Source organism: Agrobacterium sp. LR_9 (assembly GCF_041954855.1).
In the GTDB taxonomy this organism is placed as follows: domain Bacteria; phylum Pseudomonadota; class Alphaproteobacteria; order Rhizobiales; family Rhizobiaceae; genus Agrobacterium; species Agrobacterium leguminum.
The window spans coordinates 1-44,666 of sequence record NZ_JAVAYA010000029.1 but is presented as its reverse complement, the minus strand read 5'-3'; the positions used below and the strand labels follow the sequence as shown (position 1 = coordinate 44,666).

Genomic DNA, 44,666 nt, shown 5'->3' with positions numbered 1-44,666 from the left:
CGGCTGGTACGCGCAAACCTCATGCACCGGCGACGCACCGATCGGCTTCTCGATCCGCCACCAGACAAACCCAGAAACCAAATCCAGATGGCCTTCCAATGGCCGCAAATTTAAACCGGACAGTAGTGGGCTTGTCCCGAGCATCTGCAACCTATCGATTGTACGATACGTGATTGGATCCTCGGCCCGAGGATGACGTGAGTAGGAGGCGAGGCTTGTGAAATGGATCCGCCGCCTGTTCACGGCCTTTAACCGATCACACCACAACCTTCTCCGGCCTGTGCGCCCGCATGCACAAGATCACACTCAGCACCACCGAACATATTGCCACGACCTCAATCAGTGTCGGGCCACGCCCTTCCCAGACAAAACCGTAAAGCAGCGCAAACAGCGTTTCGAACAGGATCATCTGCCCGACCATGGTGAGCGGCAGAAGGCGGCTCATGCGGTTCCATAGGGCATTGCCGAGAATGGAGGCGGTGAAACCCAGCCCGGCTGCAACAGCCATAAAATGCAGCCAGTCGCCCGAACTATGGCTTTCGCCGCCAAAGCCAAAGGCCGGGATGGCGAGCGCGAGCGCAAGCCCACCGGTCACCACACCGGTCATCATGTTCCAGTCGTCGGCGCTGACATCGTGAAGACGGGAGAGCCAGCGGGCGTTACCCACGGCAAAGGCCGTCCATGACGCCAGCGCACCGAGCGCACAGGCAAGCCCGATGACGCGAGAGACATCGAGCCCCGCATCGTTTTCCGTTAGTGACTGCCATGAAATGCCGATAATCCCCATCGCGCCGAAGGCGAGCGACGGCCACAGCCGCTTCAGCGACACCGCCCCGTGATCGCGGCTGCCGATGATGGTGACGGCGACCGGCAGGAAACCGATGATGATGGAGGTGAAGGCGACCCCGCTCAATTTCACTGCCGTCGATATGAAGACATAATAGGAAATATTGCCGATCATGCTCAGCCAGCCGAGCGCTATCCACTCTCGCGCGCCAAAATGGGCCGAGATGCGTTTCAGACGCGGCCCGATGATGAAGAGGGAAATCAGCCCATAGGTGAGATAACGCGCCGTCGAGAGTTGCAGGGCGGAAAAATCCGGCACGAGTTTGGGAGCGAGAAAAATCCCACCCCAGAGCGCACCCGCCAGCATGCCGTAAAAAACACCGAGACCTATTCTGTTCATGTCATGTCACATCCGCATTCACATTTGCCTGCGATGTGCCACAGCCCTTTGCGGCTGTCTTGACAAAAACTCCTGACCGGATGTGCCGGTGGTTTTAATGAATCCCGCAGGTCCGACGGTAGGCTGCGGGCGTTTCACCCACTGCATTGCGCATGGCGCGCGTCAGTGCAGTCTGGTCGGAAAAACCGGCCCGCAAGGCGATCTCGGCAATCGGCAGGGTGGAATTGCTGAGCAATGCGCAGACCTTGTCCATGCGCAGCCCGGCCAGCCAGCGGTGAGGCGGAAGGCCGAATTCCTCGAGAAACAGCGCATGCAGGCGGCTGTCGCTGATCGTCACGCAGGAGGCGAGCATCTCGATGGTCCAGGGGAAGAACGGTTCCGCCCTGATAAGTGCAACAAGCCTGTGCAGGCGTTGGCGGATGTCGGCTTTCTCATTGGCAAGGCTGTCGATCAGGAGCGGTGCCCACAGACCGGCAATATCGTCGCGTCGCCCCTCTGTTCCGATGACGCCGCGCATATAGGCGATCAATTGCCGCGTATCCTGCGCGATATCGAGAAACGGCGAATGGGCGAATTTCTCGAGCGTTTGCTCGGGAAGGGCGCCTTCATCGATATCGACCACCAGCGAGTGGTTGCTTGCCGTCGCTTCCTGGGTGTGCGGCGCATCGCGATGGATGAACACGCCGCGTCCGGCCGACAATTCGTCCTGCCGTCCCGCCACATCGATCAGCAGACGCCCGGAGACCGGAAGAACGATCTGAACGAAGCCATGCCGTTCCTTCGGTCTTTCTTCCCTGTAGGTTCTGATATCGGCGGATGCGGCTTTCATGACGCTGTCGTTTCCATTGTGCAAAGAAATGGCCGCCTCGAAAAAGCGGCCAGTTTCATTGTTTGATTATGACATCGTCTTGAAGATTGGGCCAGCCGACTTTATTGATCGGCTCTGCGCGCCGGCAATTAACAGTCTTCCTTGGCGGTCGATTCGCCGCGTTTGCGCTTGCGCAGAACCGGCTTGTTCTCTCTCGCCTCGCATTTCGCGACGTCGATGAGATAGGCAAGCACCGGCATGCCGTTCATCGATGCGAGTTGCTTGGCGGATTCGAGAAGGTTGATGATGTTGGAAAAATCGTCCATCGGCTCACTCAGTGGCTCAAAGCGGTTATATGTCGGGTCTGAACCCAAGGATGAATACGCTGGGTGAAATCGGGAGCTTCCAGCGCCGTTGCATCCAATGGGTGTAATATTAGTCGCAAATAAATAGCAATCCCTGCGACGGGGTTACAATAGTCAATTTTCCGTAACTGTCATGCACGACGAAGATATCGCTGCGGGGTGATGGCAGAAAAATCCAGCAGTCAGATGAGGTTTCTGAAATGCCAAACTATCTTCACAGGGTGGAAGATGCGGCTGCGATCATCGCCGGGGCGCAGCGAATCATGGTCGTGGGCTGCTCCGGCGGCGGCAAGACGACGCTTTCGCAGAAGCTCGCGCGCAATTTCGGACTTCGCTACATCTCCATGGATCGCGATGTTTTCTGGCTGCCCGGCTGGCAGGCGCGCCCGCGCGAGGAGCAGCGACAGAGGATAGCCACCATCATTACCGAGGAACGCTGGCTGATGGACGGCAGCAATCCGTCGTCGTTCGATATACGGCTGCCGCGATCCCACATCGTTTTGTGGGTGCGCATGCCGCGCTGGCTCTGCCTGTGGGGCGCGCTCAGCCGGGCGATCAAGGGTTATGGCAAGGCCCGCCCGGAAATGGCGGAGGGGTGTCCCGAAAGGATAGACATCGATTTCCTGCGCTATATCTGGAATTTCGAACGCCGCCATGCCCCGATTTTCGAGCAGAATTTCGCGCTTTATGGTCCTGATGTGCCGGTATTCCAGCTGAAAAGCCGAAAACAGTTTCGCCGCCTTCTTGATCTTCTGCGTATCGAGGATTAACTGCCGCTCATGCCACAGTTCGAAACGCATCGCCACGTCAAACACTCGCCCGACCGCATGTACGACCTCGTCGCCGATGTGGAGAAATATCCGCAGTTTCTGCCCCTTTGCGAGGCGCTCACCGTCCGTTCGCGCAAGGAGCGCGATGGCAAGGTGCTGCTGGTGGCGGATATGACGGTGGGCTACAAGGCCATTCGCGAAACCTTCACCACGCAGGTGCTGCTGAACCCGGCCGAGCGCGCCATCGACGTGAAATATATCGACGGACCGTTTAAATATCTCGACAATCGCTGGCGTTTCGAGCCTGCCGACGAGGGCGGCTCAGCCATTCATTTTTTCATCGATTATGAATTCAAGAACCGTCTGCTCGGCGCGGTCATGGGGTCGATGTTCGACCGGGCCTTTCGCATGTTCGCGGAAGCCTTCGAGACGCGTGCCGATAAAATTTATACGGACCCGGCCTGATTGAGGGCTATCAGCATCTGGAGCGCCGTCCTCACCGTAGCAAGCCGGATTTTTGTGCGGCCGATCTCGCCGTAACGCATTTCCCGATGCAGGATTTTACCGCCGCGCGCATGGGCGGCCAGATGCACCAGCCCAACCGGCTTGTCGGCGGAACCGCCACCCGGACCGGCGATGCCAGTTACCGCCACGGCGAAATCCGCGCGGGAACGGAAGAGGGCACCATGCGCCATCTGCAGCGCTGTCTGTCGGGATACCGCGCCGAAATTCGCCAGCGTCTCGGAGCCAACGCCCAGCATGTCCATCTTGGCTTCATTGGTATAGGTGACAAAACCACGGTCAACGACAGCGGAGGAGCCGGCAATCTCCGTCAGGGCACCGGCGATCAGGCCGCCCGTGCAGCTTTCCGCGGTCGAGACCATGAAACCATGCGCGGTGAAATCGGCAATGATCTCCCGCGCCAACTCTTCTATGTCAGCGGGAAAAAGGCTCATAAAGGTCTGCCGCTGTAGATGACGGTGGCGGTGGCGATTGCAGCGATGCCTTCCCGGCGGCCGACGAAACCGATGGTCTCATTGGTCGTCGCCTTCACCGAGCAGCGCTCCAGCGCGATGCCCAGCATGTCCGACAGTGCTTCGCGCATGGCTTGCCGATGCGGGCCAATGCGCGGCGCTTCCGCAATCAGCGAGACATCGGCATTCATGATCGTGCCGCCATTGTCGCGAACCACTTTGGCCGCATGTTCGAGGAAGATGCGCGAGGCGGCACCCTTCCATTGCGGATCGGAAGGCGGGAAGTGATCGCCGATATCGCCGGCGCCACAGGTGGCGAGCAGCGCATCCGTCAGCGCATGCAAAGCCACATCGGCATCCGAATGACCTTTGAGTTTCTGGTCGTGTTCGATGAAGACGCCGCACAACGTCACGCCGTCGCCTGCTTCCAGCTGATGCACGTCGTAACCATTGCCGGTGCGCACGTCCGGCAATCCGTGGGAGAGCTTTTCATCGGCCATCGCGATATCCCGCTTGAGAGTGAGTTTTACATTATCGACCGAACCTTCGGTCAGCGTCACCGTCAGCCCCGCCCATTCGGCAATCGAAGCGTCATCGGTAAAATCGGACTTTCCGGAGGCGGCAGCGGCGCGGTGCGCGGTGAGAATATCGCCGTAGCTGAAACTCTGCGGTGTTTGAGCGGCATAAAGCCCCTGCCGGGAAACCGTTTCCACGACGCGACCATCCGAGCCGCGCTTCAGCGTGTCGGTGACGGAGAGGGCAGGCAAAACGCCGCTGGCGCCGGCCCGGTGCAGGGCGACGATCTGTTCCAGCATGTCCACGGGAACGAAAGGCCGCACGGCATCATGGATCATCACATGCGTCAGCTCTTCCGAAGAGAGCGCTTCCAGCCCGGCAAGCACCGATTGCTGGCGTGTTGCGCCGCCCGTGACGGTAACGATCCGCTCGCCGGCATCAAGCCGCTGGATGATCGGCGACAGTAGTTCCGCATCGTCTGCATGGCTGACGATCACGATGGGGGAGGCATGATTCCAGTCGAGGAAGGTCGACAATGTATGCTCGATCACGGCCCTGCCTCCGATAGGGCGATATTGTTTCGGCCCTTCCTCGGGAGAGCCCGCTCTTTCTCCGCGTCCGGCGGCGACGATGACGATGCCGAGTTTCATGGTACTTTCCTGCATTGGTCTTATGCTTTGCGCGCAACCCTTAGCGGTTGACAGTCCTGCTCTAGCGTTTCAAAACCCGGATGGCCAGCCCGATAAGACGCGCATTCGCCCCTGCATGCTGCAGGATCAGCCACCATTGCGTGTTCGAACCTGCACAAATTGCTGCCGACAGCAAAACAGGCAGGCAGTCGCCCAGCAAATAAAAGGTGCAACCCTCTAAAAGTGCTTGGCAACTGCACAAACACTGTCTAAAAATAATGCAAATAACCCTTCTGCATGAAAGATCATCAATTGCATCGTCCGGAGTTGTCAGAACCGTTCAGCATCGGCTCAGTCACGATCCGTAATCGCGCCGTGCTGGCGCCCATGTCGGGCGTGACGGATCTGCCGTTCCGGCAGCTTGCCTGGCGTTATGGCGCGGGCCTTGTCGTTACGGAAATGGTGGCAAGCCGTGAGCTCGTCGCCAACCGCGGCGAATCCTGGGCGCGGCTGAAAAATGCCGGCATGGTTCCGCATATGGTGCAGCTCGCAGGACGCGAGGCGCATTTCATGGCCGAGGCAGCGAAGATCGCAGCCGACAATGGCGCCGGCATCATCGACATCAATATGGGCTGTCCAGCCAAGAAGGTGACGGGCGGTTATTCCGGCTCGGCTTTGATGCGCGATCCGGATCATGCACTCTCGCTCATTGAGGCAACGGTCAATGCAGTCAACGTGCCTGTGACGCTGAAGATGCGGCTCGGCTGGGACGAGAACACCATCAATGCGCCGGAGATCGCCCGCCGTGCCGAAGCCGCAGGTGTTAAGCTGATCACCATTCACGGCCGCACCCGCATGCAGTTTTACGAGGGACGGGCGGACTGGGATGCCATCCGCGCCGTGCGTGAGGTGATTTCCGTGCCGCTGATCGCCAATGGCGACGTTGAAACGGCCGGAGATGCGCGCGAAATCCTGCGCCGTTCGGGTGCGGATGCCGTCATGGTCGGGCGCGGCGCGCAGGGGCAACCCTGGCTGCCGGCGGTGCTTGCCGGACATTCAGCGCCGCACCGCGACGATATTCCCGCCATCGCCATCGAACATTACGAGATGATGCTGGAATTTTATGGAAGGGAAGCCGGTCTCCGGCATGCCCGCAAACACCTCGGCTGGTATCTCGACCGTTTCGCGCCGGAGATCGCCACGACTGACAAGGCTGAAATCATGACATCGCGTGACACGGCGGAAGTGGCGGATCTGCTGCGCTCTGCCCTTAGCGAAAATGCGGGCAAAGACGCCGCAAGGAAGGCCGCATGAGCGCTGACAAACACAGCCCGGCAGATGCAAACCCGCTTGCCATGGCGGTTCTGAACGCGGTGCAGAACCCGGTTATTCTGGTGGATGCCGAAGGTTTCATCGCCTTCGCCAACTGGGAAGCCGAAGCCTTTTTCGGGGCGAGCGCCTCCCATCTCGCGCGCTACCGCGTTTCCACCTTCATTCCCTTCGGCAGCCCGTTGCTAGCACTGATCGATCAGGTGCGGGAGCGCCGCGCGCCGGTCAACGAATATCGCGTCGATCTGAGTTCGCCGCGTCTAGGCCAGGACAAGCTGGTCGATCTTTATGTCGCGCCCGTTGTCAGCGAACCGGGATCGGTGGTCGTCGTCTTCCAGGAAAGGTCGATGGCCGACAAGATCGACCGGCAATTGACCCACCGGGCGGCGGCGCGCTCCGTTACCGGCCTTGCTTCCATGCTCGCGCATGAAATCAAGAATCCGCTGTCCGGCATTCGCGGCGCTGCCCAGTTGCTGGAGACGTCGGTTGCCGATGAAGACCGGGCGCTGACGCGGCTGATCTGCGACGAGACCGACCGCATCGTCTCGCTGGTCGACCGTATGGAGGTGTTTTCCGACGAGCGGCCGGTGGATCGCGTGCCGGTCAACATCCATTCCGTGCTCGATCATGTGAAGGCCATCGCCAAGGCCGGTTTTGCCCGCAATATCAAGATTTCGGAAAACTACGACCCCTCGTTGCCGCCTGTTTATGCCAATCGCGACCAGCTGGTGCAGGTCTTTCTCAATCTGGTGAAGAATGCGGCGGAAGCCGTGGGCAACCAGCCGGACGGCGAGATCATCCTTACCACCGCCTATCGCCCCGGCATGCGGCTTTCGGTCGCCGGCAGCCGCGAGCGCATCTCGCTGCCGCTCGAATTCTGCGTTCATGACAATGGCCCAGGCGTTCCGGCCGATCTTTTGCCGCATCTTTTCGATCCCTTCATCACCACCAAGACGAATGGTTCGGGCCTCGGGCTGGCGCTTGTCGCCAAGCTGATCGGCGCCCATGGCGGCATTGTGGAATGCGACAGCCAGAACCACCGCACGACTTTCCGCGTATTGATGCCCGTCTCGCCGGAAGTGGCGCTCGACGACCGCTCTTTGCCGAACACGACAGGAAATGACCAATGACAGCTACGATCCTCGTCGCCGATGATGATGCCGCAATCCGCACGGTGCTGAACCAGGCGCTGAGCCGCGCCGGTTACGACGTGCGCATCACCTCCAATGCCGCCACGCTCTGGCGCTGGGTTTCGGCGGGTGAGGGCGATCTTGTCGTAACCGATGTCGTGATGCCGGATGAAAACGCCTTTGACCTGCTGCCGCGCATCAAAAAGGCCCGCCCGGACCTGCCGGTTCTGGTCATGAGTGCGCAGAACACCTTCATGACGGCCATCAAGGCCTCGGAAAAAGGCGCTTACGACTATCTGCCGAAGCCCTTCGACCTGACGGAACTGATCGCCATCATCGGCCGCGCTTTGTCTGAGCCGAAGCGCAAGCCGGCCAAACTCGATGACGACATGCAGGACGGCATGCCGCTCGTCGGCCGCTCGGCGGCGATGCAGGAAATCTACCGCGTTCTCGCCCGCCTGATGCAGACCGACCTGACGCTGATGATCACCGGTGAATCCGGCACCGGCAAGGAGCTGGTGGCGCGCGCTCTGCATGATTACGGCAAGCGCCGCAACGGTCCCTTCGTCGCCATCAACATGGCCGCAATCCCGCGCGACCTGATCGAATCCGAACTCTTCGGCCATGAGAAGGGCGCCTTCACCGGCGCGCAGAACCGCTCCACCGGCCGTTTCGAACAGGCCGAGGGCGGCACGCTGTTCCTCGACGAAATCGGTGACATGCCGATGGACGCCCAGACACGCCTGCTGCGCGTGTTGCAGCAGGGCGAATATACGACGGTGGGCGGCCGTACGCCGATCCGCACGGATGTCCGCATCGTTGCTGCGACCAACAAGGACCTGAAGCAGTCGATCAATCAGGGCCTTTTCCGCGAAGACCTCTATTATCGCCTGAACGTCGTGCCGCTGCGGCTGCCGCCGCTGCGTGACCGCGCCGAGGATATTCCCGATCTGGTGCGCCACTTCATCCAGCAGGGCGAAAAGGAAGGTCTGGAAGGCAAGCGTTTCGAGAGCGAGGCGCTGGAGGTCATGAAGGCCTATGCCTGGCCGGGCAACGTGCGCGAGCTGGAAAACCTGATCCGCCGCCTGATGGCGCTTTACCCGCAGGAAGTCATCACCCGCGAGATCATCGAGCAGGAACTGCAATCGGATGTTCCCGACAGCCCGCTCGACAAGATGGCGGTCCGTACGGGGGCGCTCACCATTTCGCAGGCGGTGGAAGAAAATATGCGGGATTATTTCGCCAGTTTCGGCGATGGCCTGCCGCCGCCCGGCCTTTACGACCGCGTTCTGCGCGAACTCGAATATCCACTGATTCTCGCGGCTTTGACTGCGACACGCGGCAACCAGATCAAGGCCGCCGATCTTCTCGGCCTGAACCGCAATACGCTGCGCAAGAAAATCCGCGAGCTTGGCGTTTCCGTTTATCGCAGCTCCCGCCCAAGCTGAGAATGTTGACAAGGTCGCATTTGTCGTTGCACTTTCGCCACATTGTGTTGCTTGAAAAACACTAGGAAGGAAAGAGATTCGCCGATCTGAGGCGCGTCTTACCTGACTTCAGAAATGTGGTGCTGGCTGGCCAGCGATTGGGAGTAGTGCATGCGGAAACCCGCCGCCGAAAACGCCGTTGCCGATGAAGCAGCGGGCATGGTGGTTGCCGATCGCAGGATGTCTTTCGCTTTGCCGGGGCTGGTGCTCGCCGGCGTCGCTCTCGTTTGCGCCATCCTCACCCTGTTCGTGCTTCTGGGTGTCACGCCAATCGCGCCGACATCGAACGTCGTCATCGCCTCCGTCGTCATCAATTCGATCTTCGTGATCGGCCTGATCTTCCTCATCGGGCGCGAAATCAACCGCCTGCTGAAAGCGCGTAAAAAGGGCAGGGCGGCGGCGCGTCTGCACGTGCGCATCGTCGTGCTTTTCTCCATCGTGGCGATTACGCCCGCGGTGCTCGTCGCCATCTTCGCCAGTCTGACGCTGAATGTAGGCCTCGACCGCTGGTTTGCGCTGCGTACGCAGTCGATTGTCGATTCATCGAGCAATATCGCCCAAGCCTATATGATGGAGAATGCCGGTTATCTTCAGGGTCAGACCCTGTCGATGGCGACCGACCTCGACCGCAACCGTGCGCTTTTTTATCTGGATCGCACCGGCTTCGTTGATCTGATGACCCGTCAGGCCAAGGGACGCGGCCTTCTCGGCGCGTTTCTGGTGCAGGAGGACGGCGACGCCGTTGCTCAGGCCGACATCAAGACCGAAAAGCCGCTTCCCGCTATCCCGCATGATGCGCTTGAAAAGGCGGCCGCCGGCCAGCCGACGCTGATACCGCCCGGTATCACCAACCTCGTCGGCGCCATTATCAAGCTCGAAGGCATCAGCGGCACCTTCCTTTACACGGTGCGCGCCGTCGATCCCAAGGTGATGGGCGCGATGCGGCTGATGGAAGAGAACCGCGCCGAATACAAGGCGATGGAGGCAGGCCGCGCGCCGCTGCAGATCGCCTTTGCAATTCTTTATCTCGGTTTCGCGCTGATCGTGCTTCTCGCCGCCATCTGGACGGCGATTGCGGTGGCCGACCGTATAGTGCGGCCTATCCGTCTCCTCATCAGTGCGGCAGACAGTGTCGCCACCGGCAACATGCATGTGCTGGTTCCCGTCCGCGCCGTCGATGGCGACGTCGGGCGACTGTCGCGCACCTTCAACAAGATGGTCTCCGAACTGCGCAGCCAGCAGGAACAGATCATCGAGGCCAAGGACGATATCGACGACCGCCGCCGCTTCATCGAGGCCGTGCTGTCTGGCGTTACCGCCGCCGTCATCGGTGTCGATGAGAACCGCAGGATCACCATCGTCAATCCGTCGGGCGAAGAATTCCTGGCGCAGACATCCGAGCAGCTTATCGGCGCGCAACTGTCGGAAATTGCGCCCGAAATCGAACAGGTGGTCAACGAGGCCAATACCTGGTCACGCGGCAATTTCCGCAAACAGATCAACATCATGCGGCGGGGCAAGGAACGGACGCTGAATGTGCAGGTGACCCGTGAGGACGCTCGCGACAGCCGCGACAGCTACGTCATCACCCTCGACGACATCACCGATCTCGTCATCGCCCAGCGTTCGACCGCATGGTCGGATGTGGCGCGCCGCATTGCGCATGAGATTAAGAACCCGCTGACGCCGATCCAGCTTTCCGCCGAGCGTATCAAACGCCGTTTCGGCAAGCAGATCGACGAGAGCGACCGCGCCGTCTTCGATCAGTGTACGGACACCATCGTCCGGCAGGTCGGCGATATCGGCCGGATGGTGGACGAATTCTCCGCCTTTGCGCGCATGCCGAAGCCGACGAAGGAAAAGTCGGACCTGCGGGCGATCCTGAAGGATGCGGCGTTCCTGCGCGAGATCAGCGCCGCCGATACGAAATTCTCAACCGAACTGGGCGATATCCCGCTGGAGGGCATGTTCGATGCCCGCATGCTGGGTCAGGCCTTCGGCAATCTCATCAAGAATGCGACGGAAGCCATCGAGGCGGTGGAAGGCGAAAAACGGCCGGGTAAAATTCTGGTGCGCGCCGCTTTCGACGAAGCCAATTCGCGTTTCGTGGCTGACATCATCGACAATGGCCGCGGCCTTCCCGTCGAGAACCGTCACCGCATTCTCGAACCTTATATGACGATGCGGGACAAGGGCACGGGCCTCGGCCTCGCCATCGTCAAGAAAATCATCGAAGAGCATGGCGGGTATCTGGAACTCCACGATGCCCCGCCGGAATTCGATCACGGCCACGGCGCCATGATCAGAGTGCTGCTGCCCTATATCGAGGCGGTCGGCGGCGAAAATAACAAGGAAGCAGCATATGGCGTCTGATATTCTGGTCGTGGATGACGAGGCAGACATTCGCGAAATCGTAGCGGGCATTCTTTCCGACGAGGGCCACGAGACCCGCATGGCGTTCGACAGCGACAGCGCGCTGGCCGCCATTTCGGAGCGCGTGCCGCGTCTGATCTTTCTCGATATCTGGATGCAGGGCTCGAAGCTCGATGGTCTGGCGTTGCTGGATGAGATCAAGAGCCGCCATCCCGAAATCCCGGTGGTGATGATTTCCGGTCACGGCAATATCGAAACCGCCGTCAACGCCATCAAGCGCGGTGCCTTCGATTTCATCGAGAAGCCGTTCAAGGCCGACCGCCTCATTCTGATCGCCGAGCGGGCGCTGGAAAACTCCAAGCTGAAGCGCGAGGTTCAGGAACTCAAGAAGCGCACCGGTGACGCGGTTGAACTCGTCGGCGCATCGCTTGCGGTGTCGCAGCTTCGCCAGACCATCGACCGTGTTGCGCCCACCAACAGCCGCATCATGATCCTCGGCCCCTCCGGTTCCGGCAAGGAACTTGTGGCGCGCATGGTGCACAAGAAGTCCTCGCGTGCCAGCGGACCCTTCGTGGCGCTCAACGCCGCGACGATCACACCTGACCGCATGGAAATCGCGCTTTTCGGCACGGAGGGCCTTCCCGGGCAACCGCGTAAGGTCGGGGCTCTGGAAGAAGCCCATCGCGGCGTGCTTTATCTCGATGAAGTCGGCGAAATGCCGCGCGAGACGCAGAACAAGATCCTGCGCGTGCTGGTCGATCAGCAGTTCGAGCGCGTCGGCGGCGGCAAGCGGGTGAAGGTGGATGTGCGCATCATTTCCTCGACCGCCCATCACCTCGAAAGCCTGATTGCCGAAGGCCAGTTCCGGGAAGATCTCTATCATCGCCTCGCCGTCGTGCCGGTGAAGGTGCCGGCGCTCTCCGAACGGCGCGAGGATATTCCTTTCCTCGTCGATATGTTCATGCGCCAGATTTCCGAGCAGGCCGGCATCCGTCCGCGCAAGATCGGCGATGACGCTATGGCGGTCCTGCAGACGCATGACTGGCCGGGCAATATCCGTCAGCTGCGCAACAATATCGAGCGGCTGATGATTCTCGCCCGTCCCGAGGGCGGTGAAGCGCCGATCTCGGCCGACATGCTGCCGTCGGATATTGGCGACATGCTGCCGAAGATTTCGGCGCAGGGCGATCAGCACATCATGACCCTGCCGTTGCGCGAAGCGCGTGAAATGTTCGAGCGGGACTACCTGATGGCGCAGATCAACCGCTTCGGCGGCAATATTTCGCGAACGGCGGAATTTGTCGGCATGGAACGGTCTGCACTGCATCGCAAACTGAAATCTCTCGGCGTATAAGGAAAGAAGGCGCTTCGCCGTAACCGATTATTCCGTCAGAGAGACAGCATGAAAGTCATCATTTGCGGCGCAGGGCAGGTGGGTTACGGCATCGCCGAACAATTGTCGCGGGAAGATAATGAAGTATCGGTGATCGATACGGCCGCGCCGCTCATCACCGCCATTACCGAGACGCTGGATGTGCGCGGTTATGTCGGCCATGGCGCGCATCCCGACATGCTTGCCAAGGCCGGCGCCGACCAGGCCGACATGATCATCGCCGTGACCTTGCATGACGAGATCAACATCGTCGCCTGTGAGGTGGCGCATGCCCTGTTCAGCGTGCCGACCAAGATCGCCCGCATCCGCGACCAGAGCTATCTGAAGCCGGAATATGCCGATCTCTTCAGCCGCGAGAACATGTCCATCGACGTGACGATTTCGCCTGAAGTCGAAGTCGGCAAGATGGTGCTCCGGCGCATCGCCTTTCCGGGCGCAACGGATGTGGTGCGTTTCGCCGACGACACGATCTACATGCTGGCCATCGAATGCATGGAGGATTGCCCGGTCATCAACACGCCGCTGCAGCAGCTTTCCAGCCTCTTTCCAGACCTCATCGCCACGGTGGTGGGGGTGTATCGGGATGGTATCCTCAAGGTGGCGCATTCCTCGGAACAGTTGCGGGTGGGCGACCTTGCCTATGTCATCTGCCAGCGCCAGCACGCCCGCCGCACCTTAAGCCTTTTCGGCCATGAGGAGCAGGAAGCGCAGCGCATCGTGATTGCCGGCGCCGGCAATATCGGCCACTTCGTCGCCCGCAAGATCGAGGAAATGCAGCCGAAAACGCGGGTGAAGATCATCGAGGCGGACCGAGACAGGGCGGTTGCCGCATCCGAACAGTTAAGCCACACCATCGTCATGCACGGCTCGGCGCTCGACCAGAAAATCCTGATGCAGGCCGATATTCAGGATGCCGATCTTATCGTGACGCTCACCAATAACGATCAGACCAATATTCTGGCCGCGGTGATTGCCAAGCAGCTCGGCTGCAAATCGAATCTGGCGCTTTTGAACAGTACGTCGTTCCACGACGTCGCCCGCTCTCTGGGACTCGATGCCTATATCAACCCGCGGGCCGTGACGATCTCCCGCGTGCTTCAGCATGTGCGCAAGGGCCGCATCCGCTCAGTCTATGCCGTTCAGCGCGGCTCGGCGGAGGTGATCGAGGCGGAAGCGCTGGAGACGTCGCCGCTGGTCGGCCAGTCCTTCCGCGACATCGATATGCCCGACGGTGTGCGCATCGGGGCGATCTATCGCGACGGCGTGGTGATCCGCCCGGATGGCAGCACGAAAATCAAGGCGAAGGACCGGGTCGTGCTGTTTGCATCCGCCGATGCCGTGCGCGACGTGGAACAACTTTTCCGTGTTTCGATACAATATTTTTGACTGTCCCGAATTGAAAATGTGGGTCAATACTCGTACTCATTCGGCTGTTTTGACCGTTGCGGAACGGAACACGATTTGATACCAGAGTTTGAGGTCGGCCAAGCGGGGGACAAGACTCGGCCGGCTTATTATTGATTGATTATTTTCCGGTATCCCTGCCGGCAAAAAAGAAAGAAGCGGCGCCATGGCGGAACGTTCTCAAAACCTTCAGGATCTCTTCCTCAATACCGTTCGTAAGCAAAAGATTTCGCTCACGATTTTTCTGATCAACGGCGTCAAGCTGACGGGCGTTGTCACCTCCTTCGACAATTTCTGCGTGCTTCTGCGCCGTGACGGTCATTCGCAGCTTGTTTACAAGCATGCGATCTCCACCATCATGCCCGGCCAGCCGATGCAGATGTTCGAAAGCGAAGAAGGCGCTGCCTGATCGGGCTCCCTCGACGGATATTCGACATAGACTGACCCGGACCGGGAACATTTCCCGTGCCGTCAGGTTAATTCCCATGGCCGCCCGCGCGGATGCGGTCGGCCGCAATCCTCTTTCTGGACAAGGCTGAACCCATTTCAACGCGCGACACCTCGAACGAATCGATTATTCCGGAGCAGGAAAAGCGCCGCGACGACATGCGTGCGGTCGTCCTCGTGCCGGTCCTCAAGCAGCGCGAAACGCGCGATGCGGCTGCTGGCCCGGCTGCCCCCGGCCGTTCGGTCGAAGCCAAGCTTGAGGAAGCGAAGGGACTGGCGCTCGCCATCGATCTGGAAGTGACGCAGGGTCTCATCGTTCCGGTGAACCAGCCGCGCCCGGCCACGCTGTTTGGAACGGGCAAGATCGAAGAAATCGGTCATCTTCTCGAAGAGACCGATTCCGGCCTGGTGATCGTCGATCATCCGCTGACCCCGGTGCAGCAGCGCAATCTCGAAAAGCAATGGAATTGCAAGGTCATCGACCGCACGGGCCTGATCCTTGAAATCTTCGGCCGCCGCGCCTCCACAAAGGAAGGCACGCTGCAGGTCGATCTTGCGCATCTGAACTACCAGAAGGGCCGCCTCGTCCGAAGCTGGACCCACCTTGAACGCCAGCGCGGCGGTGCGGGCTTCATGGGCGGTCCGGGTGAAACCCAGATCGAAGCAGACCGTCGGCTTTTGCAGGAACGCATCGTCAAGCTGGAGCGCGAACTGGAGCAGGTGGTGCGCACGCGCCAGCTTCACCGCGCCAAGCGCCGTAAGGTGCCGCATCCGATCGTCGCGCTGGTCGGTTACACCAATGCCGGCAAATCCACGCTGTTCAACCGCATCACCGGCGCCGGCGTTCTGGCGGAGGATATGCTGTTCGCCACGCTCGACCCGACCTTGCGCCGCATGAAGTTGCCGCATGGCCGCACCGTCATCCTGTCCGATACGGTCGGTTTCATTTCCGACCTTCCGACGCATCTGGTCGCCGCTTTCCGCGCCACTCTGGAAGAGGTGCTGGAAGCCGATCTCGTTCTGCATGTGCGCGATATGTCCGATCCGGACAATGCCGCCCAGTCTGCGGATGTGCTGCGTATTCTTGGTGACCTCGGCATTGACGAGAAGGAGGCGGAAAAGCGCATCATCGAGGTCTGGAACAAGGTCGACCGTCTCGAGCCGGAAGCGCATGACGCCATCATGCAGCGTGCCGAGGGCCGTTCGGATATCCGCGCCGTTTCGGCCATCACGGGTGAGGGCGTCGATGCCCTGATGGACGAGATTTCAAAGCGTCTTTCCGGTGTTCTGACGGAAACGACCGTTGTGCTCTCTATCGAACAATTGCCGCTGATCTCGTGGGTCTATAGCAATTCCATTGTCGACGGTCGTGAAGACCATGAGGATGGATCGGTTGCGCTTGATGTGCGCCTTTCGGAAGCGCAAGCGGCCGAACTGGAACGGAAGCTTGGTAAAGCGACTGTCCGCGAACGCGAGGACTGGGAGCGCTAAGCGTTCCTGGGACGATTATAAGGCGCGAAAACCTCTCCCCGTCATTCCGGCCTTGAGCCGGAATCCAGCCACGACGCGTCTGCGTCGTGAAAAACGAGTCTTTTGCGATCAAGGACTTGATCGCACTGGACCCCGGACTAAATCCGGGGTGACGGTGGGCTAGGACGAAACCGTATCAAGCGAACGTTCGATGCGTTTCGCCGCCTGCCAGAGATCTTCCATTCTCTCGAGACTCGCTTCTTCCAGCGTTTCGCCATTTTGAGTGAGCGACGTTTCGATGTGATTGAAACGCCTGCGGAATTTCGTGTTCGTACCGCGCAGCGCATCTTCCGGATCGGCTTTGACATGCCGGCCGATGTTGACGAGGGCAAAAATGAGATCGCCGAGCTCGTCCGAGACCTTCTCCGGTTTTCCTTCCGCCAGCGCCTCACGCAGTTCGGCGATTTCCTCCTCGATCTTGTCGAGAATCGGAGCGGGGTTCGACCAATCGAAACCGGCACGCGCTGCCTGTTCCTGCAGCTTCAGGGCTTCGGTCAGCGCCGGCTGGCTGCGCTGTACGCCGCCCAGAAAGCCGGCCTTAAAATCCTCGGTGATACCACGTCGCGCGCGTCGCTCTGCACGCTCGCGTTTTTCTTCCGCCTTGATGCGATCCCATTGCAGTTTGACGCCGTCCGGCGTGTCGGCGTCGGATACGGCGAAGACATGGGGATGACGGCGGATCATCTTCGAGGTCACGGCATGCACCACGTCGCCAAAGGCGAATTCGCCCATCTCTTCGGCAATGCGGGCATGGAAAACCACTTGCAGCAGAAGGTCGCCCAGCTCCTCGCAAAGATCGTCCATATCCTTGCGCTCAATGGCGTCGGCGACTTCATAAGCCTCTTCAATGGTATAGGGCTTGATCGTCTCGAAGGTCTGAACGACATCCCATGGACAACCGGTTTCCGGCTGCCGCAGGGCTTCCATGATCTCGATCAGGCGGGAAATATCCTTCGAGGCTTCCATAGTGTCTCAAACCTTCGTTCTTTGTTTCTGCGCATCGCCGGGACGCGGAAATGCTCTAGTTCAATGGAATGTCGTTGCCGCTCTTCGACGACTGGTAGCTGGTGGAAAGATCGTCATAGGCTGCCTTGATGCGGGCCGTCTGCGCCTTCAACGTGGTCTTCCGCGGATCGTCTTCACCCTCCACCAGATCGGCAATGAAATACGAATTCCAGAAGGCATTGTTGCGGCGATACCCGCCCGGTTCCAGTCCGAAAACTTCCTTGAGGATTTTCAGGTCGTGAGGGATCGCGAAAGCGTCGCGGGAATCCTCGTGGCTGAAGAAGGAGTAGAAATTATCGAAGCCCGCCCAGGTGATGGCGGACATGCACATGGTGCATGGTTCGTGGGTGGAGAGAAAAATCAGCTCCTTCGTGTTCGGCTTTTCGCCCAACTCGTAAAACCGTTTCAGCGTGTGCACTTCGCCATGCCAGAGCGGATTTTCCAGCTCGTTATTGGTCTCGGCGATCACCAGCGACAGGTCCGATTTGCGCAGGATCGCCGCACCGAAAACCTTGTTGCCAAGGCTGACGCCACGCGCCGTCAAGGGCAGGATATCGTGTTCGATGACATCGAGAAGGCGGGCGGCGAGGGTGGAGCTGGTCAAGGGTCTTGTCCTTCATGCCGCTTTAAGGAAAAGCGGTCTTCGCATGGGGAAATCGACAGTCGATGGTCGCTCCTTGTTCGGCGCGAGAACCCGCTTTGTCAAGGGATTGCAAGGGGATTCTCAGAGCTTGCGCAGGTGCGGAAAAGCATCGCCGGTTTGTTTTCCTCCAAAACCGGGGTCTTCGAGAAATAAAAATCCAGGTGCCGGAAAGGCTTGAATTTCTGTTTCTTCAATCTTGCACCGCAATGCGGGATATATGTCCAATGCACAACGAACATGATTTTTCCGCTGCTGGCGACCGCCTTTCAACCTTCCCCGCTTTCTTCCGGGTCGAGGGACGGCAGGTCGCTGTTTTCGGAAATGGCGATGAAGCCTTCGCGAAGGTAAGGCTTCTCGCCAACACCAACGCGCATATCATTGCCTATGCCGACAAGCCGGAAGCCGATTTTGCCCGTTATATCAGCGAAAATGGCATTGATCATCGAGCTTTGGCTTTCGCCGGCGAATTGATCGAAGGCGCCACGCTGGTCTTCGCCGCTACCGGCGATGAGGCGCTGGACCGTGAGATCGTCACCCTCGCGCGCGCCGCGAAAATTCCCGCCAATGCGGTGGATCAGCCGGAATTCTGCGATTTCTTTACCCCCGCGCTCGTCGCCCGCGCGCCCGTCGCCGTGGCTATCGGCACGGAAGGGGCAGGGCCGGTTCTCGCCCAGATGATCCGCGCCCGCATCGACCAGATGCTGTCGCCGTCGCTTGGCAAGCTTGCGCGCCTTGCCGTGCAGTATCGTGATGCGGCCGAGGAGAACGTGCCGAAGGGCGCCTTGCGGCGCAATTTCTGGCGACGGTTCTTTTCAGGTGCAGTGGCGGATGCCGTCGCCGTTGGCGACACGCTCTCCGCCCGTCAGGCCGTCGACCGCCTGCTGCAATCGCCCGAACGCAGCGAAGGCCGTATCTGGCTCGTCGGCGCAGGACCGGGCGCTGAAGATCTGCTGACGCTGCGCGCGCAGCGCGTGCTGATGGAAGCCGATGTGATCGTTTACGATGCGCTTGTGCCACAGGCGATTGTCGATATGGGCCGCCGCGATGCCGAGCGCCTCTCCGTCGGCAAGCGCAAGGGCTGCCACAGCAAGTCGCAGGACGAGATTAACCGCCTGCTGGTGCGCCTCGGCAAAGATGGCAAGCGCGTCGTGCGCCTCAAATCCGGCGATCCGCTGGTCTATGGCCGGGCGGGTGAAGAAATGGCGGCGCTGCGTGAGGCCGGTATTGCCTATGAGATCGTGCCCGGCATCACGTCGGCCTTCGCCGCCGCTGCGGATTTCGAATTGCCGCTGACGCTGCGCGGTGTCGCTTCATCGCTGATTTTCACCACCGGCCACGATCTGGCTGGCGATGTCCTGCCCGATTGGGCAAGGCTTGCGGTTTCCGGCGCCACCATCGCCGTCTATATGGGCCGCAGTGTTGCTGCTTCGGTCGCGAAGCGGCTGATCGACGCGGGATTGGGTGTGGAAACCACGGTTGCCGTCATCGAAAACGCCAGCCGCGCGGATCGCCGCCTGCTGCATGGCACACTGAACGATCTGCCCGAACTCGAACATCGCGATGAACTGACCGGCCCGGTCATGGTCATCATCGGCGATGCGGTGGCGGGCGCCAATTTTGACAGGTCCGAGGCGCTTGCATTGTCAGTGCGGCCGGCGGATTTCAAACGGGAGTATGTAAATGGCTGACAAGGTTTTGACCGCCAACCGCCTGAGCGATGGCATCGCCGTCTGGCTCGATGCCAACGGGGAGTGGACGGAGAACCTGCAGGGCGCAATCGTTGCCCGCCATGCGGAGGCCGTCGCCTCGTTTGAGGAAATCGGCAAGCGGGATTTCTCCGCCAACAAGGTCGTCGATGTGGCCGTCATCGATGTCATCGAAGAGAACGGCAAGCTTTGGCCGACGCGTCTTCGCGAACGCATTCGCGCCGCCGGCCCCACCGTGCACTATGCCACCGGCTTCAAGCCGGCCGATGCAGCATTCATCGCAGTCTGAGGAATAATATGTACCGTTACGACGAGTTCGATCACGCATTTGTTGAAGGCCGCGTGGCGCAGTTTCGCGATCAGGTCGAGCGCCGCCTTTCCGGCGAACTGGCCGAGGATGCGTTCAAGCCGCTGCGCCTGATGAACGGCGTCTATCTTCAGCTGCATGCCTATATGCTGCGCGTCGCCATTCCTTACGGCACGCTGAATTCGAAGCAGATGCGGATGCTGGCTCATATTGCCCGCAAATATGACCGGGGTTATGGCCACTTCACCACCCGTCAGAACATCCAGTACAACTGGCCGCGCCTTTCCGATACGCCGGATATCCTGTCCGAACTGGCGAGCGTGGAAATGCACGCGCTTCAGACGTCCGGCAACTGCATTCGCAACGTCACCGCCGATCATTTCGCCGGCGCGGCCGCCGATGAGGTCGCCGATCCGCGTCCCTATGCGGAAATCCTGCGCCAGTGGTCTTCCGTTCACCCGGAATTCTCCTTCCTGCCGCGCAAGTTCAAGATCGCCGTCACCGGCGCCGAGCGCGACCGTGCCGCCATTCAGGTGCACGATATCGGCCTGCATCTGAAAAAGAACGATAAGGGTGAGATCGGTTTCGCCGTCTATGTCGGCGGCGGGCAGGGCCGCACGCCGATGATCGCCAAGAAAATCCGCGACTTCCTGCCGGAAGAGGACTTGCTTTCCTACACGACGGCAATCATGCGCGTTTATAACCTGCACGGCCGCCGCGACAATAAATACAAGGCGCGCATCAAGATCCTCGTGCACGAGACCGGTGCGGAAGAACTGGCCCGCCAGGTCGAGGTCGAATTCGCTGAACTCAAGAACACCGAGTTGAAGCTTCCGGATGCCGATATTGCGGCAATCACCGCTTATTTCGCGCCGCCGGCGCTGAAGGATCGGTCGGAAGGCTGGGAAAGCCTGGCGCGCTGGAAGCGGGCCGATGAAGGTTTTGCCCGTTTTGTCGAGCAGAACGTCGCGCCGCACAAGCATCCCGATTACGGCATGGTGACGATCTCGCTGAAGCCGATCGGCGGCATTCCGGGCGATGCGACCGATGAGCAGATGGAACTCGTCGCCGATATCGCCGCGGAATATGCTTTCGATGAAATCCGTATCAGCCATGAGCAGAACATCATCCTGCCGCATGTGGCGCTGGCCGATCTCGAGCCGGTTTATCGCGCACTGGTGGGTGCGGGCCTCGCGACCGCCAATGCCGGGCTGATCACCGATATCATTGCCTGTCCCGGGCTGGACTATTGCGCGCTCGCCAATGCGCGCTCCATTCCGGTGGCGCAGGAAATTTCCACCCGCTTCGGTTCGCCGGAGCGTCAGGCGGAAATCGGTGAGCTGAAGATCAAGATTTCCGGCTGCATCAATGCCTGCGGCCACCACCATGTCGGCCATATCGGCCTGCTGGGTGTGGAAAAGAAGGGCGCGGAACTTTACCAGATCACGCTTGGCGGATCGGGCGATGAGAACACCTCGATCGGTGAAATCATCGGCCGTGGCTTCGAGCCGGAAAAAGTCACCGACGCCATCGAAACCATCGTCGACACCTATCTCGGGCTTCGCCTTTCGAAGGAAGAAATTTTCCTCGAAGCCTATCGCCGCGTTGGACCGCAACCGTTCAAGGATGCGCTCTACGGTTCCGCTGCAGAAGCCGCCTGAGGAGAATGCCATGACGAAAATCTGGAACCGCGACGGCTTCGTGGAAAACGATCCCTGGCTGATCGAAACGGAAGAAGTGAAAGCGACGGCGGAGCAGAAGCCCGTGCTGCCGCTCGCCGATTTTCTGGTTCGTGCCGCCGAAAGCAACGATATCGGCCTCGGCGTTCTGATCACGCCCGCCGACGATGTGACGCGGCTCGGACCCTATCTCGACCGTATCGACCTTGTCGCCATAAGCTTCCCGGCCTTCAATGACGGACGCGGGTTCAGCCACGCTTCGCTGCTGCGCAGTCGTCTCGGTTTTGCGGGCGAGGTGAGGGCGGTTGGCGACGTCCTGATCGATCAGGTGCCGCTGATGCTTCGCACCGGCTTCACCAGCTTTGCGGTGACGAACGGCACGGCCATCCGCCGCCTGTCCGAAAATCGCCTGCCGGAAATTCCGGTTTATTACCAGCCGACAGCCAAGCCGGCGAGCGGCGGTGAGGCCTATAGCTGGCGTCGTCGTGCGTCTCTATGACACGTTGCGTGGAAATATGAGTTTTTGATACATATTTCCTACGCACATGGCAGTATTGACATTCTCATGCCTTCAAACCGGAGCAAAAATGGTATAATTGCCCGGTCGGAGAATGTCGCATCGAATAAGAATGGACGGAACCTGAAATGAACGCGCCAGCCAAGACGGAAGATTTCGCGATCAAGATACCTGACGGTGTTTACGCCGAGACGGTTTTATCGGTGGAACACTATACCGACCACCTGTTCCGTTTCCGTATGACGCGCCCGGCCGGCTTCCGTTTCCGTTCCGGCGAATTCGCCATGATCGGCCTGATGGTCGGCGACAAGCCGATCTATCGCGCCTATTCCATCGCCAGCCCTGCCTGGGACGAGGAACTGGAATTCTTCTCGATCAAGGTTCCGAACGGTCCGCTGACGTCGCATCTCCAGGCAATCAAGCCCGGCGATACCGTTCTGATGCGCAAGAAGCCGACAGGCACGCTGGTTCTGGATGCGCTGACGCCCGGCAGACGGCTTTACATGTTCTCCACCGGCACCGGCATCGCGCCTTTCGCGAGCCTGATCCGTGACCCGGAGACCTATGAGAAGTTCGAGGAAGTCATCCTCACCCATACCTGCCGCGACGTGGCCGAGCTGAAATACGGCTTCGATCTGGTCGAGGAAATCCGTAACCACGAATTCCTGAACGAGATCGTCGGCGACAAGCTGAAGCACTATGCGACCGTCACCCGCGAAGATTACCCCTTCAAGGGCCGCATCACCACGCTGATCGAGAACGGCAAGCTGTTTGCGGATCTCGGCGTCCCGGCGCTCGATCCCGAAATCGATCGCGGCATGATCTGCGGCTCCTCGGCAATGCTGAAGGACACCAAGGAGCTTCTGGAAAAAGCCGGCCTGAACGAAGGCGCCAACAACAAGCCCGCCGAATTCGTGATCGAGCGCGCTTTCGTCGGTTGATCCCATAAAAAGCTACGAGATTTCAGGAGGCCGTCAGGCCTCCTTTTTGTTTGCGCCTTCAGTGCCGGTGTTGAGAGGCGGCGTCGTCATCCTGTTTCGGGGCTATTTCGTTGCGATAGAGAAGAAAAAGCCCGATGGCGATAGCGGCAATGCCGCCGCCGACGAGATGCGACAGCGAATAACCGCCCTTCGTCACCAGCCAGCCTGCGACGACATTGCTGAACGATGCGCCGATACCCTGAACCATCATGACGCTGGCAAGGCCGACATTAAAACGACCGGTGCCTTTCAAAATCCTCTCCACAGCAACCGGGGTGACGATGCCGAGCAGGCCCGCGCCAACGCCATCGAGAAACTGCACCGGGAAGATCACCCAGAAATCCGAAAAGGCCGAGGCGAGGAGACCGCGTATCGGCAACGCGATCAGCGCGATGATGAAAACGGTCGAGAGACCGAAACGGCGTATCAGCCATGGGGCCATTGCGGCGACGAAGATCATCGCGAATTGCGCGACGCCGGTAATGATGGCGGTGGTGCGGAAGGGCGTCTGCAGTTCGATGGCGAAATCCTGCGCGATCAACCGGCCCATCGGCGCGTTGCCGAAGTGGAAAACAAGCAGAATGATGGCGAGAAAGATCAGCCCGCGTTCGTGCAGCAGCACCCTGATGCCGGACGGTCCCGGCTCTCCCTTGTCTTCGGCAAGGCCACGCGCAACCTTGTGGTCAATCCTATCGGGATCAATGGCCGCCGTAGCGAGCAGGGCGCCGGCAGCGGTCAGCAGCATGAGACCGATGATCCCGTTCATGCCGAAGAACGTTACGACCACATAAGTCGCGAAAAGCGACGCAAAATTACCACCGTGGTTCCAGAACTCATTGCGCGAAATCTGGTGGGAAAACAGTCGCTCGCCGACAAGGCCGAGTGTGAGGCCGGCAAGCGCGGGACCGACCACTGCGCCAACCACCGCCGTCATGATCTGGCCGGTCCAGACGATCCAAACATCCGGAAAGATCAGCGTGATCAACGCCCCGACGGTCACGAGAACAACGGGGATAGCAATCAGCGTTCGTTTCCACGTCGTCCCATCCACCAGCGCGCCGCAAAGCGGCGTGGCAAGCAGACCGACGAGGCCACCGACCGTGGCGATCATGCCCAACGAAAGCGAAGACCAACCCTGTGTCGCCAGAAATGCATCCAGAAACGGCCCGAGGCCGTCACGGGCATCGGCAAGGAAAAAATTCAGCGCTGCAAGGGCAAAAAGCGTGCGGTCTGAGATACCACCGCTACGCGGCAAGCCACCGGAAGGAAGTCCGCCGGGTGGTGCCGAAACGCCGATTGTCGTCATGAAATATGCTCCGAAAAATATGCAAGAGGGAATGGGAATTAATTGAGGCTGGCGAAAAACATCTGTGCCCGCATTTGGTTGCATTGGCACGACATGACGATAAATCCTAGATGTTTTTGGTCGCTGCAAAGTCGGCTGGAGGAACGTTTAACGGTACTGGTGAGTTAGTCTTCGTGGAAAAACGGATACGCGCCATGAAGATCAAGGTTTTTGCAGTTTTATTTTCGGCCGCATTGCTCGGCACGCAGCCCGCACATGCGGACGAACGCGCATTTCTCTCATCGCTGAAAGGCACATGGGCAGGCAAGGGAACCGTGATTACCCGGATAGGCACGCCGCCGATCAATGTGAGTTGCACACTGAACTCCAATGCGGGGGCATCGTCGCTCAACATGTCCGGCACTTGCCGCGGCCTTCTCGTGGTAAGGCGGGCAATCGCTGCCGATCTGTCGGAGAAAGGCGGACGCTACAGTGGCGCCTATACTGGGCCTTCCGGCCGCCCATCCGCACTTTCCGGCACAAGACAGGGAAACGCCATAAATCTGACAGTGCGATGGAACCGGGATATCAACGGCGATCGCATTGCTGCCATGACCATTGAAAAGATTGGAGCCAACGGTCTGCGGCTGCGCACCACCGATAAGGACGGCAGGACCGGCAAGACGGTGGTGACGAGCGATATCCGGCTCGTTCGCTAAGTCAGCGGTGAGACAATGACGGATGGGCGGCTCGGGTTTCTAGTGGAATTCGAGCAGCAGGGGGCAATGGTCCGAAACTTCCGGCTGCCTCACCACATCGAAACGATCGATCTGCACGGCTGGATTGACCAGCATGTAATCCGCATAACGGTTCGCTTTGGCATAATGTGAGGTCCGGGTGTCAGTAAAGCCGCGTGTCGTGACGAGTTCGGTGAGATCCAGTTCCTTCAGCACAGTGAAGGTCTCGCTGTCAGGCAGGACATTAAAATCACCGCAGACGATGATCCGGTCGCCATCCTCAGCAATGTTTTTGACAAGTTGTACGAGGCGTTTCGCCTGCGCTAGACGGGCGGGGATATCGTGTTTGCCGCTGAGGTCGCGCAATCCGTGCATATGGGCGATGACGGCCGGCTGACCGGTGGTGAAGTCGAAAACCCTGACGGCGTGGCCCGTGCGCGACCGTGGATGATCTCCATATCCGTCTGCGGAAAAAGTCCCGTGCACGAACCCTTGCGCCTGCGCAACGATGGCGATGGATTTGCGCACAAATGTCGCCAGCCCCCATTGGGAAGGATATCTAATCTCGCTGTGCCAGAGATCACCCTGCGCCGCCGGACAGAAGATCGCGAGGTGATCCGGCAAGGCCTCGGCGATTTCGTGGAAGAAGTTCGCCCTTTGCGGCAGGTCGATGCCGTGATCGCGGTAGCTCAGCCAGTCCTCAAAGGCAGTCGGCGTGTGCACCACCTCCTGCAGGCAAAGAATATCGGGATCTGATGAGGAGATATAGGGAACAATCTCGTCATGAAGCTTTCCGCCCCAACCATTCAGGCAAATCACACGCATTCCCACTCCATCGCCGCTTGATTGTGGCATCCGTTCTAGCATGGAATGTGTGGCGAGCAATCGTGTGCGGCGGGGCCGAGAAACGTTGCTGCTGTAACGGAAAAGGCCCGGATCGCTCCGGGCCTCTACATGTACCAGTCGCCTGCCGTCTCGTTATATTACATCTTCGGCAGCAACACCTTGTCGATGACATGAATGACGCCATTGGATTGTTTGACGTCGGCGATGGTGACGTGGGCAACCGTACCATTCTCGTCCGTCAACGTGATTTTGCCCATGCTTTCCTTGGCCTTGAGAACGCAGCCGCCGACGGTCTTAACGTCATGCTCACCTTTGTCGTCCTTGATCATTTTTTCGATGGCGGGTGACAGTGCATTGGCGGCAACCACATGGCAGGTCAGCACCTTGACCAGCTTCTCCTTGTTCTCGGGCTTCAGAAGATCATCGACCGCACCCTTCGGAAGGGCCGCAAAAGCCTCATTGGTTGGTGCAAACACCGTGAACGGGCCCTTTCCCTGAAGTGTTTCGACAAGCCCGGCAGCCTTGACCGCTGCGACAAGCGTTGTATGGTCTTTCGAGTTCATCGCATTTTCAACGATGTTCTTGTCCTCGAACATTGCGGCGCCGCCAACTTTGGGGTTCGCGGCATAAGCGGAAACCATGCCGATGGAAAGAGCTGCGGCCAGCGTCAGGACGCGAACAGAAACGTTGTACATCGTTATTCCTCCTTGGTGACTTCCAAACCCCGAAAGGCACTTCTTTCGGTGGCCGCTATCGGTGATCCGTAGCGACACAAGAGACGGAAGCCGGCTCCTCGAAGTTTCGAGGCGAGCCAGGAAAAATGATAAATAATTGATTTCAAGAATGATTATCTATGTGTCGACATAAAAAAGCCCGGAGCGATCCGGGCTTTTGTCTTGAGCGAAACGAAGTTTACTCAGCCGCTTCGGCATAAGCCTCCATCGGCGGGCAGGTGCAGATGAGGTTGCGGTCGCCATAGACATTGTCGATGCGGTTGACCGGCGACCAGTATTTGTCGATGCGGAACGCGCCGGGCGGGAAGCAGCCCTTTTCGCGGCTATAGGGACGATCCCATTCACCAACGAGGTCTTCCACCGTGTGCGGTGCGTTCTTCAGCGGGTTGTTGGTCTTGTCCGCACGGCCTTCCTCGATGTCGCGGGCTTCCTCGCGGATCGCCAGCATGGCATCGCAGAAACGGTCGATTTCCGCCTTGGTTTCGGATTCCGTCGGCTCGATCATCAGCGTGCCGGCAACCGGCCAGCTCATGGTCGGCGCGTGGAAACCGCAGTCGATGAGGCGCTTTGCGACATCGTCCACCGTCACGCCGCAGCTATCTGCCAGCGGGCGGGTATCTATAATGCACTCATGCGCCACGCGGCCGGTTTCGGACTTGTAGAGCACGTCGTACGCACCCTTCAGCCGCTCGGCGATATAGTTGGCGTTGAGGATCGCCACCTTGGTCGCCTGCGTCAGCCCTTCGCCGCCCATCATCAGGCAATAGCTCCACGAAATCGGCAGGATCGACGGCGAGCCGAACGGGGCAGCAGACACCGCACCCTCACGACCGTCCGTCGCCGGATGGCCGGGCAGATAGGGAGCAAGATGCGCCTTGACACCGATCGGTCCCATGCCGGGGCCACCGCCGCCATGCGGAATGCAGAAGGTCTTGTGCAGGTTGAGATGCGAAACGTCCGAACCGATATCGCCGGGGCGGGCGAGACCGACCATGGCGTTCATGTTGGCGCCGTCCAGATACACCTGTCCACCATGCTTATGGGTGATTTCGCAAATCTCGCGAACCGTCTCCTCGAACACGCCGTGGGTGGACGGGTACGTGATCATGCAGCACGAGAGGTTTTCCGCATACTGCTCTGCTTTTGCACGGAAATCGTCGATATCGATGTCACCATTATCCCGCACTTTGACCGGCACCACTTTCATGCCGACCATCTGCGCAGAGGCAGGATTGGTGCCATGCGCCGACGTCGGAATGAGGCACACGTCACGGTGTGTGCCGCCATTGGCGAGGTGATAGTTGCGGATGGTCAGAAGCCCGGCATATTCCCCCTGCGCGCCGGAATTCGGCTGCATGGAGAAGGCGTCGTAACCGGTGACCGAGCACAGCTTTTCGGAGAGATCGTCGATCATCTCCTTGTAGCCGAGCGCCTGATTGGCCGGCGCGAAGGGATGGATGTCGGAAAATTCCGGCCAGGTGATCGGCAACATTTCCGCTGTTGCGTTCAGCTTCATGGTGCAGGAACCGAGCGGGATCATCGAGCGGTCGAGCGCCAGATCGCGGTCCGAGAGACGGCGGATGTAACGAGTCATCTCGCTTTCGGCGCGGTTCATGTGGAAGATCGGATGCGTCATATACGGGCTGGTGCGCAGCAGGTCCTTCGGCAGGCGATATTCCGGCTCGAAATCCGAGATCGAGAAATTGCCGCCGAAAGCGCGCCAGACCGCCTCAAGCGTTGCCGGGCGCGTGCGCTCGTCAAGGCTCATGCCGATCTTGGTCGCACCGACCTTGCGAAGGTTCACGCCTTCCGCAACGGCCGAGCGCAGGATGACGCCCTGCATATGGCCGACTTCAACGGTGATGGTGTCGAAGAAGGTTTCCGGCTCGATGGTGTAGCCGAGCTTTTCCAGCCCCTTGGCCATCAGAACGGCCTTCTGGTGGGTCTGCTGGGCGATCGCCTTAATGCCCTGCGGGCCATGGAAGACGCCATACATGGAGGCCATGACGGCCAGCAGCACCTGCGCCGTGCAGATGTTCGACGTGGCCTTTTCGCGGCGGATATGCTGTTCGCGTGTCTGCAGCGACAGGCGATAGGCGCGGTTGCCGCGCGCATCGACCGAAACGCCGACCAGACGGCCGGGCATGGAGCGCTTATGAGCATCCTTGACGGCCATGTAAGCCGCGTGCGGACCGCCGTAACCAACCGGAACGCCGAAGCGCTGCGAGGTGCCGATGGCGATGTCAGCGCCCATTTCACCGGGCGACTTCAGAAGCGTCAGCGCCAGAAGATCGGCGGCGACGGCGGCAATCGCGCCCGTCTGGTGCAGGCGGGAAATCAGGCCGGAGAAATCGCTGACATGGCCGTGGGTGCCCGGATACTGGAAGATCGCACCGAACACATCGACCGGGTCGAGATCAGTAAAGGGGTTGCCGACAATCACCTTCCAGCCGAGCGGGGCCGCGCGGGTCTCGATCAGCGCAATGGTCTGCGGATGGCAATTGGCGTCAACGAAGAAGGCGGTCGCCTTGGATTTCGCAACGCGCTGGCACATCGCCATGGCTTCGGCAGCCGCCGTCGCTTCATCGAGCAGCGATGCGTTGGCAACATCGAGACCGGTCAGATCGCAGACCATGGTCTGGTAGTTCAGCAGCGCCTCAAGGCGGCCCTGGCTGATTTCCGGCTGATAGGGCGTATAGGCCGTGTACCAGGCCGGGTTTTCCAGAATATTGCGCTGGATGACCGGCGGCGTGATGGTGCCGTAATAACCCTGGCCGATCAGCGAGGTCAGAACCTGGTTCTTGTTGGCCGTCTCACGAAGACGATCCAGCGCCTCGCGTTCGGTCAGCGCCGCACCCCAGGTCAGCGGCACTTTCTGGCGGATGGAGGAGGGAACGGTGGCGTCGATCAGGGCGTCGAGGCTCTTGTAGCCAACGACCTTCAGCATCTCGGCCATTTCCGACGGCGACGGCCCGATGTGACGCCGGTTGGCGAAATCATAGGGCTGATAGTCGGTGAAATGGAATTCGGTGGGCGTCGTCATTACGCGATCAGTTCCTTGTAGGCTGCTTCATCAAGCAGCGTCTCGGCATCGGCCGGATTGGAGAGTTTCAGCTTGAAGAACCAGCCGGCGCCCTGCGGGTCGGAATTGACGAGCGAGGGATCATCGACGATGGCCTGGTTGATTTCGACCACTTCGCCATCCAGCGGACAATAGACATCGGAAGCCGCCTTGACGGATTCAACGGTTGCCGCGTCGCCATCCTTGGAGAAGGTGGCGCCCACTTCCGGCAATTCAACGAAAACGAGATCGCCAAGCTGTTCAGCGGCGTGGCTGGTGATGCCAACGGTGGCGATATCGCCTTCGAACTTCAGCCATTCGTGTTCTGCGGTAAATTTCAGCATCGTATTCTCTCCGGAGATGGGATGAAGATTATCGTTTATAGGTGGGCTTGATGAAGGGCAGGGCGGCGACGGTGACGGGCAGATATTTGCCGCGCACTTCCGCGAAGATCGCCGTGCCGGGAGCAGCGTGGGAAACAGGCAGGTAACCCATGGCGACGGGACCTTCGACCGAGGGACCGAAACCGCCCGAGGTCACTTCACCGATTTCCGTCTTGCCTTCGGCATCCGCAAACAGCTTCGAATGGCCGCGCACCGGCGCCTTGCCTTCCGGCTTCAGGCCGACGCGGCGGCGCGATGTGCCGTCTTTCAGTTCGCCGAGAATACGCTCCGCGCCAGGAAAACCGCCCTCGCGGTCTCCACCGGCGCGGCGCGCTTTCTGGATCGCCCATTCGAGCGAGGCTTCGATGGGGGAGGTCGTAGTGTCGATATCGTTGCCGTAGAGACAAAGGCCGGCTTCGAGGCGCAGGCTGTCGCGCGCACCAAGCCCGATGGCATCGCAATCGGGATGTTCGAGCAGGGCTTTGGCAATTTCTTCGGCCTTGTCGGCCGGTACGGAAATTTCAAAGCCGTCTTCACCAGAATAACCGGAGCGCGAGACGATGCACGGCACGTCATGCAGCGGCACTTCCTGCACATCCATGAATTTCATTTCCGAGACGCCGGCCCAGAGTTCAGCCAGAACGGCCTCAGCGCGCGGGCCCTGAAGCGCGATAAGCGCCCGGTCATCGAGAAGCGTTATCTCGCAGGCATCGGAAAGATGCGCCTTCATATGGGCGACATCGGCATCCTTACAGGCGGCGTTGACGACGACAAAAAGATGATCGCCGCGATTGGTGATCATCAGATCATCCAGAATGCAGCCGTTTTCGTCGGTGAAGAAACCGTAGCGCTGGCGGCCTTCCTTGAGGCCGAGAATGTCAACCGGCACCAGCTTTTCGAGCGCGCGTGCGGCATCTTCATTCTTGCCGGACTTCGCTTTCAGGATCACCTGACCCATATGGGACACGTCGAACAGGCCGGCGGAGGTGCGGGTCTGGAGATGTTCCTTCAGAACGCCGGCCGGATATTGCACGGGCATGTCGTAACCGGCAAAGGGCACCATGCGGGCGCCAAGCGATATGTGCAGGGAGTGGAGCGGCGTGGTTTTCAGCGCGGCGGTATCGTCCAAGGACGCCTCCAGGGTTGCGCGAGATATCGCGCGGGCTCAGGTCATGGCGCGAAAAACGCACCGGGTTCAAGAGCCCCCTCTGTCCTTGTCGCCTGAGATTGTTATCCCTTCGGCGAGCCGTCCTTATGAAAGGTGGCTTCTCTCCAGAGTTCCGTCGTCACCGCTGGTCCTTTTGCCTGAGAGTTTCCGGGGCGGTTGCTCCTTCGGCACCGCATTGAAGCGGTTTCTCCCAACGATGATGCGACGCTCATTATCTTCGAAGACCCGTTATTGGCAAGGACCAAATGACGCATCTGAACAGATTCTTGCTCCATCTGCGCCATCGGCGCAGCGATCCGCGGCGACAAATGGCCTAGGCGGCTTTCTTCAGTCGGATTTTTTCTCAGGCAGGCCCTTGCGTTTGGTCGATGCGAAATCCTCAAGTTCCTTTTCTGTCATGGACTTCTCCATGCTTTTTGAAGCACCTTTTAAACTGGATTTCTTCGTTTCTCCGCGTTTGGCCGCCAGTGCGGCGCCCGCCGCTTTCTGCTGGGCCTTCGATTTGGCTGGCATGTCGGGCCTCCCTTGGAACGATGGTTGTGGCAGGAAAATGCCGCCTGGCATCTATTGTTCCCTTGCGACGGTCTGGCCTGCGGCAAAATTCCCCTTTGAAATCGGAGAGAAACAGGGATATCGCCTAGAACATGGATGCAAATCGAACACGACGATTGATGGGGATGGAGAAAATGCTTCGCATTTTCTGCGCGACCCTGATGTTGTCCCTCGGTTTTGCCCACAAGCCGGCGCTTGCCGCAGCACCCGCCGTTGCGCTGGATGAGAGTTACCGGCTGCCGGACGGCACCTTCGCGGAAATCTGCCTTGGCCATGGCAACGGCGTCAATGCTTCCCATACCAGGGAAGGCCCCGCCCATTCCGGCGACGCCATCCTGTTTTGCGAAGCCTGCCTGCTCGCCTCGTCCATTCTTCTGCCGATGCCCGATACGGCTGGCTGGCTGAAGACTGAGTTTGCCTGGCTCGACAATCGCCTGCCTGCGGAATGGAGCTTCCGCTCCGTGCTGACGATCCAGAAGCCCGCCGCGCGCGGCCCGCCATCCCTGTCCGCCTGATTTTTCGTTTTACGGGATCATCGCCGCCTTTGGCGGCACGGAGCGGCTGCGCGGACCCAGAGGGATTAGCAGCCGCAGGGACAAGCAAATGAAAACCACCAAGATCATCACCTGCAGCCTTTTCGTCGCCTCGGTTTCGACCGCGCAGGCTTTCGCCCATGCCACATTCGTTGACGGTTCGGCCGAACAGGAAAGCACCGTCGTTGCCGCCCTCCAGGTTCCGCATGGCTGCGAAGGCGGGCTCGCCACCACCGAAGTTCAGATCAAGCTGCCGGAAGGATTCATTGCCGCGAAGCCCCAGCCCAAGGCTGGCTGGGAACTGGAGGTCATCAAGGGAGACTACCAGAAGGCCTACAAGAACCACGGCAGGGAGATTAAAAGCGGACCGGTCGAAATCCGCTGGAAAGGCGGCAACCTGCCGGATGAATTCTACGACACCTTCTCCGTGCAGGGAAAAATCTCCGGTATTGAGGCGGGGCAGGACCTGCCATTCAAGGTAACGCAGCTCTGCGGCGACAAAGGCAAGGTTGCCTGGGACGAAGTGGCAGCGGCCGGCGTCGATCCACATTCCCTGAAAAGTCCCGCTCCCACCATTCGCGTTGCCGCAAAGGCTGCACATGCCGGCGGCCATGATCATTCCGCCATGGATATGGATGTCGTGAAGGCCGGCAGCCTCGAAGTGTCCGAGGGAACGACCAAGGCCATGCTGCCGGGCCAGCCCGTGGGCGGTGGATACGTGACGATCAAGAATACCGGCGATAGCGACGACAAGCTGATCGGCGTTGAATCGTCGTCCGCCGGACGTGCAGAAATCCACGAGATGGCCATGGTCAACGACGTGATGAAAATGCGCAAGCTTGATGACGGCATCGTCATTCCCGCCGGCCAGACGGTGGAGCTGAAGCCCGGCGGCCTGCATATGATGTTCTTCGATGTGAAGAAGCCCTTTGTCGAAGGCGACAAGGTGCCGGTAACGCTGATCTTCAAAAAGGCCGGCAAGGTGGCGGTCGTGCTATCCACCGGCGCAGCCAAGGGCGGCGGCGACCACCAGCATAATTGACCGATAAAAAGCGGCTACCGGAACGCGTGACAGGTCCGGTAGCCGCAAATTTTCATCTGTCGTGTTTGTTCTTCAGCGCCGTGGCGGAAAAGCAGGATGGCATTTGCCCACGTGATTTTCCGGAACTCGGTCGCAAATCTCTAGAAGATCAGTCTGACACCAGGCTGAATGCGAAGGCTCCGCCTATATGGCGAAAAACTGAAGAAACGACATTAAAATATCTATATATCCACTTGATCTATAAATTACTTTCAGATTTCGATGTGAAGCTGTTTTCCTCGTAGGCCTCCACGGCCTGCTCGAGTGTCGCCTGTGGCTCCTGACGCTGGCTGCTTGCTATCAGGAAATAGAGGGTGAGGGCCGGCGGCTTGATCGTCGTCATCAGGCCCCTGAGCTGGAAATCGTCGCCGTTTTCGGCCTTGCGCGCCAGTTCGTGAATGGCCTCTTCAACCTCGCTCTTGCGCGGCACGCGTTGCGGCGGCTTCATGGCCTCCAGCGCATAGGCCGCTGTATTCGCGGAAACGGAAAGAACCTGTGTCATCGAACCTCCGGCCATCTTCGCCGACCCTGAAAAACCGTAGATTAACAGTTGCCCATTGTTGGAAGGCTAAATCGCACAGCTGCAATTTAATCGTATTTTAACAGCCCAAAGCGCCGGGCAAAGGGGTTTCGCCAGCGGTTCCCATGGTCTAAAAATGTCCTGGACCGTCCGGTCCGACGATTTCTTCCGGAGACACATTCCCCATGATCAATATCGCCCTTGTCGCTGCAGGCGGCGCAATCGGTTCCGTGTTCCGTTATCTGGTCGGGGTCTGGAGCATGCGGTTGGCCGGACCGAATTTTCCCTGGGGAACCCTTGCCGTCAATGTGGTCGGATCTTTCCTGATCGGTCTGCTGGTCGAGCTTGTGGCGCGCCGGCTGAACGCCTCGATGGAAATGCGCCTGTTTCTCGTCACCGGCGTGCTCGGCGGGTTCACCACATTCTCGTCCTTCTCGCTCGATGCGGTCGCGCTGTTCGAACGCGGCGCGCTCGGGCTATCGGCGGTTTACGTGCTTGCAAGCCTCGCTGTTTCCATCACGGCGGTTTTCGCCGGGCTGGCCTTGGGCCGCAGTTTGTTCTAAAGGCTTGGTCCAAACGGCGCGCCGACGAATAGGGCGCGCGATCAGGACAGAAAGACTGGAAATTTCATGGCAGGTATCGAGCATATCAAGGTCGGGGCCGACGAGGCCGGTATGCGCCTCGATCGCTGGTTCAAGATTCATTATCCGGGACTTGGTTTCGGGCAGTTGCAGAAGCTTCTGCGCTCCGGCCAGGTGCGTGTGGATGGCGGCCGGGTGAAGACGGATGCACGCGTGCAGCCGGGACAGATGGTGCGCGTACCGCCGGTCGATTCCGATCTCAAGGTCAAGAGCGGCCCGATCGGATCGAAAGACCTCAAACACTCCGAAGATGGCGAGCTTCTGGCGCGCATGCTCCTGCATGAGGACGACAAGGTGTTCGTCTTCAACAAGCCGGCCGGCATTGCCGTGCAGGGCGGCTCCGGCGTCACTCGCCATATTGACGGGCTGCTGGAAGCCTGGACCAATCAGAAGGGCGAAAAGCCGCGTCTGGTGCACCGCCTCGACCGCGATACGTCGGGCGTGCTGGTGGTTGCCCGCACCCGCGGTGCTGCGCAGAAGCTGACGGCCGCCTTCCGCGAACGCGATACCAAGAAGACCTATTGGGCCCTGGTCAAGGGCGTGCCGCGCAAGCATCAGGACAAGATTTCCACCTGGCTGGTCAAGGAACAGACGATGGATGGCGATCGCATGCGTATCGCCAAGCATGGCGAGGAGGGCGCCGATCACGCCGTTTCCTATTACCGCGTCATCGATACCGCCGCGCAGAACCTCGCCTGGCTGGAAATGGAACCCTATACCGGCCGCACCCATCAGCTTCGCGTGCACGCCCTGCATATGGGCCACCCGATCATCGGGGATCCGAAATATTATATCGACGATCCGAACTGGGATTTCCCGGGCGGCATCCAGAAGCGCCTGCATCTCCACGCACGCCATATCGACATTCCGCATCCGAATGGCGGCCGGCTTCGGGTCAGCGCACCCTTGCCGCCGCATATGGTCCAGACCTGGAACCTGCTCGGTCTCGACGTGGCCGATGGCGATAGGGAAGACTGACAGCCCATGAAACTGGTTCTTTTCGATTGCGACGGAACGCTGGTGGATAGCGCCGGCCTGATCCATGCCGTCATGTCCGATACTTTCGCTGATTTCGGCAAACCGCGCCCCGATATCTCCGAAACCAAGGCGATCATCGGTCTGACGCTGGATATCGCCATCGCCCGCATGCTGGGCAGGGCACATGTGGATGATGAAGCGAAGGCGATGACGGAACGTTACAGGGAACTCTATCATCCCCTGCGGGAGCGGCCGGAAATGACCGTGCCGCTTTTCGACGGTATCGCCACGCTGATCGATACGCTTTCGAAACGCGACGATGTGCTGATCGGCGCGGTGACAGGCAAGGGTCGTCGCGGTCTTACCCATATTCTGCAGACCCACGGCCTTGCCGATCACTTCATCGTTTCGCGCACGGCGGATGATTGCCCCTCAAAGCCGCATCCGGCCATGGTGATGGAATGCTGCCATGAAACCGGCATGGTTCCGGCCGATACTGTCGTTATCGGCGATGCGATCTACGACATGCAGATGGCCAAGGCCGCCGGCGCGAAAGCAATCGGCGTCGCCTGGGGTTATGCCTCGGTCGACGATCTCTGGAAGGCAGGCGCCGATGCGGTCGTCAGCCATCCGCGCGAAATTCCGGCCTATGTTCCGGCCGATATTCTTGAATAACCTTTCTATCCGACTGACGAGGACGTGCCATGCGTGATCTCCTGAACGACCTTTCGGAGGGCCTGAGCCATCCCGACCCGATCCTGCGCGCGCAGATCCAGATGCAGAAACCTCTGCCGAAGCGGTTCTATAAAGATGTCACCGTCGGCGAGGCGGAGGAGGGCGGCTTTACCATCCTTCTCGATGGCAAGCCGCTGCGCACTCCTGCCAAGAAGCCGCTGACCGTCCCGACGCGTGCGCTGGCGGAACTGCTTCGCGATGAATGGGACGCCCAGAAAGAAGTGGTGAATCCGGTGGTAATGCCGGTTTCTCGGCATGTGAACACGGCCATTGATGGCGTCGCCAATGATACCCAGGCTGTTTTTGAGGACATACTTCGTTTTTCCTCTTCCGATCTCCTCTGCTATCGCGCCGGCGATCCGGAAGCGCTGGTTGCGCGGCAGACGGACCATTGGGATCCGGTTCTGGACTGGGCGGCCCATGTGCTCGGAGCGCGCTTCATTCTCGTCGAAGGCGTGATGCATCAGGACCAGCCGCGCGAAGCCATCGCGGCTTTTGCGGTAACGCTGAAGAAATACGACACACCGATTGCGCTTGCCGCTCTCCACACCATGACATCGCTGACCGGCTCCGCCATTTTGGCGCTGGCCCTGGCGGAAGGGGAGCTGACGCTGGAGGAAGCCTGGGCGCTCGCCCATCTGGACGAGGACTGGACCGCCGAGCAATGGGGCGAGGACGAGGAGGCGCTGGAGCGCCGCACCGTCAGGCTTGTCGATATGCGTGCGGCACTCAATGTTCTGGAGTCGCTCAAGAGCGCATCTTAACGCTTTTCTAACCCTGATGGCCGAATATGCGGTTACCTCACGTTAGGGGAGCCGCTGATCATGACCACCTCGTTGAAACGCCTTGGCATTCTTGTGCTGGCGTGTTTCACGCTCATGTCTTTCAGGCTGGAACCGGAAGCGACCCATACTGACCGGCTGCTTTACGATGTGCGCGGCGCATTCGTCGCCGCACGCCCGGATGTCGCTCCGGCGCTGATGCAATCCATTCATGCGCAGGTGCAGAATGCGATCAAGACGACGGCGCGTGGCGAAACACGGCCGCGCGTGGTACTGACCATCCGTCTCGCATCTGTGACACGCGGCCCGTTCCTGTTCGGGGAAAGGGCGTCGGCCAAGGTCATCGTCCGCGCCGCAGCCGTCGCGACGGGAGAGGTGATCGCCGAGGCCAAATTCACCGCCACCGTCGTCAGCTTCGATAATCAGTCGATAGAGCAGGAACTTGCCTATGGTGTCGCCGAACGTGTGATCCGCGAATTCAGGCTCAGCCGACCCGGCCCGACGACGCTGGCGACGGCTCTGTTTCCGTAAGCAGGACACAAAAGGCGAGGGCGCGACGTCTATTCGTCCGCATTTCAGTTTCCGAATATTTCAAGCTTCAATCAGGCGCATCTTCGGTGCTCTTAAATTAACATACGTCACGTATATGTAATTGACATGCGGCGCGTATGTAACTATCTGACATACGTAACGTATGTAAATGGGCGTCCGAAGCCTCTTTTAAAAAGAGCAACGCTTCTCGGCATCCATGACCACTCAGCCAAGAGAGAGATGCATAGTGACCGCACGCGAAGCAATTTTCCCCGCCAACAGGCATGCGCTTTACGAGGAGCATGGCTATTCCGCAGCTATCCGATCCGGTGATCTTCTTTTCGTTTCCGGCCAGGTCGGCAGCCGTGCCGATGGAACGCCTGAACCGGATTTTGAACGTCAGGTCCGGCTGGCCTTTGAAAACCTCAAGGCCACGCTTGCAGCGGCGGGCTGCACCTTCGATGATATTGTGGATGTGACGACGTTCCACACGGACCCACAAAACCAGTTCGGAACGATCATGGCCGTCAAGCAGGAGATTTTCAGCCAAAAGCCTTACCCGAACTGGACGGCCGTCGGCGTCAACTGGCTTGCCGGCTTCGATTTCGAGATCAAGGTCATTGCCCGCATCCCGTAATGTCAGGTTAAATCGGCAGCGGCGGCGCTTACAGGGCGCCGCCAGCCTGCTTCTCCATCCTTATCCCAGCCGCTCCGCATGCCACTTCAAATGGTCATCCATGAAGGTGGAAATGAAATAATAGGAGTGGTCGTAGCGCTCATGCATGCGCAGCGTCAGGCCGATATCCGTGCCCCTGATCGCTTCTTCGAACAGCCAGGGGCGCAGGCCCTTTTCGAGAAAACTATCGGCCTTGCCCTGATCGATCAGGAACTCGGGAAAACGCGCGCCGTCCTCGACCAGCGCACAGGCGTCGTATTGACGCCATGCGGCCTTATCCGCACCGAGGTATTTTTCCAGCGCCGGCTCGGACCAGTCGGCCGAAGAGGGAGCCACGATCGGCGCAAAGGCGGAGCAGCTCTTGAAACGCTCGGGGTTCTTGAGCGCAATGGTCATCGCGCCATGGCCGCCCATCGAATGGCCGAAAATGCCCTGGCGGCTCATATCCGCACGGAAATGCTGGCCGATGAGAGCAGGCAGTTCTTCCGTCACATAACTGTACATCCGATAGTGCTCGGACCAGGGCTCTTCTGTGGCATCGAGATAAAATCCGGCGCCCTTGCCCATCTGCCAGTTGGTCAGCTCATCTGGCACGTCATTGCCGCGCGGGCTGGTATCCGGGCAGACGACGATCAGCCCGAGTTCCGAGGCCATGCGGCGATATTCGCCCTTTTCCATGACATTGGCATGGGTGCAGGTGAGGCCGGAAAGATACCACAGGACAGGGCAGGGCTCATGGATCGCCTTCGGCGGCACATAAACCGCAAAGCTCATCTCAGATTTCAGGGTTTCCGATGTGTGCGAAAATACGCCCTGCATGCCGCCAAAGGCCGTATTCTGCGAAATAATGTTCATGAAGCCATTCCTTGTGAAATTTTGCGGTTCAGCCTGCAAGCGAAACGGCTGCATTGACCGCCGCCGCCACAAGAACCGTATTGAAGAAGAAAGAAACGATGGAGTGCAGCAGCGTGACCTTGCGCATGGCGGTCGTGGTTATCCCCACATCCGACGTCTGCGCCGTCATGCCGATCACCACGGCGAAATAAAGAAAGTCGTAACCGCAGGGTTCCTTCGTGCCCGGAAAATCCATGCCGCCGCGATGCTGGCGTTTGCCGTCCACCATGGCGGGCCGCCAGTAAAGATGGGCGTAATGCAGGGCGGTCATGGTGTGGATGGTCAGCCAGCCGAAGATAACCGACGCGAAGGCGATGAGCAGCGTCCAGATAGTCTCGCCCGCATGGTTGAGAGCCTGAAACAGCGATACCACCGCGACGGCAACGGCTAGCAGCGTAACGGCGATGATAGCGACCGCAGGCAGATCGTCGCTATCGGCATGGGCCTTAAGGTGCTGCGCCGTCAGGCCCGACAGGCGAAAGGCAATCAGGGTGAGATAGGTCAGGAAGAACAGAACGGCCGCGATCTCGATCGCCAGCGGCGGCGCAAAAACCAGCGCCAGGCCAAGGCTCACGGCACCGACCAAAAAGGCAACGACGAAAGGTTGATGGCGGCGATAGCTGTTGCTTTTCATATTGGCCGGGGTCATGGGCGGCACCTTTCCGTTGGCGCCGTCATTTTTTGACACGGCGGCAGAAACGGTCAAGCGTCTCCAGAAAGGCGGAGCGGTCACGCGGTGAAAAAGCCGCATTATATCCCTTGCTTTCACCGGTTTCGCGCAGATGCGCGCCGAGATCGCGCATCGCCGTCGCCATCCCGATATTCGACTGGTCAAAAACGCGGCCCGTCGGCCCGGTCACCAGCGCACCCTTGGCGACGCAGCGGCCAGCCAGCGGCACATCGGCGGTGATGACAATGTCGTTTTCGGCCGCATGATCGGCGATCCAGTCGTCCGCCGCGTCGAAACCGGCCGATACGATGACGTTTTTCACCATGGGATCGCGCGACGGGCGCAGACCGGAATTGGCAACGAAGGTCACTTCCAGCCCATGCCGCTCCGCCACCTTGAGAATCTCCGGCTTCACGGGGCAGGCATCGGCATCGACGTAGATTCGCGGGTTTTGCGGCATGGGCACTCTTTTTGAGATAATTCCTATCACGCTTCTAAGCGCAAACGCCGCGATTACCAAGCCCGCCATTGCTGAAATGCGGGTCGATGCCGGGTAGGGGCGGCACTTGCGACCACCCTGAAAATCGCCTATGTTCACTTTATGTTCTTATCCCGAAAGGTTTCCCATGCTGGAAGAGTTCATCGTGCAGGCGAAGTCCGCCACCTATGTCGGCGGCGGCAGCAAATCCGCGACGCCCACCCGCAAGGGATCGCACGATCTCGGTTATCAGAGCGGCGACTTGCACTATATCGACAGCTATTTCGGGGGAACCGATTTCATCGGCCAGGAGGTTGTCTGGCATCAGGGAACGGCGGTGTGGGCGATGAGTTATTACGGTCGCATCCTTCGGCCCGACATGATCGACGGCCCCACGGCTGGCATGGTCATTCAGCGGTCGCTTTCCACGCTCTATCGTCAGGGCCGGTTCCTTGGCGGCTTCACCAACCCGGTGGAAAATCTGGTCTATGTCGATACGAATGAAGGTGAATTCCGGTCCTTCACCGGGATCGAGCGCATTTACCGGGGCCATGTCGAGACGTACCGGCTTGACTATCATGGCGGGATCATAAAGCCATGAGAGATGCGGCGGGATGGGACGACGATGTTCACCGCCCCATCACAGGCTTCAAATCAGCCGGGCTGCTTGGTCTTGCGCAGATAGGGAAGAACCGTGTCGTAGGAGCCGAAACGGGCAATCGCATCCTCGTTGGAAACGGCGGCGGTGATGATGACGTCTTCACCCTGCTTCCAGTTGGCCGGTGTCGCCACCTGATGTTTGGAGGTGAGCTGGATGGAATCGATCGCGCGAAGAATTTCCTCGAAGTTGCGGCCGGTGGTCATGGGGTAGGTGAGGACCAGCTTGATCTTCTTATCGGGACCGATGACGAAGACGGAGCGTACGGTGGCGTTATCGGCAGGCGTGCGGCCTTCGGAACTGTCGCCAGCCCCGGCCGGCAGCATGTCGTAAAGCTTGGCGACCTTCAGGTCCTTGTCGCCGATCAGCGGATAATCGACGTTGAAACCGGTCGCGGTGCGAATATCGTTCTTCCATTTTTCATGGCTTTCGACCGGATCGACCGAAATACCGATGATCTTGACGCCACGCTTTTCGAATTCCGGCTGCAGGCCGCCCATCGCGCCGAGTTCCGTCGTGCAGACCGGCGTGAAGTTCTTCGGATGCGAAAACAGGACCGCCCAGCCGTCGCCGATCCAGTCGTGGAAGCTCACCGGACCATGGGTGGTCTCGGCGGTGAAGTCGGGTGCTATATCGTTGATACGCAGGCTCATCTGATGTTTTCTCCCTAATGATTTGAACTGAAAACTGATGGTTCTCGGCAATCCGTGTCCGGCGCTGGAGCTTAGAGTTTTTGCATGAAATGGCCAGCCCTTTCATCGGGCTTCGGCGGTATTTGCTTCAGCCCCACAGAGATTTGATGGCCCTGATTTCCCCTGTTTGTCGCGGTTGCGCGATATCGGCCCGGTTGATTGTTTCAGGAGGACATGATTATTCCAGAGACGATCGGGGGGCCATCATGACGACTTCTTCTGCGCCTGTTTCCGCGACGGTTCGGGCACGCATTCCAGCGACGGTCTGGGTGCTCGGCATCGTTAGCCTTCTGATGGATATTTCTTCGGAAATGGTGCAGACGCTGCTGCCCTATTATCTCGTTTCCGGTCTCGGCGCTTCCGCGGTCACTGTCGGTTTCATCGAGGGAATGTCGGTTGCCATCGCCACCACGACCAAGCTGTTTTCCGGGATTATCGCGGACTGGACGAGGCGGCGGAAAATGCTCGCCGTGCTTGGATACGGTCTCGGCGCAATCTCGAAACTCGCTTTTCCCTTTGCCACCTCGCTTGGCTGGATCGTCGCCGCCAAGGCGGTGGACCGGGTCGGAAAGGGCATTCGCGGAACGCCGCGCGATGCCCTTATTGCCGATGTGACGCCGCCTGAAATTCGTGGCGCCGCATTCGGGCTTAGAAAGTCGCTCGATACGGTCGGCGGCTTCCTCGGGCCGCTGGCGGCCATCGGGCTGATGTTCGCGCTCAGCGAAAATGTACTCGCCATTTTCTGGATCGCGGTCATTCCCGCTTTCCTTGCGGTGTTCATTCTCATCGCCGGTGTGACGGAACCGGATGCGCCCGCAAGACCGAAAGCCGAAAAGCCATTCCGGCTCGCCGATTTTGCGAAACTCAATCGGGCGGTCTGGATCGTCATCATCGCGGCGTCGCTCCTGACCTTCGCCCGTTTCAGCGAAGCGTTCCTGTTGCTGAAATCCGAAGAGGCAGGCTTCCGGCCGGCATGGATACCGATCACCATGGTCATCATGCATGCCGTCTATGGCCTGACAGCCTATCCCGTCGGCCGGCTCTCGGACAGGATCGGCCGCTCAGGGATTATCGCGGCGAGCGTGGCCGTGCTGATGGCCTCTTATCTGACGCTCGCTTTTGCCAATTCCATTCCGCTGTTCCTGTTCGGCATTCTTCTGTGGGGCTTGCATATGGGTCTGTCGCAGGGTCTGCTTGCAGCCCTGATTGCGGAAACGGCGCCGCCACATCTCAAGGGAACGGCCTTCGGCGTTTTCAATCTGATGACGGGTCTCGCGGTACTGGTCGGCAATGTCATCGCCGGCTTGCTGTGGGACCTCCACGGTTCCTTCGGCACCTTCCTGGCAGGCGCCGCACTGTCTTTTACCGCATTGACGATGTTGATCTGGGTGTCCCGTCGAAAGAGCGCCGCCGCCTGAGCCTCTACCGAAAACACGACGACGTTCCGCGCCGCCATTCGGCGAGCCGCGCCGGAGGTGGTGATGCAGAAGGTCGCCATTGCTGTCGACAAGATACGCGCAGCCGGAAAAATCGTGGGGACGCTCGCGACATTGGAAGAAATGCCGCACTGGCGGAAGCGTGGCGTGCAATTCTTCTACTCCATTCCGATCCTTTCCTGCGCCGCGGTCTCGCTGCGGTGAAGGAGGCGCTCGCCTGAGGCGGAGCAGGGGTTCTTCGGTTTAACGATGCCGCAAGCGAGGGCCTGAACCTTCAGGCCCTTGCCATGCCGTTAGAAATCCGCCGTGACGGATTTCCACAAATGCACCGGATCGAAGCCGCCGCAGCGCGCGATCACAATCCGGGTGCCGTTTTTAACCCGCCGCCGCAAAAGATCGAAACGTTCGGACTGCGCCCGAAGCGAACCATCATCCTGAAGCTTCTGCAGCATCGACCGCGAAAGCCTGAGTTCAGATGCCAGCAGGCGGTCAAGGCGTATGCCGGCCTGAAACGGAACCATGAGATCGATCTCCGCCATGGCCCAGTCGGGAGGGTCATCCCGTATCTGTTTCGCGATATCGAATTCCGGAAACTCGTCGACGCGCTGGGATTTACGTCTCAAGGCTTCGAGGTTGAATGCCTCCGCCCTTATCCATTGCGGATCGTTGGACTGCAACGCTTCGAGGACGGCAGGGCTGATGTCCCGGACATTCTCCCGCTCGAAAATCGGCCTGTTCCAGCTCTTGTCGCACATCAGGCATCTATAGATAAGCCACGCATCCAGCTTGCGGCCATTGGCATTGAGCCGGATCTTGCCGCTTGCCTGAAATGCCCTTAGGCCACCGCATCCGATGCATGCAAGCCAGGGCTGGGGCGCCGTTCGTGGCGTAATGGTCCATTGGACCCGAAGTAAATTGCACATAGTCTCTTGGTCTTCCATTCGGAAGTCCACCAAGATGGTGCAGGAGAAAACCCTTACGGGAACGGCATGGCGGTGTTCTGGGGTGGTGAAGAGCTGAGACAGCGGCGCTGCGCAGGGCACATTGTAACAATGCCAGACCGGTCTCTTGCCACCACCCGATGAACATGATCATACGCAGACAGCCTGTGGCTATCCGCAATACGGGTGAAACTGGATTGAGACCGGTATTTACTTAGGCAAAGTCTACCTCGATGCGCCAATGCTCTTCGGTGGCGACAATAACAAACGATCGTTCCGAAGCAGAGTCATCAAGTGCAGCGAAAAGGCCGAAAGCCGTTACTATGCGACTTTTATGCAACGTCAGGTGACCCGCCCATTCTTCCCGGTTCGAACGACGTCGACGGACGGATTTTGCGCCTGTTAGCGGCTGTCGGAAACGGAAGATACCGGTGACTATACGCGGGGCAAACATCCTTAAGGGGCGACGGTTTCAA

Annotated in this window: 46 protein-coding genes, 1 pseudogene and 1 riboswitch; of the genes and pseudogenes, 27 read left to right on the top strand and 20 right to left on the bottom strand. The window is 59.5% G+C overall.

The window, feature by feature from the left end; all coding sequences use genetic code 11:
* Positions 1-256: 256 nt before the first annotated feature.
* From RAC79_RS22860 to RAC79_RS22850, 3 genes are all read right to left on the bottom strand, one after another.
* Entirely contained in the window at positions 257-1,186 is a 930-nt protein-coding gene (locus RAC79_RS22860; RefSeq protein WP_174039126.1) for a DMT family transporter, read from the bottom strand.
* A gap of 94 nt (positions 1,187-1,280) precedes the next feature.
* Complete coding sequence (locus RAC79_RS22855; RefSeq protein WP_174039127.1) at positions 1,281-2,015, bottom strand: AraC family transcriptional regulator; 735 nt, start codon at positions 2,013-2,015, stop codon at positions 1,281-1,283.
* Positions 2,016-2,143: 128 nt separating this feature from the next.
* Positions 2,144-2,320 (bottom strand): hypothetical protein, encoded by a 177-nt coding sequence (locus tag RAC79_RS22850; RefSeq protein WP_003496171.1) that lies wholly within the window; start codon positions 2,318-2,320, stop codon positions 2,144-2,146.
* Positions 2,321-2,559: 239 nt separating this feature from the next.
* Here RAC79_RS22850 and RAC79_RS22845 point away from each other — a divergent pair, with 239 nt between their 5' ends.
* The gene (locus RAC79_RS22845) at positions 2,560-3,129 is read left to right on the top strand and encodes an AAA family ATPase (protein ID WP_174039128.1); all 570 of its coding nucleotides are present in this window, start codon (positions 2,560-2,562) and stop codon (positions 3,127-3,129) included.
* A gap of 9 nt (positions 3,130-3,138) precedes the next feature.
* Positions 3,139-3,594 carry a type II toxin-antitoxin system RatA family toxin gene (locus RAC79_RS22840; RefSeq protein WP_065655387.1) on the top strand — a complete coding sequence of 152 codons (456 nt, stop codon included), beginning with the start codon at positions 3,139-3,141 and terminating at the stop codon, positions 3,592-3,594.
* Here RAC79_RS22840 and RAC79_RS22835 read toward each other — a convergent pair.
* Positions 3,576-4,085 (bottom strand): CinA family protein, encoded by a 510-nt coding sequence (locus RAC79_RS22835; protein ID WP_174039129.1) that lies wholly within the window; start codon positions 4,083-4,085, stop codon positions 3,576-3,578. The two genes, RAC79_RS22840 and RAC79_RS22835, sit on opposite strands and share 19 nt — an antisense overlap.
* A complete protein-coding gene (locus RAC79_RS22830) occupies positions 4,082-5,269 on the bottom strand; it encodes a bifunctional 2-C-methyl-D-erythritol 4-phosphate cytidylyltransferase/2-C-methyl-D-erythritol 2,4-cyclodiphosphate synthase (protein WP_174039130.1) in 1,188 nt (395 codons plus the stop codon). Before RAC79_RS22830 ends, RAC79_RS22835 begins: the two co-directional genes overlap by 4 nt.
* 276 nt (positions 5,270-5,545) lie before the next feature.
* On the opposite strand from RAC79_RS22830, the gene dusB reads away from it, so the two are divergent.
* From dusB to hflX, 8 genes are all read left to right on the top strand, one after another.
* On the top strand, positions 5,546-6,562 hold the full coding sequence (dusB, locus tag RAC79_RS22825; protein WP_174039131.1) for a tRNA dihydrouridine synthase DusB: 1,017 nt from the start codon (positions 5,546-5,548) through the stop codon (positions 6,560-6,562).
* Positions 6,559-7,707: a nitrogen regulation protein NR(II) gene (locus RAC79_RS22820; RefSeq protein WP_035264009.1), complete on the top strand. Its 1,149-nt coding sequence runs from the start codon at positions 6,559-6,561 to the stop codon at positions 7,705-7,707. The genes dusB and RAC79_RS22820 overlap by 4 nt, the downstream gene beginning before the upstream one ends.
* Positions 7,704-9,155, top strand: a complete 1,452-nt coding sequence (gene ntrC / locus RAC79_RS22815; RefSeq protein WP_174039132.1) for a nitrogen regulation protein NR(I) — start codon at positions 7,704-7,706, stop codon at positions 9,153-9,155. The genes RAC79_RS22820 and ntrC overlap by 4 nt, the downstream gene beginning before the upstream one ends.
* A gap of 150 nt (positions 9,156-9,305) precedes the next feature.
* Complete coding sequence (locus RAC79_RS22810) at positions 9,306-11,567, top strand: PAS domain-containing sensor histidine kinase (RefSeq protein ID WP_174039133.1); 2,262 nt, start codon at positions 9,306-9,308, stop codon at positions 11,565-11,567.
* Positions 11,557-12,921, top strand: a complete 1,365-nt coding sequence (locus RAC79_RS22805) for a sigma-54 dependent transcriptional regulator (RefSeq protein ID WP_003521348.1) — start codon at positions 11,557-11,559, stop codon at positions 12,919-12,921. The genes RAC79_RS22810 and RAC79_RS22805 overlap by 11 nt, the downstream gene beginning before the upstream one ends.
* A 48-nt stretch (positions 12,922-12,969) precedes the next feature.
* On the top strand, positions 12,970-14,346 hold the full coding sequence (gene trkA / locus RAC79_RS22800; RefSeq protein WP_065655394.1) for a Trk system potassium transporter TrkA: 1,377 nt from the start codon (positions 12,970-12,972) through the stop codon (positions 14,344-14,346).
* A 184-nt stretch (positions 14,347-14,530) separates the two neighbouring features.
* Positions 14,531-14,773: an RNA chaperone Hfq gene (gene hfq / locus RAC79_RS22795; protein ID WP_003496145.1), complete on the top strand. Its 243-nt coding sequence runs from the start codon at positions 14,531-14,533 to the stop codon at positions 14,771-14,773.
* A 92-nt stretch (positions 14,774-14,865) separates the two neighbouring features.
* Entirely contained in the window at positions 14,866-16,302 is a 1,437-nt protein-coding gene (gene hflX, locus RAC79_RS22790) for a GTPase HflX (protein WP_174039134.1), read from the top strand.
* Between the two features lie 159 nt (positions 16,303-16,461).
* Here hflX and mazG read toward each other — a convergent pair whose 3' ends face one another.
* On the bottom strand, positions 16,462-17,307 hold the full coding sequence (gene mazG / locus RAC79_RS22785; RefSeq protein ID WP_035264017.1) for a nucleoside triphosphate pyrophosphohydrolase: 846 nt from the start codon (positions 17,305-17,307) through the stop codon (positions 16,462-16,464).
* Between the two features lie 55 nt (positions 17,308-17,362).
* Complete coding sequence (locus tag RAC79_RS22780) at positions 17,363-17,950, bottom strand: deaminase (protein ID WP_142845485.1); 588 nt, start codon at positions 17,948-17,950, stop codon at positions 17,363-17,365.
* Positions 17,951-18,213: 263 nt separating this feature from the next.
* On the opposite strand from RAC79_RS22780, the gene cysG reads away from it, so the two are divergent.
* The 5 genes from cysG to RAC79_RS22755 all read left to right on the top strand — a co-directional run bounded on the left by cysG (position 18,214) and on the right by RAC79_RS22755 (position 23,139).
* Positions 18,214-19,677: a siroheme synthase CysG gene (gene cysG / locus RAC79_RS22775; RefSeq protein ID WP_078052952.1), complete on the top strand. Its 1,464-nt coding sequence runs from the start codon at positions 18,214-18,216 to the stop codon at positions 19,675-19,677.
* Positions 19,670-19,984, top strand: coding sequence for a DUF2849 domain-containing protein (locus tag RAC79_RS22770; RefSeq protein WP_003521341.1), 315 nt, complete (start codon positions 19,670-19,672; stop codon positions 19,982-19,984). Before cysG ends, RAC79_RS22770 begins: the two co-directional genes overlap by 8 nt.
* Before the next feature lie 8 nt (positions 19,985-19,992).
* Positions 19,993-21,663: a nitrite/sulfite reductase gene (locus RAC79_RS22765; protein WP_374997557.1), complete on the top strand. Its 1,671-nt coding sequence runs from the start codon at positions 19,993-19,995 to the stop codon at positions 21,661-21,663.
* A 10-nt stretch (positions 21,664-21,673) separates the two neighbouring features.
* Entirely contained in the window at positions 21,674-22,180 is a 507-nt protein-coding gene (locus RAC79_RS22760) for a DUF934 domain-containing protein (protein WP_078052953.1), read from the top strand.
* 146 nt (positions 22,181-22,326) lie between these two features.
* Positions 22,327-23,139, top strand: coding sequence for a ferredoxin--NADP reductase (locus tag RAC79_RS22755; RefSeq protein ID WP_035264028.1), 813 nt, complete (start codon positions 22,327-22,329; stop codon positions 23,137-23,139).
* A 58-nt stretch (positions 23,140-23,197) separates the two neighbouring features.
* On the opposite strand, the gene RAC79_RS22750 is transcribed toward RAC79_RS22755, so the two are convergent.
* Positions 23,198-24,484 carry an MFS transporter gene (locus RAC79_RS22750; protein ID WP_125145721.1) on the bottom strand — a complete coding sequence of 429 codons (1,287 nt, stop codon included), beginning with the start codon at positions 24,482-24,484 and terminating at the stop codon, positions 23,198-23,200.
* 194 nt (positions 24,485-24,678) lie between these two features.
* Here RAC79_RS22750 and RAC79_RS22745 point away from each other — a divergent pair, with 194 nt between their 5' ends.
* Positions 24,679-25,182, top strand: coding sequence for a hypothetical protein (locus RAC79_RS22745; RefSeq protein WP_080856330.1), 504 nt, complete (start codon positions 24,679-24,681; stop codon positions 25,180-25,182).
* A 39-nt stretch (positions 25,183-25,221) separates the two neighbouring features.
* Here the strand turns inward: RAC79_RS22745 and RAC79_RS22740 are convergent, their stop codons facing one another.
* From RAC79_RS22740 to RAC79_RS22715, 6 genes are all read right to left on the bottom strand, one after another.
* Positions 25,222-26,025, bottom strand: a complete 804-nt coding sequence (locus RAC79_RS22740) for an endonuclease/exonuclease/phosphatase family protein (RefSeq protein ID WP_161987928.1) — start codon at positions 26,023-26,025, stop codon at positions 25,222-25,224.
* Between the two features lie 158 nt (positions 26,026-26,183).
* Positions 26,184-26,741, bottom strand: a complete 558-nt coding sequence (locus RAC79_RS22735) for a fasciclin domain-containing protein (protein WP_065655403.1) — start codon at positions 26,739-26,741, stop codon at positions 26,184-26,186.
* Between the two features lie 217 nt (positions 26,742-26,958).
* Positions 26,959-29,823: an aminomethyl-transferring glycine dehydrogenase gene (gene gcvP / locus RAC79_RS22730; protein WP_174035973.1), complete on the bottom strand. Its 2,865-nt coding sequence runs from the start codon at positions 29,821-29,823 to the stop codon at positions 26,959-26,961.
* Positions 29,823-30,185: a glycine cleavage system protein GcvH gene (gene gcvH / locus RAC79_RS22725; RefSeq protein WP_065655405.1), complete on the bottom strand. Its 363-nt coding sequence runs from the start codon at positions 30,183-30,185 to the stop codon at positions 29,823-29,825. The genes gcvP and gcvH overlap by 1 nt, the downstream gene beginning before the upstream one ends.
* 28 nt (positions 30,186-30,213) lie before the next feature.
* Positions 30,214-31,353, bottom strand: a complete 1,140-nt coding sequence (gcvT, locus tag RAC79_RS22720) for a glycine cleavage system aminomethyltransferase GcvT (RefSeq protein WP_065655406.1) — start codon at positions 31,351-31,353, stop codon at positions 30,214-30,216.
* A gap of 154 nt (positions 31,354-31,507) precedes the next feature.
* Positions 31,508-31,595, bottom strand: a riboswitch (glycine riboswitch).
* A 124-nt stretch (positions 31,596-31,719) separates the two neighbouring features.
* On the bottom strand, positions 31,720-31,905 hold the full coding sequence (locus RAC79_RS22715; RefSeq protein WP_065655407.1) for a DUF3008 family protein: 186 nt from the start codon (positions 31,903-31,905) through the stop codon (positions 31,720-31,722).
* 173 nt (positions 31,906-32,078) lie between these two features.
* Here RAC79_RS22715 and RAC79_RS22710 point away from each other — a divergent pair, with 173 nt between their 5' ends.
* Complete coding sequence (locus tag RAC79_RS22710; protein ID WP_125145715.1) at positions 32,079-32,459, top strand: hypothetical protein; 381 nt, start codon at positions 32,079-32,081, stop codon at positions 32,457-32,459.
* 88 nt (positions 32,460-32,547) lie between these two features.
* A complete protein-coding gene (locus tag RAC79_RS22705) occupies positions 32,548-33,519 on the top strand; it encodes a copper chaperone PCu(A)C (protein ID WP_174044267.1) in 972 nt (323 codons plus the stop codon).
* Between the two features lie 238 nt (positions 33,520-33,757).
* On the opposite strand, the gene RAC79_RS22700 is transcribed toward RAC79_RS22705, so the two are convergent.
* Positions 33,758-34,060, bottom strand: a complete 303-nt coding sequence (locus tag RAC79_RS22700; RefSeq protein ID WP_065655458.1) for a hypothetical protein — start codon at positions 34,058-34,060, stop codon at positions 33,758-33,760.
* A 203-nt stretch (positions 34,061-34,263) separates the two neighbouring features.
* Between RAC79_RS22700 and crcB the strand changes: the two genes are divergently transcribed.
* The 6 genes from crcB (at position 34,264) to RAC79_RS22670 (ending at position 38,382) form a co-directional block, all read left to right on the top strand.
* On the top strand, positions 34,264-34,641 hold the full coding sequence (gene crcB, locus RAC79_RS22695; protein ID WP_065655410.1) for a fluoride efflux transporter CrcB: 378 nt from the start codon (positions 34,264-34,266) through the stop codon (positions 34,639-34,641).
* Positions 34,642-34,707: 66 nt separating this feature from the next.
* Positions 34,708-35,697, top strand: coding sequence for an RluA family pseudouridine synthase (locus RAC79_RS22690; protein WP_035264040.1), 990 nt, complete (start codon positions 34,708-34,710; stop codon positions 35,695-35,697).
* A 6-nt stretch (positions 35,698-35,703) separates the two neighbouring features.
* On the top strand, positions 35,704-36,372 hold the full coding sequence (locus RAC79_RS22685; protein ID WP_174039137.1) for an HAD family hydrolase: 669 nt from the start codon (positions 35,704-35,706) through the stop codon (positions 36,370-36,372).
* A gap of 29 nt (positions 36,373-36,401) precedes the next feature.
* Positions 36,402-37,196 (top strand): ATP12 family chaperone protein, encoded by a 795-nt coding sequence (locus RAC79_RS22680; RefSeq protein ID WP_065655412.1) that lies wholly within the window; start codon positions 36,402-36,404, stop codon positions 37,194-37,196.
* A 60-nt stretch (positions 37,197-37,256) separates the two neighbouring features.
* Complete coding sequence (locus tag RAC79_RS22675) at positions 37,257-37,745, top strand: hypothetical protein (protein ID WP_065655413.1); 489 nt, start codon at positions 37,257-37,259, stop codon at positions 37,743-37,745.
* A gap of 247 nt (positions 37,746-37,992) precedes the next feature.
* On the top strand, positions 37,993-38,382 hold the full coding sequence (locus RAC79_RS22670) for a RidA family protein (RefSeq protein WP_065655414.1): 390 nt from the start codon (positions 37,993-37,995) through the stop codon (positions 38,380-38,382).
* A 60-nt stretch (positions 38,383-38,442) separates the two neighbouring features.
* Here RAC79_RS22670 and fghA read toward each other — a convergent pair whose 3' ends face one another.
* The 3 genes from fghA to RAC79_RS22655 are packed head-to-tail and all read right to left on the bottom strand — an operon-like array spanning position 38,443 to position 40,445.
* On the bottom strand, positions 38,443-39,276 hold the full coding sequence (fghA, locus tag RAC79_RS22665) for an S-formylglutathione hydrolase (protein ID WP_078052960.1): 834 nt from the start codon (positions 39,274-39,276) through the stop codon (positions 38,443-38,445).
* Between the two features lie 28 nt (positions 39,277-39,304).
* Positions 39,305-39,964, bottom strand: a complete 660-nt coding sequence (locus tag RAC79_RS22660) for a DUF1345 domain-containing protein (protein ID WP_174035979.1) — start codon at positions 39,962-39,964, stop codon at positions 39,305-39,307.
* A 25-nt stretch (positions 39,965-39,989) separates the two neighbouring features.
* Positions 39,990-40,445: a YaiI/YqxD family protein gene (locus tag RAC79_RS22655; RefSeq protein WP_125145709.1), complete on the bottom strand. Its 456-nt coding sequence runs from the start codon at positions 40,443-40,445 to the stop codon at positions 39,990-39,992.
* Between the two features lie 166 nt (positions 40,446-40,611).
* Here RAC79_RS22655 and RAC79_RS22650 point away from each other — a divergent pair, with 166 nt between their 5' ends.
* Entirely contained in the window at positions 40,612-41,064 is a 453-nt protein-coding gene (locus RAC79_RS22650) for a DUF5680 domain-containing protein (RefSeq protein WP_174039139.1), read from the top strand.
* 53 nt (positions 41,065-41,117) lie between these two features.
* Here the strand turns inward: RAC79_RS22650 and RAC79_RS22645 are convergent, their stop codons facing one another.
* A complete protein-coding gene (locus RAC79_RS22645; RefSeq protein ID WP_035217366.1) occupies positions 41,118-41,774 on the bottom strand; it encodes a peroxiredoxin in 657 nt (218 codons plus the stop codon).
* A gap of 245 nt (positions 41,775-42,019) precedes the next feature.
* Here RAC79_RS22645 and RAC79_RS22640 point away from each other — a divergent pair, with 245 nt between their 5' ends.
* Together RAC79_RS22640 and RAC79_RS22635 are read left to right on the top strand one after the other, a co-directional pair.
* A complete protein-coding gene (locus tag RAC79_RS22640) occupies positions 42,020-43,231 on the top strand; it encodes an MFS transporter (RefSeq protein ID WP_142845494.1) in 1,212 nt (403 codons plus the stop codon).
* 28 nt (positions 43,232-43,259) lie between these two features.
* Positions 43,260-43,470, top strand: a pseudogene (locus RAC79_RS22635) (2,4-dihydroxyhept-2-ene-1,7-dioic acid aldolase); the annotation flags it as partial.
* 72 nt (positions 43,471-43,542) lie between these two features.
* Here RAC79_RS22635 and RAC79_RS22630 read toward each other — a convergent pair.
* Complete coding sequence (locus RAC79_RS22630; RefSeq protein WP_174039140.1) at positions 43,543-44,292, bottom strand: DUF1062 domain-containing protein; 750 nt, start codon at positions 44,290-44,292, stop codon at positions 43,543-43,545.
* Positions 44,293-44,666 lie beyond the last annotated feature (374 nt).

Bases quoted from the DNA above. Each gene is read 5' to 3' on its own strand.
- hfq (WP_003496145.1), top strand. From the start codon at position 14,531: ATGGCGGAACGTTCTCAAAACCTTCAGGATCTCTTCCTCAATACCGTT.
- RAC79_RS22740 (WP_161987928.1), bottom strand. From the start codon at position 26,025: ATGCGTGTGATTTGCCTGAATGGTTGGGGCGGAAAGCTTCATGACGAG.
- RAC79_RS22715 (WP_065655407.1), bottom strand. From the start codon at position 31,905: ATGCCAGCCAAATCGAAGGCCCAGCAGAAAGCGGCGGGCGCCGCACTG.
- RAC79_RS22645 (WP_035217366.1), bottom strand. From the start codon at position 41,774: ATGAGCCTGCGTATCAACGATATAGCACCCGACTTCACCGCCGAGACC.
- RAC79_RS22745 (WP_080856330.1), top strand. From the start codon at position 24,679: ATGAAGATCAAGGTTTTTGCAGTTTTATTTTCGGCCGCATTGCTCGGC.
- RAC79_RS22650 (WP_174039139.1), top strand. From the start codon at position 40,612: ATGCTGGAAGAGTTCATCGTGCAGGCGAAGTCCGCCACCTATGTCGGC.
- fghA (WP_078052960.1), bottom strand. From the start codon at position 39,276: ATGAACATTATTTCGCAGAATACGGCCTTTGGCGGCATGCAGGGCGTA.
- RAC79_RS22710 (WP_125145715.1), top strand. From the start codon at position 32,079: ATGCTTCGCATTTTCTGCGCGACCCTGATGTTGTCCCTCGGTTTTGCC.
- RAC79_RS22700 (WP_065655458.1), bottom strand. From the start codon at position 34,060: ATGACACAGGTTCTTTCCGTTTCCGCGAATACAGCGGCCTATGCGCTG.
- mazG (WP_035264017.1), bottom strand. From the start codon at position 17,307: ATGGAAGCCTCGAAGGATATTTCCCGCCTGATCGAGATCATGGAAGCC.
- RAC79_RS22640 (WP_142845494.1), top strand. From the start codon at position 42,020: ATGACGACTTCTTCTGCGCCTGTTTCCGCGACGGTTCGGGCACGCATT.
- RAC79_RS22675 (WP_065655413.1), top strand. From the start codon at position 37,257: ATGACCACCTCGTTGAAACGCCTTGGCATTCTTGTGCTGGCGTGTTTC.
- RAC79_RS22660 (WP_174035979.1), bottom strand. From the start codon at position 39,964: ATGACCCCGGCCAATATGAAAAGCAACAGCTATCGCCGCCATCAACCT.
- RAC79_RS22855 (WP_174039127.1), bottom strand. From the start codon at position 2,015: ATGAAAGCCGCATCCGCCGATATCAGAACCTACAGGGAAGAAAGACCG.
- RAC79_RS22735 (WP_065655403.1), bottom strand. From the start codon at position 26,741: ATGTACAACGTTTCTGTTCGCGTCCTGACGCTGGCCGCAGCTCTTTCC.
- RAC79_RS22655 (WP_125145709.1), bottom strand. From the start codon at position 40,445: ATGCCGCAAAACCCGCGAATCTACGTCGATGCCGATGCCTGCCCCGTG.
- RAC79_RS22765 (WP_374997557.1), top strand. From the start codon at position 19,993: ATGTACCGTTACGACGAGTTCGATCACGCATTTGTTGAAGGCCGCGTG.
- RAC79_RS22705 (WP_174044267.1), top strand. From the start codon at position 32,548: ATGAAAACCACCAAGATCATCACCTGCAGCCTTTTCGTCGCCTCGGTT.
- RAC79_RS22810 (WP_174039133.1), top strand. From the start codon at position 9,306: ATGCGGAAACCCGCCGCCGAAAACGCCGTTGCCGATGAAGCAGCGGGC.
- RAC79_RS22690 (WP_035264040.1), top strand. From the start codon at position 34,708: ATGGCAGGTATCGAGCATATCAAGGTCGGGGCCGACGAGGCCGGTATG.
- RAC79_RS22845 (WP_174039128.1), top strand. From the start codon at position 2,560: ATGCCAAACTATCTTCACAGGGTGGAAGATGCGGCTGCGATCATCGCC.
- RAC79_RS22680 (WP_065655412.1), top strand. From the start codon at position 36,402: ATGCGTGATCTCCTGAACGACCTTTCGGAGGGCCTGAGCCATCCCGAC.
- RAC79_RS22760 (WP_078052953.1), top strand. From the start codon at position 21,674: ATGACGAAAATCTGGAACCGCGACGGCTTCGTGGAAAACGATCCCTGG.
- RAC79_RS22835 (WP_174039129.1), bottom strand. From the start codon at position 4,085: ATGAGCCTTTTTCCCGCTGACATAGAAGAGTTGGCGCGGGAGATCATT.
- gcvH (WP_065655405.1), bottom strand. From the start codon at position 30,185: ATGCTGAAATTTACCGCAGAACACGAATGGCTGAAGTTCGAAGGCGAT.
- ntrC (WP_174039132.1), top strand. From the start codon at position 7,704: ATGACAGCTACGATCCTCGTCGCCGATGATGATGCCGCAATCCGCACG.
- hflX (WP_174039134.1), top strand. From the start codon at position 14,866: ATGCGGTCGGCCGCAATCCTCTTTCTGGACAAGGCTGAACCCATTTCA.
- trkA (WP_065655394.1), top strand. From the start codon at position 12,970: ATGAAAGTCATCATTTGCGGCGCAGGGCAGGTGGGTTACGGCATCGCC.
- crcB (WP_065655410.1), top strand. From the start codon at position 34,264: ATGATCAATATCGCCCTTGTCGCTGCAGGCGGCGCAATCGGTTCCGTG.
- RAC79_RS22820 (WP_035264009.1), top strand. From the start codon at position 6,559: ATGAGCGCTGACAAACACAGCCCGGCAGATGCAAACCCGCTTGCCATG.
- RAC79_RS22840 (WP_065655387.1), top strand. From the start codon at position 3,139: ATGCCACAGTTCGAAACGCATCGCCACGTCAAACACTCGCCCGACCGC.
- dusB (WP_174039131.1), top strand. From the start codon at position 5,546: ATGAAAGATCATCAATTGCATCGTCCGGAGTTGTCAGAACCGTTCAGC.
- gcvP (WP_174035973.1), bottom strand. From the start codon at position 29,823: ATGACGACGCCCACCGAATTCCATTTCACCGACTATCAGCCCTATGAT.
- RAC79_RS22805 (WP_003521348.1), top strand. From the start codon at position 11,557: ATGGCGTCTGATATTCTGGTCGTGGATGACGAGGCAGACATTCGCGAA.
- RAC79_RS22685 (WP_174039137.1), top strand. From the start codon at position 35,704: ATGAAACTGGTTCTTTTCGATTGCGACGGAACGCTGGTGGATAGCGCC.
- RAC79_RS22755 (WP_035264028.1), top strand. From the start codon at position 22,327: ATGAACGCGCCAGCCAAGACGGAAGATTTCGCGATCAAGATACCTGAC.
- RAC79_RS22830 (WP_174039130.1), bottom strand. From the start codon at position 5,269: ATGAAACTCGGCATCGTCATCGTCGCCGCCGGACGCGGAGAAAGAGCG.
- RAC79_RS22770 (WP_003521341.1), top strand. From the start codon at position 19,670: ATGGCTGACAAGGTTTTGACCGCCAACCGCCTGAGCGATGGCATCGCC.
- cysG (WP_078052952.1), top strand. From the start codon at position 18,214: ATGCACAACGAACATGATTTTTCCGCTGCTGGCGACCGCCTTTCAACC.
- RAC79_RS22860 (WP_174039126.1), bottom strand. From the start codon at position 1,186: ATGAACAGAATAGGTCTCGGTGTTTTTTACGGCATGCTGGCGGGTGCG.
- RAC79_RS22750 (WP_125145721.1), bottom strand. From the start codon at position 24,484: ATGACGACAATCGGCGTTTCGGCACCACCCGGCGGACTTCCTTCCGGT.
- RAC79_RS22850 (WP_003496171.1), bottom strand. From the start codon at position 2,320: ATGGACGATTTTTCCAACATCATCAACCTTCTCGAATCCGCCAAGCAA.